The following is a 57671-nucleotide window of genomic DNA, read 5'->3' as shown; positions in this document are numbered from 1 at the left end:
GCGCGCCTCCAGCTGTACCAGCACGTGCTGGCCCCGCTGGCCGACCTGCCGGTGCTGGAGGTCGTCTCCGCGAGCCACATCCTCACCGACCTGACGCTGGCGGGCGTCGAGCCGGTCCACGACTACCTGAAGGGAGCCGCCCGATGAACCGCACCTTCCGTACGGCGGCCGTGATCGGCGCCGGGACCATCGGACTGTCCTGGACGGCGCTGTTCGCCGCGCACGGGCTGGCCGTCCGGGTGAGCGACCCGCGCGAGGACCTCGCCGAGGCCGTCGCGGACGCCCTGGACCGGTACGCCCCGCACCTGGCCGCCCGCGGCCTGGACGTGACCGGCCTCGCCGACCGGGTGCACCTCGCGCCCGGTGTCGCCGAGGCGGTCCGGGGCGCGGACGTCGTCCAGGAGAACGGCCCCGAGCGGGTCGAGTTCAAGCGGGACCTGTTCGCCACCCTCGCCCGCGAGGCGCCCGGGCACGCGCTGCTGCTCAGCTCCTCGTCGGCGATCCCGTCGACCGCGTTCGCCGGGGAGCTGGCGGACGAGGACGCCGCCCGCGTCCTCATCGGCCACCCCTTCAACCCGCCGCACCTGGTCCCGCTGGTGGAGGTCGTCCCCGGCGAGCGCACCGGCGAGGACGCCGTGCGGGCCGCCGTCGGCTTCTACACCTCGGTCGGCCGCACCCCCGTCGTCGAGCGCCAGGAGATCCCCGGCTTCGTCGGCAACCGCCTGCAGAACGCGCTCAGCCGCGAGGCGGCCCACCTCGTCGAGCAGGGCGTGGTGACCCCCGAGGACCTCGACAAGGTCATGACGAACTCACTGGGGCTGCGCTGGGCGACGGTCGGGCCGTTCCTCGGCGCCCACCTGGGCGGCGGACCCGGCGGCTACCGGCACCTCGTCGAGCACATCGGCGCCTCGATGCAGAGCCTGACGGACGGCCCGGCGCGGGACGCCGCCGCACAGGAACGGCTCATCGCAGCCGTGGAGGAGGCTTACGGCTCCGCCTCGTACGCGGAGCTCGCCGAGACGCGCGACCGCAGGCAACTGGCGGTTCTCAACGCCCTGTCCGGCGCCGCCGGCACGACCACCCCGAAGGAGGAGAACTGAGATGACCACCCCGACCGTCACCCCGCTCACCGACGAACTCACCGCGGACTTCTACCACTACGAGTCGCTGCTCCCGGACGAGGAGCGCAAGATCCTCCTCAAGGCCCGTGCCCTCATGCGCGACCAGGTCAAGCCGCTGGTCAACGAGCACTGGGCCAAGGGCGAGTTCCCGAAGCAGCTCGTCACCCTGTTCCGCGACACCGGCCTGGCCGGACTCCCCTACGAGGGCTACGGCGAGCACCGCCCGGCCGTCAGCAACCTGCTGAGCGGCCTGCTCGCCCTGGAGATGACCCGCACCGACGCCTCCGTGTCGACCTTCTTCGGCGTCCACAACGGCCTGGCGATGTACTCCATCCACTCCGGCGGCGACCAGGAGCAGCGCGACCGCTGGCTCCCGGCGATGGCCGCGATGGACAGGATCGGCGCGTTCGCGATGACCGAGCCCCTCGGCGGCTCCGACGTCGCCGGCGGCATGCGCACCACCGCGCGGCGCGAGGGCGACACATGGGTGCTGAACGGCGCCAAGAAGTGGATCGGCAACGCCACCTTCGCCGACCTCGTCGTGGTCTGGGCCCGGGACGTCGATGACAACCACGTCAAGGGCTTCGTCGTCGAGAAGGGCACGCCCGGCTTCGACCCCGTGAAGATCGAGCAGAAGGTCGCGTTCCGGATCGTCGAGAACGCCGAGATCACCCTGACGGACGTCCGGGTGCCGGAGTCCGACCGGCTGCAGAACGTCAACTCCTTCCGGGACGTCGCCGAGATCCTGCGCGCCACGCGCAGCGGCGTGGCCTGGCAGGCGCTGGGCGTGATGGCCGGCGCCTACGAACTGGCCCTGGACTACGCCCGGGAGCGCCGCCAGTTCGGCCGTCCGATCGGGGGCTTCCAGCTGGTGCAGGACCTGCTCGTGAAGAGTCTGGGCAACATCACCGCGTCGTGGGGCATGCTGGTGCAGCTGGCCCGCCTCCAGGACGCCGGCATCTTCCGCGACGAGCACTCCGCCCTGGCCAAGGCGTTCGTCACCTCCCGGATGCGTGAGGTCGTGGCGTGGAGCCGGGAGATCTTCGGCGGCAACGGCATCCTCCTGGACCACGACATCGCCCGGTTCTTCGCCGACGCCGAGGCCATCTACTCCTTCGAGGGCACCCGCGAGATGAACACCCTGATCGTCGGGAAGTCGATCACCGGCCAGAGCGCCTTCGTGTGATCCACTCGTCGGCGCCCGGAACAACCCCAGGCCCGGAGCCTGGGGTTGCGTCGTATCCGCGGGCGGGTGGCGGAGGCCGAGCGGCGATCAGAGGACCGGCGGACCCGCCTCGACGCGGCGCAGCACCGGCGGCAGCCGGTCCAGGTCGGGACCGGTCTGTACCTGCCGCTCGTCCCACCAGGTGGCGCCCGCGTCGTGCAGCGGGCCGATCACGTCCCTGGCCCCGGCCGCGTCCGTGGGCGTGGCACCGCCGAGCACGAACTCGAAGGGGTGCCCGTCCCCGGCCGTGCGGTGCTCGCGCACATAGGCGACCAGTTCCCGTACCTCGGCCGCGTCCGGCGCATGCCCGTGCCGGGCCGTCTCGAACAGGGGTACCGCGCCGTCCCAGCGCGCCGCCCGCCGCATGGGCGGGCGCCGCGGCCAGAACCCGCCGATCCACACCGGCGGGCCGGGCCGCTGCACGGTCGCGGGCAGCAGCGCCACGTCCCGGACCTCGTAGTGCCGGCCGTGGTGGTCCACCGGTTCGCCGGACCAGAAGCGCCTCAGCAGATCGAGCCCCTCGTCCAGCCGCTCGGCCAGGACGCGGGGCTCGGCGGTGTCGCCGAAGCTGCGGTACTCGTCCTCGACGGGACCGCCGAGGCCGGCGGCGAAGACCACCCGGCCGCCGCTGAGCCAGTCCAGGGTGGCCACCTGTCGGGCCAGTTGCTGCGGACGGTAGCGGGGAACCGGCGTCAGCAGGGTGCCCAGCCGGATCCGTGAGGTCGCCAGGGCGGCGGCGGTCAGCAGCATCCAGGGGTCCGCGAAGGGACGCCCCTGGTGCTGCCGGTGCAGGACGTGGTCCCAGACGAAGAGCCCGTCCCAGCCGGCCTGTTCGGCGGCGGCCGCCACGGTCGCGACGTTGCGCGGGTCGGCGAAGTCACCGAAGTTCGGGATGTTGACGGAGAAACGCATACCGGCAGCATGGGCGATCGGCGCTACTCGGTGTACCCCCACAGCTTGTTGAACCGCTTCTGCTGGTCGCGGATGTGGGACGTGCGCGCGTTCAGCGAGGTCCAGGGGTTCTCCTGCCGGATGTCCGTGTGGACTTCGTAGCAGAGCGCCTCGTCGAAGAGGACGACGTCGCGTATCTCCCCGCGGGCGTTGGGCGGCAGGTCCGAGAGGGCGACGACGCGTGCGTCGATGCCCAGCTCCCGCTGGCGTTCGCAGATCCCGTTGAGTTCGTCCATGTCGTCCGTCCTCTCCACGATGAACAGGCGCCTGATCGCCACCCCTCGTTCCTTGATGGCGTCCTCCTGGGCCTGCAGATAGCGGTCGGCCGGGTCGCTGCGCCAGAAGGCCTGGTCCACGTAGCTGCTGGTGGCGTAGATGCTCTGCTGGGCGCACTTGGTGAGGTCCATGAGCCAGTCGTGGTTCTCCCCCGGGCACTCGTGGGTCATCGTGGTGAGGCTCTCCAGCAGCGACGCGAGGCGGCTGATCTCCTCCAGCGCGAAGTCCCGCAGGATGTCCGGGCCGACCGCGCCCACCCGGGTGGCGAAGCGGGCCAGCCGCGCCACGCCGTCGGAGCGCAGCCGTGACCGCTCCACCTCGCCGAAGAGTTCGGTCGCGTCGCTGATGCGCGAGAAGTTCAGCTCCACCAGGTGGCTCATGTCCTGGTGATGGGTCGTCAGGGTCTCCCGGACCTCGCGCCGCTGGTCCTCCTGGCCGGACTGCACCAGCCCCAGGCGCCGTTCGAAGTCGATGAGGTACTGGACGATCAGGGCCGCGCCGCCGATGACGATGGAGACGGCGAGCTTCCACAGCTCGTCCTGGTCCTGGTCGATCAGGTTGGTGATCACATAGGCGATGGTGGCCACCACGACGGTGACCAGTGTCTTCAACAGGAGCGGGGGGACCCGCGGGCCCCCCGTGGTACTGGGCGTCGGTGCTCCGGGCGCTCCGGCCATGTCCTGCCTCTCCCCGTCGGGATCTTTGCTCGGCTGATCCGCTCAACGCGAGGCCAGTGCCTCGCGCAGCAGTGGGATCGCCTGCACGGCGAGCTGGTCCCGGATGCGCTGGACCAGCGTCCGCCACTGCAGGCTGAATCCGGGGTGCTGTTCGAGCACCTCCCACAGGGAGGCGAGGGCCGGGTCCACCCGTGCCCCGGGCATCCACAGGTGCAGCAGGTGGTCGACGGCCGGGCGCAGGGCGAGCACGGCGGGCGGTCCCTCCGGCGATCCGGGCCGGCTGCCGTCGAGCATCCGGACGAGCGTGGTCAGGAGCCAGTCGTGGAGCGCCAGGTCCTCGCAGAGGCCGATGACGGCGGACGGCCGGACGGTGTCGGGGACGCGCAACTCCACGGTCCGCAGGTCCTCGTCGGCGAGCACGAAGCGCACCAGCGAGGGCGCTTCGCCCTCGGGTGCCCGCAGCGCCGCCCAGCGCAGCCGGGTGTGGCGTGAGGTGAAGGGGACCTTCTGGTCGAGCAGGGGGTGTCTGAGGATCCGGGTGAGCAGGCCGTCGGCGACCAGGCCGGGGTCCAGTTCGCCGTGCCGGGCGCCGGCCAGGATCCCTCGGGCGACGGCCTCGGCGGGCAGTCGCCCGAGCGGCTCCACGATCCCGGGCCGCACGAGGTAGTGCCCCCACGGCTGCCTCTGGTCCGGTCCGGCGGCCGGGGCCCGGAAGGAGGCGGTGGTCTGCAGGACCCGGCCCTCGGTGAGTGCCGCGCGGGCGGCGACCGTTCCGACCGCGCGGGTCTTCGCGCCGTTGGAGGTGGGCAGCCGGCAGTCCACGCCGGTGAGGAGGTCGGGCGAGAGGGCGTGCAGGTTGGGGCGTTCGGACGTGCGGACCCGTTCGTCGGGGCGCAGTCGCAGCAGGTGCGCCGCGGCCCGGATGTCCAGGGGCTGGAGGCAGGGCAGCAGGCAGGTGCGCACTTCGCCGCAGGCCAGCACCGTGTCCGTCGTCTCGTCCGGGGCGCCCATGGTCACGGCCCCGCGTGGAAGACGTAGGTGACGCGGTCCGCGACGGCCTCCGGCACGGGGGTGCCTTCGCGGGCGGACCGCTCGGCGATCTGCCGGAGCGCCCCGGCGTCCACCTCGGTCTGGTCGAGGACGACCCGTACGGCGTGCTCGACCGGCAGGAAGCGGTGCGGCAGCACGGAGCAGGTGCGGTAGGCGCTGAAGGGGGTGGCGGAGGCGTTGAGCTGGAGCAGCGGCGGGAGTTCGTCCCAGTCGTCCGGCAGCCGCCCGGTGTCGCCCGGGCGGGGGGTGAGGACGGGTTCGCCCTCGTTGCGCAGCAGGCCGAGGCGGGCCAGTTGCCAGACCGCCGCGAGGAGGGGGCAGGACCACTGCCGCCGTCCGTCCTCGTCGTCGCTCCACAGCTCGACGTCCATGAAGACGGAGTGCCGGCGGGCCGAGGTCTCCTGGGGCGGGCGCCAGGGGCCGGCTCTCCTCATGGCCTGTGGTGTGCGGGGCGCGGGGCTGCGCTGTCCGTTGGCGAGCCAGCCCGTCTCGCTCACCGGCGGGCGCAGGCCGTGGCTGCCGGGCGGCGGTGAGGCGACCAGGCGGGCGACCACGGACTCGGCGAGCGGGACCTTGTCCGCGACGGCGCACCCGGACTCCCGGGCCAGGTAGTCGATGACGAGCCCGGCCCGCCCGGCCTCCTCGACGAGAGCCGGTACGACGTCGGCGGGCGTGGAGAAGCGGGTGAAGTAGTCGTCGACGAGGAAGCAGGTGCTGATCCGCGGGCGTCTGCCGCCCGCCTGGGCGGCGGCGTCCGCGTGGACCGCGTCCACCCAGGGCCGGACCCGCTCGAAGTGCCGGCGCAGCCGCCCGGGGCCGCCCTCGAAGTCCTCCATGTAGAGGTGCCCGAGCTCCAGCGACAGATGGGACAGCGGTACGGACTGGGTCCGGGGCTCCGCGGTGGTCTCCTGGAATACGGCGTCCGTCACGGCAGCTCCCAGTACGTGTCGTCGGTCAGCCTCCGGGCGAGTTCCTCCAGTGCCTCGAGGGTCTCCTTGCCGGCGATCCTTACGTCCTCCCCGGTGATCAGCTGCTCGCGCCACTGGAGGACCGGTTCCAGGGGGACGGTGCCGAGGACCCTGCTCTCCCCGACCCCCAGGCGCGCGGCGAGCCTGGCCAGTTGGTTGTCGCACCAGTGCATCCAGGCGGCCTGGGCGGGTGACACCTGGGACCACAGCGCCGACCCCAGGTCGGGGACGGCGGTGCGGACGAAGCGGACGGACGCGTCGAGTCTGTCCCGGTCGTGGCCCCGGTCCGCCCCGGCGTGCAGGATGCCGTGCCGGTCGAAGACCAGGCCGTGCACGGCGTTCACGTGCTGGCGGGTCCAGCGGTGGAAGACCAGCCAGCGGGTCTCGACATTGCGCAGGGGGTGCCGGGCGGTGGCCTCCAGCACCATGTCCATCGCGTAGCTGCGTCCCGCGCTCAGGTCGACGATGACGATGTCGAACTCGCTGTTCAGCAGGAGCAGGAGGTCGACGCACCGGTTGAGGTTCTCCTCGTCGGTGGCGAACTCGCCGCCGCTCACGTCCCCCGGTAACAGGACGAGCCGGCCGGAGCCGGGGGGCCTGTCGAGCAGCACCGGATGCTCGGTCCGCTGCCAGACGTCGAGCCGGAGCGGCTCGCCGCTGTCGCCCTCCAGGTAGGAGTGCAGGCCGCCTTGCGCCACACCGTGAGCGGCTTCCGGCACGTCGAAGACGGTGGCGGAGGACGACGAGCCGAAGTCGAAGTCCACGTAGCACACGTCGTCACCGGCGAGCGCCCGCTGGTAGGCGAGGTTGGCGCTGGTGACGGAGCGGCCGGTGCCTCCCTTGTCGGAGGCGGCGATGACGAGCACGGGTCACACCTCCCGGCGGGCGACCGTCTGCCGGATGTCCGGCAGGTGCTGACGTGACGTGATCCGCATGCACCGGCCCCCCTCGGCCCCTTCCCCCGGGAAGGGGGACTCAGGAGATACCCAGATCGCGGAATCCGCAAGCAACGATCATTCCGGTGTAGCCCGCGCGCACTTCGTTCGGCCGGCCGACATGTCGGGTCTCCAGCTTTCCCGACCATCCCGCCATGCAGTCGTAGACCTGTGATTCGCTCACGTCACAGGCGGGAAACCACTGTCCGCCCACCTCATAGCCCCTCGAATGTTCCATGAACGCGGCGGCGAACGGCGCGCCGGGGGCGAGTGCGCGCAGGAAGCACTCCACTCCGTGCTGGAACTCCTCGTAGGAGGTGGAGAGGGATTCGGCAACGAAGAACATGGTTCCGAGGGACCAGCGCCCCTGCCGGTCGGTCAGACTGAAGAGATCGTTCTGCTCGACGCGCACCACCTGGCGGAATTTCTCCCTCCGTTCGTGGGTGAGCGCGGCATAGGCCCGGTGCCGGCTCAGGATGTCCCAGAACTGGTCCCAGACCGGGTCGTAGCCGTCCCGCTGTTCCCTGAGATAGCGGTAGTTGTTCCGGGAGCGGTCGAGCAGGGTGATCCGCTCGCACCAGGGCAGCATCGCGAGGGCCGGATACAGGTTCGCGCCGGCTCCGACGTCGATACCGCGGGCCGGGCGCTCAGGATTCCGGGAGAAATGATCGGCGAAATGGTCACGGACTATCGATATGATCTCCGCGTCCACATCGGAAACACTCCGGTAGTTGTGCTCGATGTAGGCCCGGGTGTCGAAATGGTCCCAGGGCGCGTCCGCGTTCCGTCGCGGGAGTTCTCCTGGTGATCTCGATTCCATGCCCCAAGGTATCAACGGGGTCGGGCCCGGACGCCCCTCTTCACGCCATCCACGACGGCGGCGGTGGCAAGCGGGGCGCATCGCAGCAGCCGAGGGCAAAGCGCCGGCCGGCCTCTTGAACGCTCAGGTCGCGCCACGCGATGCTGGGCGGATGCCGGTTCCGCCGAGAGGTCGTTCTGCGCCGTCCGCCGAGCCGCGCCACTGCCTCATGCCGCACCCTGACGCGCGGATACGAACGGTGCGGGCCGAGGACCTTTCCGAGCTCGTCCGCCTCGACGGGGAGGCCTTCCCGCAGAGTGACCGGCGCGGCCGCGGACTCGGGCGGCGGCTGATGCTCGCGGCCCTGCACCGTCTGGGGAGCGACGGCGCCGTGGAGGCCCGCCTGGCGGTCCGCCCCGACGACGAGGCGGCCCTGGGGCTGCACACGTCGCTGGGATTCGTCCCCGAGGGAGACGTACGCAGGGACCACTACGGGCCGGGTGAGGACCGGCTGCTGCTCCGGCTGGGCCTGGAGCAGCAGGAGAGCGGTCAGGTCCCCGGCTCGACGGACACGCCGGCCGTGGCACACTCTCCCGGTCGGAGGGCCGCCGGGCCCTCGTGTGGTGAGGCGGGCTCCGTCCGCAGGGGTCGGCCGGGAGGGTGAGGCACGGTGGGGTCGTCGACGCGCGGAACGCTGCGGTCCGTCGCCTGGCTGCTGTCCGGTGTCGTGGTTCTCGTCATCGGGGTGGTGTCGGCCGTCCAGGTCCGTGGCGCACTGGAGCGGGAGCGGGAGTTCCGCTCCGCGCCGGCCTGTACCTCGGTTCCGGTGCGCGCGTCGGCGTGCGTGTGGGAGCAGGGCTTCACCGTGCGGACCGCCGACATGCACCGCAACGAGCGGCGCGAGCCGCCGGAGGCGGAGCTGGTGCCGCCGTCCGGCCGGCCCTGGCACGTGACGTTCCGGAACACCGAGCCCGTCCTGTCCGAGATGGAGCCCGGCGAGAAGGTCGTCGGGCTGGTCTGGCACGGGCAGGTCGTCGAGGTCCGGGACGCCGAGGGGCGGCGGCAGCCGACCTCCTCCGGCCCCGTGGGCTGGCCCGAGGACCGGCTGGGCGGCGCGCTCGCCGGCGTCTCGTTCGGACTGCCGGCCCTGGTGGGAGGGGCGTGGGCCCTCCTCGCCCGGGGCAACCGGCGTCGTGCCGCTGCGGCGACCGTGGTGCGGTGGCACGGCATCGCCCTCGGCATCACGGCGATCCTGACGCTCTGGGCGCAGTCGGCCAACGACTGGCCGCTCTGGGCGATACCGGCGATCTGGGGGCCGCTCGCCCTGCTCGGCCTGGCGTCCATGACGGCCTTCACCCTCGCCGCCCTCCGCGGCGAGCTCGCGGACGACGACACGCCGTCCGCCCCGCGGGCACCCCAGCCGCAGGCCGGCTGAGCGAGTCGGGCCTGCCGCCCACCCCACGGCCACCCCGGCCCCAGGCCGACTGAAAGAGTCAGGTCTCCCCTCCGCCCCCACGGGCACCCTGCCCGCAGCCCGGCTGAAGGAGTTAGGTCTCCCCTCCGACGGACACCCCGCCCGAGGCCGGCTGAAGGACTCAGGTCTCCCCACCGCCCCACGGCCACCCAGCCCCCAGCCTCGCTGAAGGAATCAGGACTGCCCACCGCCCCACGGCCACCCCGCCCCCAGCCTCGCTGAAGGACTCAGGACTACCCACCGCCCCACGGCCACCCAGCCCGAGGCTGGCTGAAGGACTCAGGTCTCCCCACCGCCCCGCGGGCACCCCGCCCGCAGCCTCGCTGAAGGAATCAGGACTGCCCACCGCCCCACGGCCACCCCGCCCGAGGCCGGCTGAAGGACTCAGGTCTCCCCACCGCCCCGCGGGCACCCCGCCCGCAGCCCCGCTGAAGGACTCAGGTCTCCCCTCCGCTCCACGAACACCCCACCCCCAGCCTCGCTGAAGGACTCAGGACTCCCCACCGCCCCACGAACACCCCGCCCGCAGCCCCGCTGAAGGACTCAGGACTGCCCACCCCCACGGGCACCCCGCCCGCAACCCCGCTGAAGGAGTCACGTCTGCCGGGCGTGCACGGGGTTGTGGGCGACGTCGTCCGGGCACGTCGGGTGCGGCTCCCCCGCCCGACGGTCGCGCCGCCAGTCGTACATCGCGAGGGCCAGGGACGCCGCCATGCCGACGAGGCCGGCGCCCATCGCGGCGACGAGGGCGTTCCGGTAGTCGTCGCTCCCGTCCAGCACCAGGTAGAAGAGCCCGGGCAGGGCGGCGGTGCCCACGGCGGCGCCGAGCCGCTGACCGGTCTGCAGGGCCCCGCCCGCCGCACCCGCCATGCGCACGGGCACGTCCCGCAGCGTCATGGTGATGTTGGGTGACACCACGCAGCCGCTGCCGACGCCGCCGAGGAACAGGGCCGGGGCGGCGAGCCAGGGCGCGATGTCCAGGGGCGCGAAGCGGAGCAGCAGCGCGGCACCGCCGAGGCCGACGATCACCGCCGTGAGTCCGCCCACGGTGAGCAGGCGGCCGAGCCGGTCCACCAGCCGTCCGGACACCACGGCCGCGCACGCCGAGCCGAGGGCGAAGGGAGTCACGGCGAGGCCGGAGCGGAACGGGGAGAAGTCCAGGCCGCTCTGGTAGAAGAACGCGAAGACCAGCCAGACGCCGCTGAAGCCGATGAAGTACAGCGTGCCGACACCGGCGCCGACGGCGTAGCCGCGCACGGTGGTGAACAGGCGGGGGTCGAGCAGCGGCTGGGTGCCCCGGGCGACGAGGCGGCGCTGCCACCGGGTGAAGACGGCGAGCAGCGCGGCGCCGACGAGGAACAGCCACCACAGGCGCCCCAGGCCGCCGGCCTCGGCCAGCACCAGCGGGTACATGAGCGCGAGGACGCCGAGGCCGAGGAGCAGCACGCCGGGCAGGTCCACGTGTCCCCGGCCGGAGCGCGGGGTGCGGGGCAGCAGCCGGCGACCGAGGAGGACGGCGAGGATGCCGATGGGGACGTTGACGTAGAAGATCCAACGCCAGCCCTGGGCGCCGTCGGCCAGCGCGAGGATGGTGCCGCCGGTGAGGGGCCCCACGGCGGAGGAGATGCCGACGGTGGCGCCGAAGAAGCCGAAGGCCCGACCGCGTTCGGCGCCGCGGAACATCTGCTGGATGAGCGCGGAGTTCTGGGGCGCCATGAAGCCGGCCGCCAGCCCTTGGGCGAGGCGTGCCGCCACCAGCAGGGTGATGGTGGGAGCCGCTCCGCAGGCCGCGCTGAACAGGACGAAGCCGCTGAGGGCCAGCAGGAAGATGCGGCGCCGGTCCAGCGCGTCGCCGAGGCGCCCGGCGGTGACGAGGGCGAGGGCGAAGGCCAGGGCGTAGCCGGACACCACCCACTGCACCTGTGCGGCGGAGGCGTCCAGCTCGCGCTGGACGGTGGGCAGGGCCACCGCCACGATCGACACGTCCAGCAGGCTCATGAAACCGGCCACCAGGGTGACCCACAGGGCCCGCCAGCGGCGCGGGTCCGGCTCGTCGCCGCCCGCCCGCGCGCCCTGGTCCCGCCCGCCCGGCGCTGCTGCCGTCACCTGGGCTCCTCTCACCGGCCGCACTCGGGCGACCCAAGTTCCCCGGCCCGGCCACCGGCACACACCGGCCGGGCCGGAGTGGGCCGGCTCTCACCCTGAGCACCCGGGCACTACTCAGCGTGCTCGACCGGACGCCGCGCGAAGGGGTTCGTTTGAGCGCGCGAGATCTGTGCAGGCGTTGTGCTTGGGAAGACGACCGGCGAAAGGAACCACGTGATGGCGGCGCCCGACAACGACGAGTCGGTGGACCCGGCGGCCGTGAGACGGCACCGGGTGCTGTTCCGGGCGATCGAGAAGCGACGCCACCCGAAGCTGCGCCGCAGCGACATCACCGTGACCGACGAGGCGGCGGTCAAGCGGGCCACCAAGGCCGCCGCCCTCGGCAACGCGATGGAGTGGTACGACTTCGGCATCTACAGCTATCTGGCCTCGACCATCGGCAAGGTGTTCTTCCCCTCGGGGAACGACACCGCCCAGCTGCTGAGCTCCTTCGCGACGTTCGCGGTGGCCTTCCTGGTCCGGCCCCTCGGCGGCATGGTCTTCGGGCCGCTCGGCGACAAGGTCGGCCGCAAGCGCATCCTGTCGCTCACCATGATCATGATGGCTGTGGGGACCTTCGCCATCGGGCTCGTCCCCTCCCACGCCGTCATCGGCCTGTGGGCCCCGGCCCTGCTGATCTTCTTCCGGCTGGTGCAGGGCTTCTCGACCGGCGGGGAGTACGGGGGCGCCTCGACCTTCATCGCGGAGTACGCGCCCGACAAGCGGCGCGGCTTCTTCGGCTCCTTCCTGGAGCTGGGCACCCTCGCCGGCTACGTCGGGGCCTCCGGCCTCGTCGTCGTCCTGCAGAGCTTGCTCAGTGACGACCAGATGCTGGCGTGGGGCTGGCGCGTGCCCTTCCTCATCGCGGCCCCGCTCGGCCTCATCGGCCTCTACCTGCGGCTGAAGCTGGACGAGACGCCGGCCTTCCAGAAGCTGGAGGGCGGCCAGGTGAAGGCGAGCGAGGCCGCGGAGGCCGTGGAGACCTCGGCCGCCGCCGACCTCGGCAAGATCTTCACGCGCTACTGGCGGCCGCTGCTGCTGTGCCTCGCGCTCGTCGCGGCGTACAACATCACCGACTACATGCTGCTCTCGTACATGCCGACGTACCTGTCCGACGAACTGGGCTACGGGACCAACCACGGGCTGCTGATCCTGCTCATCGTGATGGTCCTGCAGATGTGCCTCATCAACCAGGTCGGGCGGCTCTCGGACCGCTACGGGCGCCGGCCGCTGCTGATGACGGGGATGCTGGGCTTCCTCTTCCTCTCCCTGCCGTCCTTCCTGCTCATCCGGCAGGGCAGTGTGGTCCTCATCGCCCTGGGGCTGCTGCTGATGGGGCTGTCGCTGGTGACGATGCTCGGCACGATGTCGGCGGCGCTCCCGGCGATCTTTCCCACCCATGTCCGCTACGGGTCGCTGTCGGTGGCCTACAACCTGGCCACGTCGGTCTTCGGCGGCACGACACCCCTGGTGATCACCGCTCTGATCAGCGCCTTCGACTCGACCCTCATGCCGGCCTACTACGCCACGGGCGCCGCGGCCGTCGGTGTGATCGCCGTCCTGTGCATGCGGGAGACCGCCAACAAGCCCCTGGCGGGCTCCCCGCCGTCCGTCGAGACGGAGGCGGAGGCCGAGGAACTCGTCCAGTCCCAGTCCCCCCGCCCCAAGTTCTGAACTCTCCACCTCCCGGCCGGGCGCGGTGACGACGGCACTTGCCGCAGGGCGCACCCCCGCTGTCCCCACCGCGCACGGTCGGACCGGAACCCCTCCGGCGCGGCACCGGCGTGCCTAGCGTGATGAGCGAACCGGCCGAGGACCGGGTCGACGTCACTCTGCCCGGAGGGGTTTTCCGAAGATGTCAGCGATGCCCGTCGGCGGGCTGCTTCCCCACGCCTTGGACGACGCCGCGGACCTGGTCGTCCGCAACGCCAAGGTGCACACGGGCGACCCGGGCCGCCCGGGCGCGGAGGCACTCGCCGTCCGCGACGGCGTGATCACGGCCGTCGGCGACGACAAGGACGTGGCCGCCCGCGTCGGCCCGGGCACGAGGGTGGTCGACGCGCTCGGGCGCCGGGTGGTTCCCGGGCTCAACGACGCCCATCTGCACGTGATCCGCGGCGGCCTCAACTACGTGCTGGAGCTGCGCTGGGACGGCGTACGCAGCCTGCGCCAGGGGCTGGCGATGCTGCGGGAGCAGGCGGCCCGCACCCCCAAGGGCCAGTGGGTACGGGTGGTCGGGGGCTGGTCCGCCGAGCAGTTCGCCGAGCGCCGGCTGCCGACCGTGGGCGAGCTGAACGCGGCCGCCCCCGACACCCCGGTGTTCGTGCTGCACCTGTACCAGTCGGCCGTGCTGAACCGGGCCGCTCTCAAGGCCGCCGGCTTCACCAGGGACACCCCCGACCCCAAGGGCGGCCAGATCGTGCGGGGCCGGGACGGGGAGCCGACCGGCATGCTGCTGGCCGCGCCCGGCGCGCTCGTCCTCTACTCGACCCTGGCCAAGGCTCCGGTTCTGGAGAGCGCGGAGGACCGGCGCGACTCCACCCGGCACTTCCTGCGCGAGCTCAACCGCTTCGGTCTGACCTCGGCGATCGACGCCGCCGGCGGGTTCCAGAACTTCCCCGAGAACTACGCCACCGTCATCGACCTGGCCCGGGCCGGGCAGTTGTCCCTGCGCATCGCCTACCACCTCTTCCCGCAGACGCCCGGGCAGGAGATCGACGACCTGACCCGCTGGGTCGGGACGACCCGCCCCGGGGACGGGGACGCGTGGCTGCGGCTGAACGGCGCAGGGGAGAACCTGACCTGGGCCGCCGCCGACTTCGAGAACTTCGCCCAGCCGCGGCCGGAGCTCGCCCCGGACTACGAGACGGAGTTCGAGAAGGCGGTGCGCCTCCTCATGGAGAACGGATGGGGCTTCCGGCTGCACGCCACCTACGACGAGACCATCCGCCGTGACCTCGCGGTGTTCGAGAAGCTCGCCGCGGAAGGGCTGTTCCCGGCCGGGAACCGCTGGCTGTTCGACCACGCGGAGACCGTGAGCGCGGAGAGCCTCGACCGCGTCGCCGCCCTCGGCGGCGCGATGTCCGTGCAGAACCGGCTGTCCTTCCAGGGCGAGGCGTTCCTGCGGCGCTACGGTCCGGGCCGGGCCGCGGACGCCCCGCCGGTCCGGGCCATGCTGGACCGCGGCCTGACCGTGGCCGCCGGCACGGACGCCACCCGGGTCTCCACCTACAACCCGTGGGTCGCGCTGCACTGGCTGGTCAGCGGCCGCACGGTGAGCGACCTGGCGCTGCGCCCGCCGGCGAACCGCGTCGACCGCGGGACGGCACTGGCGATGTTCACCCGCGCCGGGGCCGCGCTGACCGGCGAGGCCGAGGTCAAGGGCGTGCTGCGGCCCGGGTGTTACGCGGACCTGGCGGTGCTGTCCGAGGACTACTTCACCGTGCCCGAGCCGGACATCGCGCACATCGAGTCACTGCTGACGGTCACCGGTGGCCGGATCGTCCACGCGGCCGCCGAGTACGAGGGCCTCGACGAGGAGCTGCCGCCGGTCAGCCCCGCCTGGAGCCCGGTGGCGCACTTCGGCGGCTACCAGGCGTCCCGGCCGTCCCGCTCGTCCGGCCCGGGCCCGTCCGGCTGGCATCAGGCCGAGTCGCTCGGCCAGGCCGTCGCCGCGTCGCGGGAACACCACCGGTGGCGCGTCGCGCGCGGCCTCGCCCCGGACGTCACGAGCACCCCCTTCGACCCCTGCTTCGACCTCTGAAGCCTCAAGTCCATCCCCTGAAGTCCGAACTCCACCACCGAGGAAGGCCCACACCCATGGTCGCCATCGCCGACGTCACCGCCGCTCCCAGCCCCGACCTGCTCACCCCGGACAACTGCGCGGTGCTGTTCATCGACCACCAGCCGCAGATGTTCTTCGGCACCGGCAGCGGTGACCGCACCGCCATCATCAACGCCACCGTCGGCCTGGCCAGGGCAGCCCGGACCTTCGACGTGCCGGTCGTGCTGAGCACCGTGGCCGCCGAGTCCTTCTCCGGACCGCTCCTGCCGCAGCTGGCGGACGTCTTCCCCGAGCAGAAGGTCGTCGACCGCACGTCGATGAACGCCTGGGAGGACGTGGACTTCGTCGAGGCCGTCAAGGCGACCGGCCGGCGAAAGCTCGTCATCGCCGGTCTGTGGACCGAGGTCTGCGTCGTCCTGCCCGCGCTCTCCGCGCTCGCCCAGGACTACGAGGTCTACGTGGTCTCCGACGCGTGCGGCGGCGTCAGCCCGCAGGCCCACGAGCACGCGATCCAGCGCATGGTCCAGGCCGGCGTCGTACCCGTCACCTGGGTGCAGGTGCTCCTGGAGTTGCAGCGCGACTGGGCCCGCACCGAGACGTACGGTGCCGTGACCGACGTGGTGAAGGAGCACGGCGGCGCCTACGGCCTCGGCATCGTCTACGCGCACGCCGTCATCGGCTCCCACGCCGCCGGCTGAGCCCCGTACGGCGGGAACGTCAAGAACTGGCAGAACAGACAGAACAGGCAGGAACGGGCGGGGACGTGATGGACGCTGGGCTGCTGGTCCTCCGGCTGGTGGTGGGCCTGCTCATCGCCGGGCACGGGGTGCAGAAGGTGAGCTTCCGGCTCGGGGGCGACGGATGGGCGGGCGGGGCCGAGGAGTTCCGCCGGGACGGGTTCCGCGGCGGCCGGCTGACCGCCCTCGCCGCCGGGGCCGGTCAGATCGGTTCCGGCCTGTTCCTGGCCGCGGGGCTGCTGACGCCCCTGGCCGCGACGACGGCGATGGGCGTGATGACGGTCGCGGGCACCGTGAAGTGGCCCCAGGGGTTGTGGGTGCAGAACGACGGCTACGAGTACCCGCTCGTCCTGGTCGTGGTCGCGGCGTCCCTGGCCCTCGCCGGGCCCGGGCGCTGGTCCTTGGACCACGTGCTGGGCGTCACCCCCTGGCCGGTGTGGGCCGGTGTCGCGGCGATCGCCGCAGGACCGGCGAGCGGCCTGCTCACCCGCGTGGTGCTGCACCGGTCCGCGCCGGCGGCGGAAGGGACGCGGTATGCGCCGGCTGCTGACTGACGCCGTCCGCACGCTGGTGCCGGGCCGGGCGGACCGGCACGGCCCGCTGTCCCCTCTGCTGCTGGTGCTGACGGTCGTCACCGGGCTGGTGGACGCGGTCAGTTACCTGGCGCTCGGGCACGTCTTCGTCGCCAACATGACGGGCAACGTGGTCTTCCTGGGATTCGCCCTGGCGGGCGCCGAGAGCCTGTCCGCGCTCGCGTCCGCCGTCGCGATGGTCTCGTTCCTCCTGGGCGCGCTCACCGGGGGCCGGATCGGTACCCGGTTCGCCGCGCACCGGGGGCGGCTGCTGGGGTCGGCGGCGGCGGTGCAGACGCTGCTGGTCGCGGTCACCGTGGTGGTCGCCGCCGTCTCGGGCGGCCGGGTCACCACCGGCGTCCAGTACACCCTGATCGTGCTCCTGGGGCTCGCCATGGGCCTGCAGAACGCGGTCGCCCGGCGCCTCGGCGTGACGGATCTGACCACCACCGTGCTCACCCTCACCCTGACGGGCCTGGCCGCGGACTCCACCCCGGCGGGCGGCGAGGCCCCGCGCCCCGGCCGCCGGATCCTGTCCGTGCTCGCCATGTTCCTCGGCGCCCTGGCCGGGGCCGGGCTCATCCTGAACGGCCATCTGGTGTGGGCCCTGGTGGCGGTGCTGGTGCCGCTCGCCGCCGTGGCCGTCGCCGGCCACCGTCTCTCGGCCGGGACGGCCGCCTGGATCCGGCCGCCGTCCTGAACCACCTGCTCCCGCGGCCGTCCCGGCCATCCCGGCCGGCCGGAGGACGGCGGCCGGACGGAGGGCGACGGCGGCCGGACCGAGGACGACGGCGGCCGGACGTATCATCACGCGGTGGAGACCGGGGTGGGGATCGCGGCGCCGTTCGGCCGGCTGCTGCGCGCGTTACGGCAGAGCAGACGGCTGACCATCGAGGAACTGGCCGAGGCGTCGGGGGTCTCGGGGCGCGCCATCGGCGACATGGAGCGGGGCCGGAGCCGGCGTCCGCACCGGGGCACGATCACGGCGCTCGCCCAGGGTCTGGAGCTGGACGAGGCCGCCCACGCGCGGCTCCTGGCCGCCGCCCGCGCCGCCCGTCCCGGCGTGCGGCCCGCCGAGTCCGGGCGGGCCTCGTCCCACACCCTGCCGAGGGGCGTGCGTGACTTCGTCGGCCGGCAGGGGGAACTGACCGCGCTGCGCGCCCTCGCGCAGGAGGCCGCCGAGGGCCACGGGAGCGCGCCGCCCGCGGCCGTGCTGTTCGGCCCGCCCGGAAGCGGAAAGACCACCCTCGCGGTCCGGGTGGCCGAGGAACTGGCGTCCTCCTGCCCCGACGGGGCGTTCCTGGTGGACATGCGGGGCCTGGACGAGCGGCCCCTGCCGCCCGAGCAGGCGGTGGCGCGGCTGCTGGGCTCGTGGGGCGTGGCGGACGCCGAGGTGGCCCGCATGAGCGACGCGGAGCGTCTCGCCCGGTACCAGGAGGTCGGCGCCGGGCTGCACGCGGTCCTGGTGCTGGACAACGCCGCCGGAGAGGCCCAGGTCAGGCCGTTGCTGCCGCGAGCGGGGCGCCTGCTCGTGATGGTGACGAGCCGCCGTACCCTCGCCGGTCTGGAGGGGGTGCGGCGCGTCGAGCTCGGGGTGCTGGACCGGGGGGAGTCGGCCGCGCTGCTGCGTGCCGTCGTGGGCGCCGGGCGGGTGGACGCCGAGCCGGAGGCCGCGGACGTCGTGACCGAGCTGTGCGGTCATCTGCCGCTGGCGCTGCGGGTGGCCGCGAACTGGGCCGCCACCCGCGCCAACTGGAGCCTCGGGCGGCTCGCCGACCGGCTCGCCGACGAGGACCGCAGGCTGGACGCGCTGAGCGCGGGCGACCTGCGGGTCAACTCCGCCTTCGCGCTGTCGTACTCCCGGCTGGCTCCCGAGGCCGCCCGGATGTTCCGGCTGCTCTCGCTCGTGCCCGGCACCGACTTCGGCGTGGCACCCGCCGCGGTCGTCGCGGGCGTCCCGCTGCCCGACGCCGAGGACCTCCTGGAGGAACTGCTGGAGGCGGGCCTGCTGATGACGTCACGTCAGGACCGCTACCGCCTGCACGACCTGCTGCGCCTGTACGCGCACTGCCGGCACCGCTCGGAGGACGGCGAGCAGAGGTCGGCCGCCGCGCGGTCCCGGCTGCGGAACTGGCTGCTGGACACGGCCGTCCTCGCGGGCCGCTGGTACGAGCCCGACTATGGCGCGCCGCCGCCGGACCCCGGCCGGCTGGTCGCCCTGGACGACCGGGAGCGGGCGGCCCACTGGATCAAGGCGGAGAGCGACAACTGGCTGGCCGCGTTCCGCGAGGCCGCGGAGAACGGCGAGCACGCGCGGGTCGCCGAGGTCGCGGAGGCCATGCACTGGTTCTCCGACCACTGGGCGTCCTCGGGCCACTGGGTCGAGGTCTACGAGCGGGCCGCCGCGGCCGGCGCCGCGCTGGGCGACGCCGGACTGGAGGCGACCCACCGCAACTACCTCGCCTGGGCCTACTGGGTCTGCGCGCACCGTCACGACGAGGCGGTGGCGGCGGCCCGGTGCGCCCTGCGCCTCGCCGGGGAGGCCGGGGAGGTCCGGCAACAGGCCTGGGCGCACGCCTACCTCGGCTGGCTGCACGACGCCGTCGACGACCTGCCGCCGGCGGCGGACCACTACGGCCGGGCCATGGAGCTGTTCTCCGCGGCGGACGACATCAACGGGTACCTCCAGGTGGCCTGCGGGGTGCTCCGGGTGCTGGGCGGGACGGGCCGTGCGCGGGCGGCCGTCGACACCTACCGGAACATCCGGGAGGCGCTCGCGGACCCCCGCCACCACGACCGGATCCCGCCGAACGTACGGGAGTTCACCCTGCTGACCGCCACCTACTCCGTCTCGTTCGTCCTCCTCGACCAGGGGAGCTGGCGGGAGGCGGCCGACGCCCTGCTCACCATCCGCGGGCAGTTCGAGGCCCGCGGATGGCAGAAGCAGGCGAGCAAGGTCCACCTCCACCTGGCCCACGCGCTCGCCCGCCTCGGTGAGCGGGACGAGGCCGCCGCCGAGTACCGCGCCGCGCTCGCCACGGCGGACGGCGTCCCCGCGGACGTGCACGACGCGGCCCGTGCGGGCCTCGCCGCCCTGACCGAGGACCGGCCGGCACCGGCCCTCCGGTTCGAGCGGTGACACGGCCCGCGCCGGGGCCGCAGACCTAGGCCCGGCGGCCCGTGGTCGAGGCGAAGCCCAGCCAGGTGTGCCGGTTGTTCCACCAGCACCAGCCGACCTTCGGGGCGTTGCGGCGCTCGCGGCCGTCCCGCCCGGTGCCGTTGCTGATCCAGATCGCCGGGGTGCGCGCGTCCAGGGAGCCGTCGGCCTTGCGCAGCCGGGAGCCGATGGTCATGAAGCAGCGGTTGCGCTCCAGGGCCTCGGGCTGCTGGAGCACCCAGTGGATGCCCTCGGTGAGCACCAGCGGGGTGCGTTCCTCCTTGGCGAGGGCGGGCAGTGCCTCGTCCGGGGACCAGTTGCCCATGTGGTCGCCGCGGTCGACGCCGGTGACGAGGTAGAGGGGGGCGTCGGGCAGGTCGGGCGCGCACGGGGTGAACTCGTCGACGTCGGGCATGTCGACGACGACGAAGCCGGGTTTGCCGTCGCGGCGGAGCAGCGGGGCGAGGGCGGAGGCCGGGGCTCTGTCCGGGTGCACGGCCAGCAGGGCGTCGCCGTCACCGGCTGCGGCGGCGAACGTACGGATCTCCTCGGCGGACAGCCCGGCGATCTCGTGCACCCCCAGCTCGATCAGCCGCTCGGCCTGCGCGCTCAGGGCCGGGAGTGCGGGGAGGGCGGTGGAGGTGGCGGGCGAGGTGTCGGGCACGATGCTCCCTCGGGTCGAAGACGTGGGCGAACTCATGGGCAACGCATCGCCCTGCCGGGACGTTCCCGCTCCGCCGTCTCCCGCTGTCCTTCGCCGCACAGGCCGTGCCGCTGCCACTCGCGGGGTGTCACCCCGTAGGCCGCGCGGAAGGCACGGCTGAAGTGGCTGGGGCTCACGAACCCCCAGCGGCGGGCGACGGTCGCGACCCCGTGCCCCGGGGACCGCAGGAGTTCCCGGCGGCACCGCTCCAGCCGCTGCGTCCGGATCCACTCCCCGACCGTGGCGCCCTCCAGCTCGAACAGCTTGTGCAGGTAACGGACCGACATGAAGTGCGCGGCGGCGATCCCGGCCGGGGACAGACCGGGGTCGGAGAGGTGGCGGCGGATGTGGTCCTGCACGCGCACGAGGGTGGCCGCGGCGGTCTCCGGTGCCCGGGAGACGAAGCGGCCGCGTCGCTCCTCGATGAGCAGGGCCAGCAGGTCGAGCGCGGTGGCGGCGAACTGGCGGCCCACCGCGGCGTCGAAGCCCGCCGCCTCGCGGGCCAGGCGCGCGAAGTAGGTCGCGACCAGTGCGGCGCTGCCGTCCCGGCCGGAGAAGGCCGTCGCGGTCACCGCCCGCAGGTCCTCGTCCCGTACGCGGAGGTCCTGCCGGGGGAAGTGGAAGGAGGTGAAGCTGAACGGGTCCCGCACCTGCTTGCGGAACAGGCGGGAGGAGTCGGAGAGGGAGAAGTCGCCCGGCTGGATCTGGGCCTGTCTGCCGTCCTGCTCCTTGATGGCGCTGCCCCGCTGCTGCAGCGTGAGGATGAGGATCTCCTCGCCGTCCCGGGCGATCAGCCGCCGACTGCGCGTCACGACCTGCGGGCCCGCCTGGACGTGCGTGACCCGTAAGGAGCCCAGGCGGTCGCTGACGATCCTTCCGGGCGACGGGTCGTCCTCGAGGAGTCGCATGTCCAGCGGCACGAAGGCGCGGGACACCGCGTCGTGCCAGCGCTCCGCGCGGTCGGTCGCCGGCAGTGACGCGGTGGAAAGGACGACGGACACCTGGTTCCCCCTGGGCGGCATCGAAGGGCCGGCGGTTCCCGATCGGCTGCCGGCCCGACGATGTCACCATCCGGGCCCCAGGGGGTCCAGGAAGAATCGGAGGAAGAATCCGATCACTTGGCGAGGAAGGCGAGCAGTGCCTCGTTGACCTCCTCGGCGTGGGTCCAGAGCAGGCCGTGCGGGGCGCCCTCGATCTCGACGTAGTCCGCGGCCGGGAGCGCCTTGTGGAACGGCCGGGCGGTCGCCTCCACGGGCAGGATGCGGTCGCCCGTGCCGTGCAGGATCAGGGCCGGCACGTCGATGGCCGGGATGTCGGCGCGGAAGTCGGTGTACCAGGTGGAGGGCGCGGCGGCCGCGGCGAAGGAGCCTCCGCCGGCGGCGACGTTCCAGCTGTTGCGGACGGCCTCCTCGCTGATCCTGCTGCCGAGGTTCTCGTCGAGGTTGTAGAAGTCCTGGTAGAAGCCGGTGTAGTACGCGTACCGGTCCGCCTTGACGGCCGCGACGATCCCGTCGAAGAACTCCTTCGGGGCGACGCCCTGGGGGTTGTCGTCGGTCTGGAGCAGGCAGGGCTCCAGCGAGGCGAGGAAGGCGACCTTGGCGACGCGGGCGGAGCCGTGGCGGGACACGTACCGGGCGACCTCGCCGGTGCCCATGGAGAAGCCGACGAGGACGGCGTCGCGCAGGTCGAGGGTCTCCATGACGGTGTTCAGGTCGTCCGCGAAGGTGTCGTAGTCGTAGCCGGTCGTCGGCTGGGAGGACTGGCCGAAGCCGCGCCGGTCGTAGGTGATCACGCGGTGGCCGGCGTCCAGCAGTGCGGCGCTCTGCCGCTCCCAGGAGTGCCCGTCGAGCGGGAAGCCGTGGATGAGCACGACCGGCTGCCCGGATCCGTGGTCCTCGTAGTACAGGTCGATGGCGGTGGAGTTCTCCTGGCCCACGGTGATGTACGGCATGTGCTGCTTCCTCGTTTCCGGCGGTTGATGCGGGGATCGCGGCCACGCTAGGCCGCGGGCACCGGGGCGGATTGCCGTGCGGCGCACGGGTCCTTGACCGGGGGCGCACCACGGCCGGAGCCGGCCGGCCACCGGTTTTAACCCGTCGCGCCGCCGGGTCCGGCGTGGCACCATCGCCGCCATGCAGGGGTTCATGACGCCGGATCAGATCGCCGCCCGCTCCTCCCGCGCGCTCGCCGCGGCCGTCGCCGCGGGGCGTGATCTGGGGCTGGCGGTGACCGACGCGAGGGTGCTCTACGACGTCTTCTCCGTCGTGGTGCACCTCGCTCCGTCGCCCGTGGTGGTGCGGGTGCCGACCGTCCTGCTCCCGTACGCCGACGCCGCCCACCAGTCGGCGCAGCAGCGGCGGGAGCTCGATGTGGTGGCGTGGCTCGTGGAGCAGGGTCACCCGGTGATTCCGCCGAGTCCGCTGGTGCCGCGCGAGCCGGTGCGGCGCGACGGTTTCTCCATGACGTTCTGGCAGTTCGTCGAGGTGGACCAGAGCGCCGAACCGGACTACGTGCGCAACGCCGGCCTGGTCGCCGATCTGCACGCCGCGCTGCGCGCGTACCCGGGCGAGCTGCCGTTCCTGTCGGCGGCCGAGCCGCGGTTCGTCACGGAGGGGCTCGCCGCGCTCGAAGGGCGTCCGGACCTCCTGGACCCGGCCGACCTGGACCGGGCGCGGCGGGAGTGGGAGGTGCTGGCACCCGTCGTCGGCTCACGCGCCGGGTTCGAGGCGGCGTTCCCCGGGGTCGAGTTCCAGCCGATCCACGGGGACTCCCCCGCGGCCAACATCGTCCCCGCCGCGCAGGGCGAGCTGTACTCCGACTTCGAGCTGACGACGCTCGGGCCGGTCGAGTGGGACCTGGCGGCTCTCGGCGCGGACTGCGAGGCCGCGTACGACGCGGCCGCGGAGCGGCGGGGGCTGCGGCGGCTGGACGAGGGTGTGCTGCGGTTCGTCAACGCCGTGGGCATGTGCCGCGCGGTGGCGTGTCTCGCGCTCGCACCGCAGTTGCCTCTGCTCGTGGACGCGCTGAAGCCGGCCGTGGAGCAGTGGCGGACGATGCCGTTCGCCGGCGGCCTGGGCGGCTGAGCGCCGCTCGGGGGCCGACGCCGGCCGGCCGGGCGGCGCAGCGGGCCGGGCCGGTGCCGCTCTATTCGGGGAGCGGCCGGTCGTCCACGACGTGTTTCATCACGAGGGTGGAGGTCAGGCGCTGCACGCCGGGCAGCCGGGCGAGGCGCTGGTCGTAGAGCTGCTGGAAGGCGGCCAGGTCGGCGGTGGCGACGCGCAGGAGGTAGTCGGGCTCGCCGAACAGGCGCTGGGCCTGGAGCACGTGCGGGACGGCGGCCACCGCCTCCTCGAACGCGGTGACGGTGTCGGCGTCCTCCCAGCCCAGGGTGACGAAGACCAGGGCCTCGAAGTCCAGGCCCACGGCGGCCGGGTCCACCACCGCCCGGTAGCCGCGGATCGCGCCCTCGCGTTCGAGGTCACGCAGCCGGCGGTGGCAGGGCGAGACGCTCAGCCGCACGCGAGCGGCCAGCTCGGTCACGGTGAGCCGGCCGTCCAACTGCAGCTCGGTAAGAATTTTCCGGTCCAGGGCATCCATGGAGAAGATTCTGCCCCAGAACCCGCGATCAAGGGGGAAAGAAGAAAACACCTTCGGGCGGATCCGTCCTAGCCTTCCTCTCGCGACAAGGCACGTGAGAGGGACTGGTCCATGGACACGACGACGCTGGCGGCATTCCTGGCAGTGGATCTTCTGCTGGTGTTCACCCCCGGCGCGGACTGGGCCTACGCGATCACCGCGGGCCTGCGGGACCGGTCGGTCGTACCGGCGGTCGCCGGGCTGGTCGCCGGATACGCGGGGTACACGCTGCTCGCGGTCGCGGGCCTGGTGGTGGTCGTGGCGAGCTCGGGCACCCTGCTCACCGCCCTGACCCTGGCCGGGGCCGGCTACCTGGTGTGGCTCGGCTGGGGCGTGCTGAGGCAGCCCGCCGCCCTGACGGCCTCCGCACAGGGGGCGGGTCCCGCCGGCTCCTCGGCAGGGCGGGTCATGCTCAAGGGAGCCGGGACCAGCGGGCTGAACCCGAAGGCGCTGCTGCTGTACTTCTCGCTGTTCCCGCAGTTCATCGACCCGGCGGGCGGCTGGCCGGTCGCCACGCAGACCGGCCTGCTCGGCTCGCTGCACATGACCGTCTGCGCCGTCGTCTACCTCGCCGTGGGAGTCCTGGCCCGCACGGTCCTGAAGACCAGGCCCTCCGCGGCCCGCGCGGTCACCCGCGCCTCCGGCGTACTGATGATCGCCATCGGCCTGTTCCTGCTGGCGGAACGCCTGGCGGGCTGACGGCGCGGCCTTCCGCTAGCGCGGTGCGATGGCCTTGAGCCAGTCGTCGACGGTGAGCACGTCCGCCCACTGCGGGAACAGCTTCTCGGTGAGCATGGTGTGCACCTCGGGGTCGGTGTCGAGGCAGCCGTCCGCCAGGACGGTCAGTCCGAAGTCCAGGTCGATGGCGCGCCACAGCGTGGACAGCACCACGGCACTGGTGGCGATGCCGGTGAGAACGAGGCTGTCGATGTCGCGAGCCCTGAGCACCAGGTCGAGGTCGCTGCCCGAGAAGGCGCTCCCGCGTCTCTTGGTCACCACGACGTCGCCCTGCCGGGGGGCGACGTCGTCATGGATCCCGGTGCCGGCCTGCCCCTCGGTGAACAGGCCGGCCTTCACGATGTTCGCCATCACCTTGTTGCGGGGGCTGACTTCCGGATCACCCGGGCGTAAGCCGATCACCACGTAGATCACGGGGATGCCCGCGGCCCGGGCTCCGTCGATCGCCCGGCGCAGGCGCGGCAGATATCCGGAACCGTCGTCGGCGACCGCCACGATGTCACGTTGGACGTCCATCACCAGAAGCGCATTCTTCGCCATGCTCCGTCCCTTCTCCGTGGAAGAACGAGAGCAAGTCTGGTGGATGAGCGGTGCCGCCGTCAGGGGGTTACCGCGTGTCGACGATGCCGCCGGTCACCGCGATGACCTCGCCGACCGTGTAGCTGGAGTCGGCGTCGGAGGCGAGGTAGACGTACGTGGGGGCGATCTCCTCCGGCTGGGCGGCCCGCTCCAGCGGGGCCTCGCTGCCGATCTGCGCGAGTCCGTCCGGCGGCATGTGCGGGTCGGCCTCGTTCAGCGGTGTCCAGGTCGGGCCGGGTGCCACGACGTTGGCGCGGACGCCCCGCTTGGCCAGGTGCACGGCGACGGACTTGGTCAGGGTGATCAACGCGGCCTTGGACGCCGCGTAGTCGATCATCGTCGTGCTGCCCTTGAGGGCCTCTTCGGTCGCGGTGGCGATGACGGCGTCGCCGGGTTCCAGGTGGGGCAGCGCCGCCATGAGCAGATGGAAGTACGCGTAGACGTTCGTCTTGAACGTCCGGTCGAAGTCCTCCGCGGTCAACTGCTCCAGTTCCAGCTTGCTGTTGAGGTACGCGGCGTTGCTCACCAGGATGTTCAGCCCGCCCAGCTCCTCCGCGGTCCGCTCGACGGCCTGGCGGCAGAACGCCGGGTCGGTGAGATCGCCGGGCAGCAGCAGACAGCGCCGGCCCTGCTCCTCCACCTCCCGCCGCACCCGCTCGGCGTCCACCTGCTCCTCGGGCAGGTACACCACGGCGACGTCGGCGCCCTCGCGCGCGTACAGCAGGGCCACGGCCCGTCCGATGCCGGAGTCGCCGCCGGTGATCAGCGCGACCTTGCCCTCCAGTTTCCCGCTGGCCCGGTAGCGGCTCGCCCGGTAGCGCGGCGCGGTACGCATGTCGGCCTCGATGCCGGGCCGCCGCTGCTTGTCGGAGTCGTAGGGCGGCTCGGGCTCGGACACGACCTGTGGTGCGGACTTTTCCTCCTCGTGAGGCACGGCTTCCCCTTCTCCGGTGTCGTCCACGGCGGGGCCGGTTCGTCCCGGTCCGCGCCGTACTTCCCCGCACCGCGTTCCCACAACGGCGGCGGCCATGTTCCCCGTCGGGGAGGACGGGCGAGGGGCCGGAGCGGATTGCCGGCAGGCACAAGGGGTACTCCGACGATCTTGCAACCCCCGGCCTTCGAGCCGGCCAGCGGAAGGAGAGCCGTGTCTGACGAGACGGTGAAGAACGTCTTCGTGATCGGGCTCGACGAGGCCAACCTGCCGACCCTGCGGCAGATCCCCGGAGCCGAACGGCTGCGTTTTCACCAGCTGCTGACCGTCGAGGAACTCCAGGTCGGCGAGGTGCACCTGCCCACGCTGCTCGACAAGGCGCAGAGCGTGCTGGACGGCTTCGACGGCAGCGTCGACGCGATCGTCGGCTACTGGGACTTCCCGGTCAGCACCCTCGTCCCGATCCTGAGCGAACGCTACGGCACCCGCAGCACGAGCCTTGAGTCGGTGGTCAAGTGCGAGCACAAGTACTGGAGCCGGCTGGAGCAGCAGAAGGCCACCGACCGGCACCCGCGCTTCGGCCGGGTCGACCTGTCGGCCGAGCCGCCCCGCCCGCCCGACGGCGTGCGGTTCCCGATGTGGGTCAAGCCCGCGCTGTCGTACTCCTCCGAACTCGCCTTCGGAGTCGCCGACGAGGAGGAGTTCCGCAAGGCGGTCACCGAGATCCGCGACGGCATCTCCCGCATCGGCCGGCCCTTCGAGCACATCCTCGAACGCATCGACCTGCCGCCGGAGATGGACGGCGTGGGCGGCCGGGTGTGCCTGGCCGAGGAGTCGATGTCCGGCGTCCAGGTCGCCGTCGAGGGCTATGTCCACCAGGGGGAGGTGACGGTCTACGGCGTCCTGGACTCCATCAACTACCCGGACTCCCCCTGCTTCCTGCGCCACCAGTACCCCTCGACGCTGCCCGCGCCGGTCATCGCGCAGCTCCACGACGTCAGCGTGCGCGTGATGCGGCAGATCGGCATGGACTCGGCCACCTTCAGCATCGAGTACTTCTACGACCCGCGCACGCAGGAGATCAACCTGCTGGAGATCAACCCCCGGCACTCCCAGTCGCACGCGGAGCTGTTCCAGTACGTCGACGGCGTGCCCAACCACCACTGCATGGTCAGCCTCGCCCTCGGCGACAATCCGCGCATGCCGCACCGTGAGGGCCCGTACGCGATGGCCGCGAAGTGGTACCACCGCTGGTTCACCGACGGCGTGGTGCGCCGGGTGCCGAGCCGCGCGGAGATCGACCGCATCGAGCGGGAGACCCCGGGCGTGCGCATCGAGGTGGTCCCCGAGGAGGGCAACAGGCTCTCGGAGCTGCCCGGACAGGACAGTTACAGCTTCGAGCTGGCGCACATCTACACCGGCGGGGCGGACGAGGAGGAGCTGCGGGAGAAGTTCGACCACTGCGTGGCCGCCCTGGGCCTCGTCTTCGAGGACGCCCCGCCCGAGGCCGAAACCCCGCGAGAGTGAGGAGCACGTGGGTTCCATGCGTTACGTGACCAACCTGCCGTACGCGACGAAGGAAGAAGAGCACGTCACGATCCCGATGTCCGACGGGGTCCGGCTCTCCGCGCACATCTGGCGGCCCACCTCCTCGGACCAGGAGCCGGTGCCTGCGGTGCTGGAGTACATCCCGTACCGCAAGCGCGACCTGACGGCCGTCCGCGACTCGGTGCACCACCCGTACCTCGCCGGGCACGGCTACGCCTGCGTCCGCGTCGACCTGCGCGGCACGGGCGACTCGGAGGGCGTGCTGCGCGACGAGTACCTGGAGCGGGAGCAGGAGGATGCCGAGGAGGTGCTGGCCTGGCTGGCCGAGCAGCCCTGGTGCGACGGCTCCACGGGCATGATGGGCATCTCCTGGGGCGCGTTCGCGGCGCTCCAGGTCGCGGCCCGCCGGCCGCCGGGCCTGAAGGCCATCGCCATCGCCTCCTTCACCGACGACCGGCACGCCGACGACATGCACTACATGGGCGGCGCCCTGCTGTCGGACAACCTGGCCGAGGCGGGCACCATGTTCGCCTACGGCACCTGCCCGCCCGACCCGGCCGTGGTCGGCGACCGCTGGCGCGAGATGTGGCACGAGCGGCTGGAGAACACCGAGCCCTGGGTCCTGCAATGGCTGCGCCACCAGCGCCGCGACGACTACTGGCGGCACGCCTCGGTGTGCGAGGACTACAAGAGCGTGCAGTGCCCGGTGCTGGCGTCCAGCGGCTGGGCGGACGGCTACTCCAACGCCGTGACCCGGCTGCTCGGCAACCTGGACGTGCCGCGCAAGGGCCTGATCGGCCCGTGGTCGCACAAGTTCCCCCACCTCGGGGAGCCCGGGCCCGCGATCGGCTACCTCCAGGAGCTGGTGCGGTGGTGGGACCACTGGCTCAAGGGCGTCGACAACGGCGTCATGGACGGGCCGATGCTCCAGGCGTGGATGCAGGACAGCGTGCCGCCCTCCACGTCGTACGAGGAGCGGCCGGGGCGCTGGGTCGGCGAGCCGGACTGGCCCTCGCCGCACATCCGGCCGGTGACGCATCCGCTCACCCGGCACCGGATCGAGCCCCCGGGCGACCCGGCGGGCCCGGACGACCCGGTGGGCCCGGACGACCCGGACGGCGGGGTGATGACCGTGAAGTCACCGCTGTCGGTCGGCCAGTTCGCGGGCAAGTGGGCCTCCTACAACGCGCCCCCGGACCTGCCGTACGACCAGCGGGAGGAGGACGGCGGCTCCCTCGTCTTCGACAGCGAGCCGCTGACCGAGCCGCTGGAGATCCTCGGTTCGCCGAGCGTGGAACTCGACCTGACGGTCAGCGAGCCGGTCGCCCTGGTGGCCGCGCGGCTGTCCGACGTGAGCCCCGACGGCGCCGCGACGCGCGTCTCCTACGGCATCCTGAACCTGACCCGCCTGAACAGCACGGAATCCCCGGAGCCGCTGGAGCCGGGCCGCCGCTACCGGGCCACCATCCCCCTCAACGGGGTGGCGCAGGCGTTCCCGCCGGGTCACCGCGTCCGGCTCTCCCTCTCCACGTCCTACTGGCCGCTGGCCTGGCCGCCGCCCAGGCCGGCCCTGCTCGGCGTCCACGAGCGCTCCAGCACGCTCACGCTGCCGGTGCGGCCGGTGGACGAACCCGACGAGGTGCCGTCGTCCCCGTTCGGTGAGCCGGAGGGCACTCCCCCGATCGCCACGACCCAGTTGACGCCGCCCGAGGAACGCTGGGAGGTCAAGCGCGACCTGGTCGACTACCACGCCGAGCTGGACATCGTGAAGGACCGGGGCACGGTCCGCTTCGAGGACATCGGCCTGGAGGCCGGCCGCCGCGCCCACGAGCGCTACCGGGCCGTCGCCGACGACTTCACCTCGGCCGGCGGCGAGTCCACCTGGACCATGAGCTTCCGGCGCGACGACTGGGACGTACGGGTGGTGACCCACACCCGGCTCACCTGCGACGAGACGGACTTCTTCGTGGACGCCACCCTCGACGCGTACGAGGCCGACCGTCGGGTCTTCTCACGCACCTGGAACGAGCAGGTCCCGCGCGATCTGCTCTAGGTCGTCCGGCGGCGCCCCGCAGGGCGTCGGACGCACGACCCTCGGCATGTGACGTGGAGCACGTCAGCGTGAGGTCAGGGAGCTGACCGGAAGGTGTCAGCCGGCTCCGGTTCCATACCGGTGGCCCAGCTGCTTCTCCACGTCACCGAGGTGTTGCCATGTCGGACGTCCTGTCGGCGCAGTGCGTGAGGGCCGCTCACGGCCTCCTCGACCGGCAGGAGGAGGCCGGTCCCGGGGCCCTGCCGTCGGGGCGGCCCGGCGCGGAGCTGCCCGGCGGTGTCCACGAGGCCGTGGCGGTGTGCCCGGCCGCGGTGATCCGGCTGGTGGCGGGATGAGGCGCGTCGTGGTCGTCGGCGCCTCGGCCGCCGGGCTGGCGGCGGCCGAAACGCTGCGCCGGGAAGGCTGGGACGGCACACTCACCCTCGTCGGCGACGAGCCGCACGCCCCCTACGACCGGCCTCCGCTGTCCAAGCAGGTCCTCTCCGGCGAGTGGGCCGCCGAGCGGCTGCCGCTGCGCCCGCCCGCGGACCTCGACGCCCTGGACCTCGACCTGCGGCTGGGGACGGCGGCGACCGCGCTGGACCTGACACACCGTACGGTGGCGCTGGCCGACGGGTCGTGCCTGCCGTACGACGGCCTGATCATCGCCACCGGGGTACGTCCGCGCCGGCTGCCCGGTGACGGCGCCGCGCACGTCCTGCGCACCCTGGACGACGCCCTCGCGCTGCGCGAGCGGCTGCGGCCCGGTTGCCGTCTGGTCGTGGTGGGCGCCGGGTTCCTCGGCGCCGAGGCCGCCGCCGTGGCCCGCGGTCTGGGCGCCAGGGTGACCCTGCTCGAACCGGCCGTCGTGCCGCTGGCCCACGCCGTGGGCACCGAGGTCGGCCGGCTGCTCTGCCGGGTGCACCTCGACCACGGCGTGGAACTGCGCACCGGCGTCAGCGTGTCCGGGGTGACCGACGGGGGCGTGCGGCTCGCGGACGGCGAGGTGGTCGAGGCCGACGAGGTCCTGGTCGCCGTCGGCTCACTGCCCAACACCGAGTGGCTGGCGGACAGCGGTCTCCCGGTCGGCGACGGCGTGCTCTGCGACCAGTACTGCGAGGCCGTGTCGGGGTCCCACCTCCCGCGGCGGGCCGGGGGCGTGTACGCGGCCGGTGACGTGGCCCGCTGGCACAACCCGCTGTTCGGCACGCCGATGCGGATCGAGCACCGCACCAACGCCGCCGAGCAGGGCATGGCCGCCGCCCGCAACCTGCTCGCCGCCCCGGAGGCCCGCAAGCCGTTCGCACCCGTGCCGTACTTCTGGTCCGACCAGTACGACATGAGGATCCAGGCGTACGGCCACCTGCGCGGGCACGACGAAGTCGCCGTCGTCGAGGGGGACTTGTCCGACCGCCGCTTCGTCGCCGCCTACCGCACGGGCGAGAGGCTGGCGGGTGTCCTGGCGGTCGGTGTGCCGCCCAGGACCGTGCGGGCCTGGCGGCAGGCCGTGGCGGGCGGGGCGAGCTGGCGGGAGGCGGTGGGGGCCGACGGCAGGGCGACTGCCTGACGCGGCCACCCACCCGGGGGTACGTTCGTCCTGGCGGGACACCGGTTCAGTCGGGAGGCAACGCATGACCACACGCACAGCACGTGTCGAACTGACGCCCGCCGCCGAGGAACTGCTGCGGCGGCTGACCGGCACGCACGGGCCGGTGATGTTCCACCAGTCCGGCGGCTGCTGCGACGGCAGCGCCCCGATGTGCTACCCGCGCGGCGAGTTCCGGGTCGGCGCCTCGGACGTGCTGCTGGGACACGTGGCCGGGGACACGCCGTTCTGGATGAGCGCGGACCAGTACGCGTACTGGTCGCACACCCACCTCACCGTGGACGTCGTCCCCGGACGCGGCAGCGGCTTCTCCCTGGAGGCCCCGGAGGGCGTCCGCTTCCTACTCCGCTCCCGCCTCCTCACCGACGAGGAACTCCACCGCATCGAATCGGAACCACCGCTGCCGACCGGGGCGCACGCCGAGGAAGACCGCTGAGCGCCATCGGGCCGCGCGGCACGGATGACACCCAGGATCGCCTGTTCCACCTCCACGTCGACGGCGGTGGCGACGCCTTCATCGCGGGGGCCCGGAAGCAGCCCTAGGGTGGGCCCATGTACACGACGCGGGTCTCCTGCCATGTCGACGCGCCACGCCACGCCGTCTACCGCGCGCTGCTCAGCGCGGAGGCGGTCGCGCGCTGGCGGGTGCCGGCCGGGATGAGCGGCGAGGTGCACGCGTTCGACGCCCGGGAGGGCGGCGTGTTCCGGGTGTCGCTCACCTACGACGCCCCGGACGCCACCGGGAAGTCCGCCGCGCACACCGACACCTACCACGGCCACTTCGCCCGGCTCGTGCCGGACCAGGAGGTCGTGGAGGTGCTGGAGTTCGAGGCGGTCGACCCCGCGCTGCGCGGCACCATGACCATGACGACGACCCTCACCGACGCCGAGGGCGGCGGTACCGACGTCCTCGTGGTCCACGAGGGTGTCCCGGACGCCGTACCCGCCGCCGACAACGAGACGGGCACGCGCATGGCCCTGGAGAACCTCGCCCGGTACGTCGAGGCGGGCACAGGGACCGGCGGGACCGTCTAAGAGGCAGCACAGACCGACGGCAGTGCCCGCCCGAGCCCCTTCAGGTGCAGCGCGTCGAGCCGATGGTCGTACGCGGACCGGCCGGCCGCCGTGACCAGGCGCGGACCGCATGACGGCAGGGCACGGGCCTTCTCCGTCTGCGCCAGCGCGGTCAGCAGCTGCGTGGTGATGCGGTCCAGCGCCGGGCGGACCTCCTTCGCGAGGTCGGGCCGCTCGGTGGGGCGCTCGTCGGGGTGCGCGTCCCAGCGGGCGTACAGGCCGCGCTGCACCAGCTTGTTCGCCTCGATCTGGTCGCGGAACACGGCGGCCACGGCGTCCGGGTCGAGACCGAGGCCGGCGGCCCGGGCCCGGACGTCGTCCAGGATCTGCGCCTCGCGCGCCGGGTCGTCGATCGGCGTGTCCGTGCCGTACTTCGCGGCGGCGACCTTGTCGGCCAGCAGCAGCCGTTGAGCGATCAGTTCGGTGATGCCGCCGAGGTTGTGGGCGACGGCCGCGTGCGTCGCCGCGGGAGCGGGCCGCTCGGCGGCGGCGGTCGCCGGGGCGACCGTCCCGAGGGCCAGCGTGGTCGCGGTGGCGAGCAGGGTCAGAGCCGACCGGAGTCTTTCGGAGCGCACAGGAGTGTCCTTCCATGGGGGGGGCGGCGCCAACTTACCGACGCCGCTTGGGGCGTGGCGCACCGCCCCGCGATCAGCGTCCAGTACGCGGCAACCCCACACCCCCATCTGGACGCCCTCGCACGCACTCGCCTAGGGTGCCCCAGCAAGCGCTTTCTAGCCTGCCCATGCCAACCTCCCCTGTGCGCAGCCCGCCGACGGCCCGGACGAGGAACCGCCGCGGGTCCGGCGCGGAAAGGCAGTGCCCGTGCAGCAGAGACCGTCTCCTGGCCCGGTGAGCCGCAAGTCGTTCTTACGGGGCATGGCGGCCGTCGGCGCCGCTCCCCTGCTCGCCCCGTCCCTCCTCCCCGCCGGCGTCGCCGCAGCCGCCCCCTCGGCCCGCCCCGACTTCCCCCTGGTCCAGGACGGCACCGCGGTGGACGTGTTCGTGGACGCCGCCGACGACCCCGCCGTCCTCCGCGCGGCCGGCGACCTCCAGGCGGACGTGGAGCGGGTGGGAGGCGTACGGCCACGCCTGCTGCACTCGGTGCCCGAACGGGCCGGACTCCTCGTCCTGGTGGGGACGATCGGCGCGAGCCCGGTGATCGACCGGCTCGTCCGTCGCGGGCGCCTGGACGTCTCCCGGGTCGAGGGCCGCTGGGAGGCGTCCGTCACCCAGGTCGTGGACCGCCCGCTGCCCGGCGTGGACCGCGCCCTGGTCATCGCGGGTAGCGACCGCCGCGGCACGGTCTACGGCGTCTACGACACCTCGGAGCGCATCGGCGTCTCCCCCTGGTACTGGTGGGCCGACGTCCCCGTCGTCCACCGCGACACCGTGACCGTGCCGGCCGGCCCCCTCAAGCGCCTCGAACCCGCCGTCCGCTACCGGGGCATCTTCATCAACGACGAGCAGAACCTCACCACGTGGTCCCACCGCACCCAGGAGCCGGACAAGCACATCGGCCCCAGGACCTACGAGCGGGTCTTCGAGCTGCTGCTCCGTCTCAAGGCCAACTACCTCTGGCCGGCGATGCACCCGTACTCCGACTTCTTCAACAAGCACCGCGAGAACCCCGAACTGGCGGAGCGCTACGGCATCGTGGTCGGCTCCAGCCACCCGGAGGCCATGCTGCGCAACGGCGTCCACGAGTGGCAGCCGTGGGCCGAGGAGCACCGCAACCCCGACGGCACCCTGCCGCTCTACGACTACACGGTGAACCCGGGCGTCATCTCCGACTACTGGCGGGCGCGGGCCCGCGAGAACGCCGCCTACGAGAGCAGCTGGACCATCGGCATGCGGGGTCTGCACGACTCCGCGCTGGAGACGAAGTACGCCACGACGATCCCGGAGAAGGTCGCGGTGATGAACGACATCATCGCCGACCAGCGCCGCATCCTGGCCGAGGAGGTGGGCGAGGCGGCCCGGCCGCAGATCTTCATCCCGTACAAGGAGGTCCTGGAGCTGTACAACGCGGGCGTCCGGGTGCCCGACGACGTCACGCTGATCTGGCCGGACGACAACCACGGCAACATGCGCCAGCTCCCGGACGAGGCGGAGCGCCGCCGCGCCGGCGGCAACGGCATCTACTACCACCTCTCCTACTGGGGCCGCCCCAGGAGCTATCTGTGGCTGGACACCACGCAGTTGGCCAAGGTGTGGCAGGAGCTGCGGCGGGTCCACGACCACGGGGCCGACCGGATGTGGATCTTCAACGTCGGTGACATCAAGTCGATCGAGACGGGGCTGTCCTTCTGCCTGGACATGGCGTGGGACGTGGACCGCTGGGGGCCCGGGAATGTCGAGGACTTCCTCGTGGAGTGGGCCGGGCGCCAGTTCGGCCGGCGGTACGGCGCGGAGATCGCCGCCATCCGCACCGAGTACTACCGCCTGGCGGCACAGCGGCGCCCGGAGTTCATCGACAGGGCGGTCTTCTCGACGGTCCACCACGGCGACGAGGCGGGCCTTCGCATCACGACCTACGAGGAGTTGCTGGAACGGGTCCGCCGCCTGGGGTCGAAGCTCCCCGGGACCTATCGGGACGCCTACTACGAGCTGGTCGAGTACCCGGTCCACGGCGCTTACTTGATGAACCTGAAGTACTACTGGGCGGACCGCAACGCGCTCGCCGTCCGCCAGGGCCGCGGCGCCGGCACGAACCGCTTCGCGGACCTGGCCGAGGCCGCGCACGCCGAGGAACAGGCGATCACCCGGCGGTACAACACCGAGATCGCGGGCGGGAAGTGGGACAGCATCGTCAACCCCTACCCGTCCCAGATCCCGAAGGCCCCCGGCCGCCCCTCCGTCACGCGGGTGCCCCGGCAGGAGACCTCCGGCCTGGGGCTGGCCGCGGAGGGCAACGAGACGGGAGCGGACCGCCCGTTGTCGTTCTCCTCCTACACCCGGGACCGCCGCTTCGTCGACGTCTTCAACACCGGCTTCCTCCCCCTTCGGTGGCGGGCGGAGCCGAGCCACCCCTGGCTGCGGCCGAGCACCGCGAGCGGTGAACTCACCGACCAGACACGGGTGTGGGTCGAGATCGACTGGTCCCGGGTGCCGGAAGGCACCCATCAGCCGACGCTGGCCTTCACCGGTGGCGGCACGACCCTCGAGGTGCCGGTGCGGGTGGTCAACGACGGGGAACGGGCCCGGCGGCGGGTCCGCGGCTTCGTCGAGGCCCACGGCCACGTCTCGATCGACGCCGCGCACTTCGAGAGCCGGGTGGCCCGCGGCGGAGCGCACTGGCGGGTCGTCCGCGGGCTGGGCCGCCGTACGGCCGCCGTCGAGGCGGTGCCGACGACCGCGCCCGCGATCGCGGACGACATCACCACCCGGTCACCGGAACTGCGCTACCGGGTGCGCTTCACCACGACCGGCACCTTCCCGGTCACGGTCTTCCGGCTGCCCTCCCTGGACGAGCGGGGCGCACGGCGACTGGCGGTCGCCCTCGACGACCAGCCGCCGACGGTCCTGTCGGGCCAGACGATCGCCACCGGCAACCGCGGGGACGCCTGGGCCCGAAACGTCGAGGAGGGCGTCGAGAAACTGACGGCCCGGGTGACCGTGTCCACGCCGGGTGAGCATGTGCTGCGGGTGTTCATGGTGGACCCGGCGATGGTGGTCGACCAGATCGTCATCGACACGGGCGGCCTGGCGGCGTCTTATCTGGCGCCGCCGGAGAGTTACCACCGCCCCTGACCACAGACCAGGGTGGAGCCGACCGTGTGCCCGGGTCGGCTCCACCCCTCTCTTCGCGGCGCCCCTGTCCGGATCCGTGTATACGGAAAATACGTACGGAGAACCGAAGAAGCCAAAGTGGCGGAATAGAGCCGTCTGCCGCCTTGCGTGCACCGGAGATGATTCACCCAGCGCTTCCCTGTGCACCCGTGCGCCCCCCTGGAGAAAGGGTTCCTCACGTCAGCGGCCAGCTTGGACTGGGCAGGACATGGTTCAAGCGCCAAGTCGGTGAAACATCACCGTATTCCCTGGTCGACTGAGGCAGGTGGTATTCAGTGAACGGCTGCGTTCATGAACCGGAACAGCCATGGACGGTCGGTACTGCTCCAGGCATATTCCCATCCATCGGCCACGGTATCGCCTTGTTCCGTCGGCCGCTGGAGTTTCTGAAATCTCTGCCCGCACAGGGCGATCTGGTCGAGATACGCCTCGGCCCCCAGCGCGCCTGGATGGTCTGTCACCCCGAGTTGGTCCACCGCATGCTCCGGGACTCCCGCACGTTCGACAAGGGCGGACCGCAGTACGAGAGGCTCCGGGCGCTGATGGGCGACGGCGTCGTCACGTGCCCGCACGCGGAGCACCGGCGTCAGCGCAGGCTGCTGCAACCCACGTTCCGCCCCTCGAATGTCTCCGGGCACACGGATCTGATGGCCGAGGAAGCCGCGGCGCTGTGCCGTGACTGGCGCGACGGTGAGCAGGTCGACGTCAGCGCGGCCATGCTGGGTCTGACGACCCGGCTGATCAGCCGTGTCCTGCTGTCCGACTCGCTCGGCCCCGCCGCGACCGACGAGATACGGCACTGCCTCGCCGCCATCGTCCGCGGCCTGTTCGTGCGCACGATCGTCCCGGTCGACGCCCTGTTCCGGCTTCCGACCCCGGCGAACCGCCGCTACCGGCGTGCCGTGGAGCGGGTTCGCGAGCTCATCGACGCGGCGATCGCCGAGCGCCGGCGGGGCGCGCCCCGCGACGATCTGCTGGGGCTCCTGCTGACGGCCGCGGACACCGAGGGCGGCGAGCCCCCGGTCACCGACCGGGAGGTCCACGACCAGCTCGTGTCGCTCCTGCTCACCGGTTCCGAAAGCCCTTCGATGTGCCTGGCCTCCACCTTCAGCCTCCTGGCCCGGCACCCGGAGATCGAGCGGCGGCTGCACGCCGAGGTGGACACCGTCCTCGCGGGTCGGCTGCCGGGCGTCGACGACCTGCCCCGTCTGGTGTATACGCGGTCCGTCATCACCGAGACGCTGCGCCATTCCCCGCCCGGCTGGCTCTTCACGCGCGTCACGACCCGCGAGACGGAGTTCGCCGGACACCGACTACCGCGCGGAGCCACCGTCCTCTACAGCCCGTACCTCCTGCACCACGACCCGGCCTCGTTCCCCGAGCCCGACCGGTTCCTGCCCGAACGCTGGCTGGAGGGCGAGGCCGCCACCGGTCCGACGGGGGCGCTGATCCCGTTCGCGGCGGGCAGCCGCAAGTGCATCGGTGACCTGTTCTCCATGGCCGAGATGACGGTGGCCCTCGCGACCATCACGGGCCGCTGGCGGCTGCGTCACCCCTCCGGGCGCGTCGCACCACTGCGCCCGGGCGCCACCTTGGGACCCCGGTCCCTGACGATGATCTGCGCATCGCGAGCGGACGCGCCGGGCGGCACGGTGCCGCATGCCGTCGCGCAGGTGCCCGAAGCCGCCGCCGTGTCCGGAGCGGAGAAAGCCGGGAGGGACGGTGACAACGGTGTCCACCACGCATGAGGAAATCGCGGCCATCGCACGGAGCGGAACCCCGACATCCAACTTGGTGGAGCTGATCGACGCTCATCTCTACATGCCCTTCCCGTTCCGCCGGAATCCCCATGAGGCCGAGGCGGCGGCAGGCCTCGACACCTGGCTGCGCAGGACCGGCCTGAGCGGCGAACCGGGAGTGCCGGCGATGATCTCCCACACGCGCCCCGCCGAACTCGCTTCGTACAACAGCCCGGACGCCGATGCCGGGATCCTCCAGCTCGTCGCCCTTCAGATCGCTTATCAATTCGTGTTCGACGACCGCGCCGAGGAGGTCGGCCGGTACCGGCCCGGCCAGTTGCTGCCCATGCTCTGCGAGAGCATCGCCATCCTGCGGGACGGCGCGCTCCCCAGCACCCCGTTGGGAGCGGCCCTGTCCGACCTCTACCGACAGATCCGCGAACGCTGCACACCCGCGCAGGCCGCGCGCTGGGCCTGGAAGAGCCGCGAGTACGTGCACGGGCTGCTCTATGAATCGGTGGCGCAGACCCATCCTTCGCCGCTGCGGTCCGGGCTCTGCACGTCGATACGTTCCCTCACCGCGGGCGTCGAGCCCTTCTACCCGCTGTGCGAGGCCGCGCAGCCCCGCGAGCTGACCTCCGAGGAGCTCCATCACCCGCTCATGCGGCACCTGAGCCGGCTGTCGGCCGACGCGGCGGTGTGGATCCCCGACCTCTTCTCCGCGGTCAAGGAGCAGCGGTCCGGCGGAATGATCAATCTCGCCCTCGCCTACCAGCGGGCGCACCAGTGCCCCCTGCCGGTGGCCGTCACCCTGGCCATCCGGCAGATCAACCACACCATCCGCGAGTTCGAGAGGCTCTACGACGAGATCAAACCGGAGTTGAGCCCTTCGGGCGTCGGCTACGTGGAAGGCATGGCCGGCTGGATCCGCGGCTGCTACTACTGGTCCCGCACCGTGCCGCGCTACGCGGACGCGGGAACGGCCCCGGTCCTGCGGTGAGGGAGCCCGGCGCTCCCGCCCTCGGGCAGGCCGAACGGCGCCAATTCGAGCGACGATACCCGCAGGATCAGCGCTCCACACCGAAATAGCAGGTCATTCACCCTTCTTTGTCGTGCCCGTTCCAGAATCCGGTCAAGGCACCTGTCGGGAGGCGTACGCTCGCGCTGCCTCCCGATGGCCGACGACAGGAAGCGGTACGGCACATGGCGAATGAGCTGCGGCAACCCCTGCCCGAGTCCAGGCCGTTGCTCGAGCGCCGCAAGGAGCTCCTGGCGCTCGACTCGGCCCTGGCGCGCCTGCGGGAAACCGTCGACGGCATGCCTCAGGCGCCGCGCGGGGGGCTGCTCGCCTTCACCGGTCCGGCCGGTATGGGCAAGACCGCCCTGCTGACCGAGGCCCGGGCACGCGCGACGGCGGAGGGGTTCACCGTGCTGTCGGGCAGGGGCGGCGAGAAGGAACAGGAGCTGGCGCTCCACGTGGTGCGCCAGCTCGTCCAGCCCGTGCTGGCACCGCTGGACGAGAAGGAACTCCGTACCTTCCTGGGCGGCTGGTACGACATCGTCGCCGCGGCGCTGGGTCTGGTCGCGACGCCGAGCGGTCACGTGCCGGACCCGACCGGGGTGCGTGACGGTCTCGACTGGGTGATGACGCGCCTGGCCGTGAAGAAGGCGCCGGTGGTCCTCCTCCTGGACGATCTGCACTGGGCGGACGTCCAGTCGCTGAGCTGGCTCGCCTCCTTCGCTCCCCGGGCCGTGGACCTGTCCATGCTGATCGTCGTGGCCTTCCGGCCCGACGAACTGCCGCACGAGGGGGCCTCCCTCCGGACGCCCGCCGCCGATCTGGGGAACCGTCCCTTCACCCTGGCACCGCTCAGTACCGATGCCGTCGCACGAATCGTCAGGGACGAGGTGGGCGACGACGCCGAGGACGCGTTCTGCGAGGAATGCCGGGAGGTCACCGGAGGGAGTCCGTTCGAGGCCGTCGAACTCGCCATCAGGCTGGGCGAACGCAAGCTGAAGGGCACCAGCGAGGACTTGCCCGCCATGCGTGACCTGGCCGCCGCGGTGAAGGGGCCCGGGCTGATCGAGCGTCTGCAGAAACTCGGCACGACCACGGTCCGCTTCGCCTACGCCGCGGCCGTACTCGGGCAGGCCATCTCGCCGGAACTGGCCTCCACCATCGCCGCGCTCGGCAGCACGGCGGCGGCCGAGGCGACGGAGAAGCTGCGTGCCGCCCGGATCCTGGCCGACGGCGACGGGTCCCGGGACAGCCTTCAGTTCGTCCACCCGCTGATCGCCACCACGATCTACCGGTCCATCTCGCCCAGCCTGCGGGAAGGGATGCACAACTCGGCCGCGGAGGCCGTGCGGGCCGCCGGGTTCGGTCCCGCCGCCGCGGCCCGGCATCTGATGGAGGTCCCCTGCGACGGCAACACCCAGGCCGTCGCCTGTCTGAGGGAGGCCGCCCGTGAGGCACTGCACTCCGGTGCCCCGGAGGCGGCCCGGCGACTGCTGACCCGGGCCTTGCAGGAGCCGCCGCTGCCGGAGGAGCGCGCCGTGCTGCTGCACGAACTGGCCTCGGCGACCTTCCTCATCAAGCCCACGGCCACTGTGGCGCATCTGCGCGAGGCGCTGGCCGAGCCCGGCATCGAGCCCGAGCTGCGTGCCTCGATGGTGTACCGGCTCACCCAGGCGCTGGCCCACACCGACCGGATGGCGGAGGCCGCGAGGGTGGCGGCCGACGAGGCCCAGCGAGCCGCCAACCCCCGGATCCGGCTGCGGCTGCAGGCCGACCACTTCAGCTGGAGCGCGTTCCGCACCGACGAGCCGGACTCGTCCGGCCGTTCCCGGGCGCTCGCCCGGCTGGCCGACCGTCTGCCCGGCCGTGGTCTGGAGGAGCGCTACATCCTCGGGATCCGGGCCTGGGACGCCATGATGTGCGGCGAGCCCCGGCAGAAGGTCCTCGCATACGCCGAGGAGGCCCTGCGCGGCGGACTGAGCTGGACCCACGAGAACCAGGGTTTCGAGGTCCCCGTCTCGGTCGCCCTGGTGTTCATGTACTGCGACCAGCCGCGGCGGTCCGAGGAACTGTTCGCGCGGGGCATGGCGGAGTGCGAGTCGAAGGGCTGGCACGGTTCCCATCTGGCCCTGGGGCAGGCGCTCTCCGGGTACATCCGCTACCGCCGTGGCTGCCTGGCCGAGGCGGAGAACCTCGTGCGGGAGGGCCTGCGCATCGCCGACCGGGTGGAGGGCGCGGTACCCGCGCAGTGGTTCGCCGTGGGCATCCTGATCCAGACCCTGCTGGCCCGCGGTCGTGTCCTGGCGGCACGCCGGCTCGCCGACAGGTACGGCTACGGGGACGTCATCCCGAACGCCGTGATCTATCCCGACCCGCGCACGGTGTACGCCGAGCTGCTCCTGGCGGAGGGCCGGTCCGAGGAAGCCGCTGACCTGCTGTCGGACGTCGGTGAGTGGCTGGAGAGCCGGGAGTGGCGCAATCCGGCCTGGTGCACCTGGCAGCTGGGCCTCGCCTCGGCACTGTCCCGCAGGGCTCCGGACCGGGCGGTGCGCCATGCGCAGGACGCCGTGAAGCGGGCCCGGGACTTCGGCGCGGCATCCGTGATCGGCCAGGCGCTGCATGCCCAGGCGGAGGTGACGGGAGGCGAGGCGGCTCTCGATCTGCACACGGAGGCCGTCGACCATCTCCAGCGGTCACCGGCGGCGTACGAACTGGCCCGCGCCCTGGTCGGTCACGGCGCCGCGCTGGCCCGCAACGGGCGGCTGCACGACGCCGCCGACCGCTTGTACCAGGGTCTGGAAGGCGCGGTGCACTGCGGTGCGGAGGGTCTGGCGGCGCGGGCCCGGCGGGAACTGTCCGCCGCCGGTCTGCGGCCGTTGCCCCTGCGCTACCCGCAGACGGACACGCTCACCGCTCAGGAGCGCAAGGCGGCCGAGATGACGGCGCAGGGGCACCCGGCGGGAGTGGTCGCCAAGGGACTGCACCTGACCGAACAGGGCGTGCGGCAGCTGCTCTCCTCCGTGTACCGCAAGATCGGTACGGACGCGGCGGGGCTGGCCGAGGCGCTGAGGACGTTTCCCCGGCCGCGGCCGTGAGGGGCGAGCAGCAGGGGCCGGACGGCCGGAGTGCGTCGGCGTTCGTGCCGGTCACGCGGCCGTGGGCCGGTCCCGCTCACCGCGTCCTGGAATTGTGCTGAGCCCGATGCCCCATGGCCTCCCAGAACCGGCGCAGTTCGCCGAGGTGGGTGCGGCGTTGCCAGGGGGCCTTGGGGCGTAGGGGGGAGCGGGAGCGGGACAGCAGGGTGGACTGGGCGCGGCAGAAGGCCTCGCCCAGTTCCACGCGCTGGCCGTCGAGGCCCTTGGGCGGGTACGGGCACAGTTCGAAGGCGCAGTCGTCGCGGCAGTTGGAGCCCGCCTGGGAGGTGGGCGTGCGGACGGCGGTGCGGCCGGGGTCGAGGGGCGTGCGGTCCAGGGTGAGGCAGGGCGGCAGGTCCGGCCGGGCGGTGTGCCGGAGGCGTCGGATGCGGTCGGTGGGCCAGTCGCCCCGTTCGGCCAGGTTCAACAGCAGCAGCACGTCGGCGAGGAGTTGTTGCGCGCTCGGGTGCAGGGCGCTCCAGCCCGTGGACGGCGGGATCCAGAGGTTGTGCTTGCGTGCCTCGCCCCGGGACGTCTGGGAGCCGACGTGGGCGGCGACGCCCGATTCGTCGATCCACAGGAACCGTTCGGGCTGCCGGGTCTCCAGCGCCCAGACGCACAGTTTCCCGGCGGCGGTCACGAACGGGTGCTCGGGTTCGTCGTCGGGCCGGGCGAGCCACTGACGGACCTGCTGCGCGGGGTCGGAGCCGTGGCCCCGCGAGGGGAACCCGGCCGTGGCGCCGTCGGGGAGGTCCCACAGGGTCAGCGCGTGCAGCAGTGTGAGGCGGGTGAACCAGAACCGGGTGCGCTTGAGCATGTCCCACGCCTGCTCGCTCAGGTACTCGCGGGCCTCCGGCCGGGCGTGCGGGTGGCGGTGCCGGCGGTTCGCGGCGTACTTGAAGCCCTGGGCGAGCGCGACCTCCACGTTGAGGTCGAGTCCCGCGTGCGCGTCGGGGCTGTCCTCGGGGATGCCCACGCGCCGCACCCAGCTCTCCAGGAAGGCGTACGGCGTGTCCTGGTGCCGGTGGGTGGTGACGGAGCCGACGAGCAGGGGGATCAGCCAGGCGCAGAGGGTGTTGTCCCGCCACTGCCGTTCCTCGGCCTCACGGTCCTCGCGCTCGCGCCGGCGCTCCTGACGCCGCTGCTCCTCACGCTCCTTCAGCTCCCTCTTGAGCCGCGCGACCTGGCCTTCGCCGCGCCGGCGCTCCCTGGTCTCCCACTCCCCCACCCGTTCGGGCTGCTGCCCGCCCCACAGTTTCTCCTGCCAGTCGGGCTCCCGCTCGACGCGCAGGCCCTCGACGACCTGTGGTCCGCGCAGCCGGGGCTGGAGCGCCGCGAAGGCCAGGTCGCCGCCGGCGCCGATCTCCTGGGCGATGGCCAGCCGGACCGGGTACGAGGACTCCAGGCGGGCGATCTCGAACAGTTCCAGGTAGGCGGGCTGCAGCGTCTGCCGCTGGGCGACCGAGCGCATGGCCTCGCCGAAGCGGGTGACGAGCAGGGCCTTCGCGGTGCGCAGGGTGTGCGGGTCGCGGGCCCGCAGGTCCGGCCAGGCCGTGCACAGCCGCATGGCGATCAGGTGCTGTTCCGGCTCCGCGTCGACGCTGTCGATCTCCAGGGCGGCGGCGTAGAGCTCCAGGGCCTTGCTGTGCAGGGTGCGGCCGAAGAGGGGGCGCGGCTCGTGCTTGTCGTCGTTGGTGTCGGGGCAGGTGTCGCGGACCGTCTGCGCCTGGCAGGCGGCCTCCATCAGGAGGTCCCGGGCGGCGCTCACCGGGCACCATCGCGTGCCGTCCGGGCCGGTGGCGCCCGGCTCCTCGTGGATGCACGCGCCGTCCGGGAGCCGGGAGTGCAGCACCATGGCGATCAGCAGTTCCCGGCCGGGTCTCACCAGGGCCGCCGGGAAGTAGCGGCCCTCCGCCGGCTGGGTGGGGACGTCCGGGTGGATCACCGCGTTGAGGAAGCGGGCCCCCAGTTGGGCCTGGATCACGCTGTGCTGGAAGCGGACGCGGTCCCCGCCGAGTTCGACCAGTTCCATCCGGGCGCCCCAGTGGGCGGCGAGCCTGAGGTCGATGCCGCTGTCGCCGACCCGGCGGGCCAGTTCCCGGACGATCTCGGGGAAGCGGGAGCGGGCCGGGTCCTGCTCGTCGACGACGTCCGCGAACCGCACCTCGGAGGTGTCGAGGGCGAGTCCCACGCAGGCCAGCGCGGACAGGTAGTGGACGGTCGAGCGGCGGTCCTCGGTGGAGAGCGGCAGGTGGGGCTGGAAGCGGCCGCTGATGAGGGCGCCGAGCCAGGTCTCGAACAGGTGGAACCGCAGGGACGCCCGGTCACCGCCCCGCGTCTCGACGGCCTCCTCCTCCGCGGGGCCGGACAGGGCGCGCTCCAGAAGTCCCTGCTCGTGCAGTTCGGCGGCGATCTCCAGGTAGGTGGGGGCCTCCGCGATGCCGGCCCGCTCGACGATCCAGTCGAGTCGCTGCCGGTCCTCCCCGGCGCCGCCGGACGAGATGTAGGTGAGGGCCGCCTCCTCGCTGAGCGGTTCCAGCTCGGTGAGGGAGGCCTCCATGCCGCGCAGCGAGTCGTGCGGCCGGGAGGTGATGATCAGCGGCAGGCCTTCGTCGTTGGCGCGGCGGATGGCCAGCCGGATGATGGTGTCGCGTTCCTCCGCCAGGTCCTCGGCGGTCAGCGCCTCGTCCAGGCCGTCCGCGAGGACGACGATCCGTTCCTGCTGGCACAGGCGCCGCCACACCTTCTCCGCCTCGGCGCCGGAGCGGATGTGGCCCTGCACCTCCCGGCAGAAGCGTTCGAAGGCCAGTTCGCGGAAGTCCAGGTCCTTCTCGGCGGCGCGCAGCCGCAGCGGCACGGGCACCGCCCCGCGCTCGGCGAGCCGCTGCGTCAGCAGCACGACCAGCGCCGTCTTGCCGGTGCCGATGCCGCCGACGACGACGTGCGTCCGGCGGAAGCGGCGGTCGCGCAGGTCCTCCATCAGCACGGAGCAGAGCTGGTCCCGGCCGACGACCCGGCCGAAGATGCCGCCGGCGGTCTCCACGAGTTCGTGGGGCTCCAGGCGTGCCTTGCGCAGATAGGCCCGGCGCACGTGGCTGAACCGGAAGAACAGGTAGGTGACGGTGGCCAGGGCGAGGGTGAGGAACGGCATGAAGAGGGACTGCAGGACGGTGCAGCTGAACCCGTCCGGTGCGCGGCACTGGGTCTCGACCCATCTGACGGGGGATTTGAAGCTCTTCTCCTGCGGCAGGGTGATGAGAGCCGTGACGGCCAGGAACAGCAGGAGCAGCGCGCCGAGGAACGTCAGCGCCAGCAGTGTCACGTACCCGCCGCTCTTGCGGATGCGCCAGGTGCGGGTGCGGTCGTAGCCCTGGCGCATCAGACGGTGCCGGTGCAGTGCGCGGCGGACGCCGAGTCCGTCGCGCAGGGCTTGCCGGAGCCGCCGGGACAGTCCTCCTCCGCGCGGCGGGGCGGGGGTCTGGGGAGCGCGCGTACCACCGTTCACCCTGTGAGGTTTCCGCGCGAGCGGGGTTCCGGGCGCCGACGCGGCCCGGATTCACCCGACGGAAGCGCCCCGGGCACCCGCCACCCGGCCGTACGCGGCGTCGCGAGCCGTCCGCGCACCGCGGTGCCGCCCGGTCAACTCCCGTCTCTGTCAGATCACTTGACGTTGAACCGTTTCACTGCTTCTCTCGAGAGGCTGCTCATGGGAGCGCTCCCAGCCACCCCCCACGTGAAGGGAACCCCGTGCAGACCTCCCCCCACCCCTCCCCCAGACGCGTCCTGCCCGCCCTCCTCACGGCCGTGCTCCTGGCCTGCCTGCTGTCGTGGACGGGCGGCTCGCCCGCGCACGCCGCGGCCGGGGACGGCTCGGTGTCCGACCCGAACATCACGTACGTCGGACGCTGGGACGTCTCCTCGGGGACCACGGCCGTGCCCCAGTGGACCGGCGCCTACCTCCAGACCGGCTTCACCGGCACCACCGTGAAGGTCAGGGCCAGGAACGCGGTCAACTTCTACGCGAGCATCGACGGCGGCCCCGACGTCTTCCACGCGGGCGTGCGCGGCACGGTGAACCTCACCCCGCGTCCGCTCTCCCCCGGCACGCACACCCTGCGTCTGTCGTACCGCTCCGGCGACACCGTCTTCCAGGGCCTGGTCCTGGACTCCGGCGCGCGGACCGTCGCGGCGAGCGCCCCGTCCCGGCTGGTGGAGTTCGTCGGCGACTCCATCACCGCGGGTGCCCTCACCGACCGGCTGGCACTGGACTCGTACGCCTGGAAGACCGGCGAGCGGCTGGGCATGCGGCACACGCGGATCGCCCGGTCCGGGTACTGCCTGGTCGCCCGGTCGGGGTGCACCGGACTGAGCGGGCAGTTCTTCAAGGCGGGCAGCACCGGCGGCACGGACTGGGACTTCTCCCGCTACCGGGCCGACGCGGTCGTCGTCAACCTCGGCACCAACGACATCGGGCACGGCGTCCCGGGCCCGGACTTCCAGTCGGCGTACACCGCGTTCCTGCGGGACGTGCGCGCCAAGTACCCCACCGCGCACCTCTTCGCGGTGCAGACGCTCAAGAAGCGCTACGTCACCGAGACCAGGGCCGCCGTCAGTGCCCGCAACGGCGCCGGTGACGCCCGGGTGCACTACGTCGACACCACCGGCTGGCTCACCGACGGCACCCACTACGAGGACGGCAACGGGCATCCCAACGAGGCGGGGCACACCAGGTTCGCCGAGCGTCTGGCCCCGGTCCTCGCCGCCCGGCTGGGCAGCGGCGCCACGGCGCGGGCCGCCGCTCCCGGGCAGCCCGGCGACCCGAACATCAAGTTCTTCGGCCGCTGGGACACCACCAGCTCCGCCACCGCCTACACCCCGTACTGGGCCGGCGCCTACTACCGGGCCGGCTTCACCGGACGGACGGTCAAGCTGAAGCAGCGGGGCACGATCGACCTGTGGGCGCGGATCGACAACGGGCCCGTGAGGTTCTACGACGACGTCAAGGGGACGGTGGACCTGACCCCGGCGCCCCTGGCCTCCGGCAACCACACGCTCCAGGTCAATTACCAAGTGGTCGCGGGTTCCTACAAGGGCGACGCCGTCTTCCAGGGGTTGGTCCTCGACAGCGGCGCGACGACCTTCGCCCCTCCCTCGCCGGCCCGGCTGATCGAGTTCGTCGGCGACTCGATCACCGTGGGCACCACGACCTCGCAGAACGCCCGTACCGCGTACGGCTGGCTGATCGGTGAGCGGCTGGGCGCCGAGCACACGCAGATCGCGCAGGGCGGCGCGTGCCTGGTGGCGGCGGCGGACGGCTGTGTGGGGCTGGAGCGGCAGTTCACCAAGCTCAACCCGAACGCGGCGACGCCCGACTGGAACTTCTCCCGCTACCGGGCCGACGCGGTCGTCATCAACCTCGGCACCAACGACGTGGGCCACGGGGTGAGTTCCACGCAGTTCCAGTCGGCGTACAGCAGTCTGCTGCGCAAGGTCCGGGCCGCCTACCCGCAGGCGTGGATCTTCGCGCTGGAGACGTTCCGCGGGCGGTACGTCCCGCAGACCGAGGCCGCCGTCCGGGCCGCCGTCGCCGGGGGTGACGCCCGGGTCTCCTTCGTCGACACGACCGGCTGGCTGGGGGCGGGCGACCTGACGGACTCCGTGCACCCCAACGACCGGGGGCACCGGGTCATCGCCGACCGGCTCGCTCCGGTCATCGCGGCGAGGATCGGGGGGTAGGCGGGGGCCGGACGGCCGGGGCGGGCCTCACATCGGGCCGGGGCCCGCCCCGCCCTTCAGGCGCTCCAGGTCGGAGGGGCGGACCTGGATGACGATCAGGGCGATCAGGGCGGCGACGGCGGTGAAGATGGCCGCCATGATGAAGGAGGCCGAGACGCCGGCGGTGAGGATCTCGTCGGACCAGGGCTTGGGCAGTTGTTCCGTGCGTTCGAACCGCAGGCGTTCGGCCGGGGTGGCCTGCTGGAGGAAGGCCGGGATCTGTTCGTCCGCCTCGTTGGCGCTGGCCGTGCCGTACATCGTGACCAGGATGGACAGGCCGAGGGAACCGCCGACCTGCTGGGTGGCGTTGAGGAGTCCGGAGGCCGCGCCGGTCTCGGGGGTGGGCACGTTGGACAGCGCCATGAGGGTCAGCGACACGAACTCCATGCCCATGCCCAGGCTGAAGACGAGCATCGGGCCGAGGACGCTGCCCGCGTAGGTGGAGTGCACGTCGGTCAGGGTGAGCCAGGCCAGTCCGGTCGCCGCCAGGATCGCGCCGAGCACCATGAACGGCTTCGGCCCGTAGACGGGCAGGAACCGCGAGGCGAGTCCGGCGCCGATCGCGATGACCGCGCTGACCGGCAGGAAGGCGAGGCCGGCTTCGATGGGGCTGAACTCCAGCACGTTCTGCACGAAGAGCGTGAGGAAGAAGAACATGCCGAAGATCGCGGCGGCCAGGCACAGCATGATGCCGTAGGTGCCCGCGCGGTTGCGGTCGGCGAACATGTGCAGGGGCGTGATGGGCTGTCTGGAGCGCCGCTCGATCAGGATGAACGCCGCGAGCAGCACGACCGCCCCGGCGAACGAGGCCAGCGTGAGCGCGTCCCGCCAGCCGTCGTCCGCGGCCCTGATGAACCCGTAGACGAGCAGCACCATGCCCACGGTGGAAGTGAGCGCGCCGCTGAGGTCGAAGCGGCCGGGGTGGCGTTCGGACTCCCTGATCCACTTGGGTGTGGCGAGCACGATGAGCAGGCCGATGGGCACGTTGACGAACAGCACCCACCGCCAGTTCAGCCACTCCACCAGCATCCCGCCCGCGAGCAGGCCGATCGCGCCACCGCCGGCCGAGACCGCGGCGAAGACCCCGAAGGCGCGGTTGCGTTCCGGCCCCTCGCGGAAGGTCGTGCTGATCAGGGCGAGGGCGGTGGGGGACGCGATGGCGCCGCCGACGCCCTGCAGGGCGCGGGCGCCGAGGAGTTGGCCGGAGTTCTGGGCGAACCCGCCGAGCAGGGAGGCCAGCACGAACAGCAGCACGCCGAAGATGAAGACGCGCCGCCTGCCCAGGATGTCGCCGGCCCGGCCGCCGAGCAGCAGCAGGCCGCCGAAGGTGAGGGTGTAGGCGCTCACCACCCACGACAGGCTCGTGGTGGAGAAGTCCAGCGCGCTCTGGATGTGCGGCAGCGCGATGTTCACGATGGTGATGTCGAGGACCACCATCAGCTGGCACGAGGCGAGGACGAAGAGTGCCATCGCGCTTCCGCCACCACCGGGTTCCCTGGTGGTGGTCGTCTGTGGTGAGGCCGGCTGCGGGCTGCTGCCTGCGGTGTCCACCGTTCGACGGTATGCCCGCGCCCGCGACCTCACCACTCGATCAACGTCGGCCTGAAATTCCCGACATGGGGGGTGATAATCCGTTCTAGGAGGTGCGCAGGGGCCGGAGCACGTCGGAGCGGGTACGGGGGCCGCACAGCCGAGTGGGAGCGACATTGATCCGCGTTCTTCTCGTCGAGAACACCCGCCTGGTGCGGGGAGCGTTCGCCGCTCTCCTGTCACGTGAGGACGACATCGAGGTCGTCGCCGAAGCCGAGGGCAACGGTGAGGTTCTCGCCCGCGCCGTGTCGTGCCGTCCGGACGTGGTCGTGATCGACGTGGACTCCAGGGAGGGCGAGGAACTCGCCGCGCGCGGCGAGCTGCGGGCCCGGCTCCCGGAGTGCCGGATGCTGCTGCTGATGGCCTCGACGACGCCCGAGCGGTTGCGCCGGCTGCTCGGGCTGCACGCCGCCGGCGTCATCTGCACCAACGCCCCGGCGGACCGCCTGGTCCACGGTGTCCGCAAGCTGGTCAGGGGGCAGCGGTTCATCGACCCGGAGTTCGCGCTGGTGGCGCTGAACGCGGGCGAGAACCCGCTGACGCCGCGCGAGGTGGAGGTGCTGCGGCTGGCCGCCGACGGCACGCCCACGCGGGAGATCGCCGAGCGGCTGTCACTGTCCGTGGCGACGGTGCGTAATCACCTGACCGCCATCACGCGGAAGACGGGGGGACGTAATCGGATCGACGCGATCCGGATCGCCCGGGAGTCGGGCTGGGTGTGAGGGCTCTCGTACGGGCCTTCCGGGCTTCCGTACGGGCCCTCCGGACTCCCCTACGGGCCTTCCGGGCTTCGTGCGTGCCCTCCGGGGCGTTCGCGCGCGCCCCGAGATACGCTCCGCGGTCGTTCGCAGCACGGCGGCCATCCCGGCCCGTGCCATCGCCCCGGCCGTCGGCCGCGCCGTCCCGGTACCGCTGCCCGGGGAAGCGCCGCCCTCCGGTGAGGCGCCGCTGGGGCCCGCGCCGGCCGCGCCCCAGTGGCCGACCAGGTCGCGGTAGAGCGACGACTCGGTCATCAGCTGTTCGTGGGTGCCGAGGGCGACCCGTGTGCCGTCCATGACCAGGACGCGGTCGGCCCGCAGCGCGGAGCTGATGCGGTGGGCGACGACGATCAGGGTGCCCGGGCCGCGGGCGAAGGCGTCCTCGGCGACGGCCTCGGCGAGCGGGTCGAGGTGGCAGGTCGCCTCGTCCAGCAGCGTCAGCCGGGGCGCCGGGAGCAGGGCGCGGGCCAGCGCGACGAGCTGCCGCTCACCGGCCGAGAGGCGCCTCGGGTCCAGCTGTGCGTCGTAGCCGCCGAGGCGCTCGACGAGGGGCGCGGCGCCGACGGCGCGCACCGCGGACTCCAGGTCGGCCCGGGGCGCTCCGGGGACCAGGTAGGCGAGGTTCTCCGCCAGCGTGCCGGCGAAGACGTACGCCTCCTGGGGGATCAGGACGCGGTGCCGGGCCAGACCCTCGCCGCGGCCGACCAGAGCACGGACGGGCAGGTCATCGAGGTATACCTGCCCGGCCTGCGGTTCGAGCACCCCGGCGATCAGGGCCGCCAGGGTGGACTTCCCCGCGCCGCTCGGGCCGACCACGGCGAGGTGCTCACCGGGCCGCAGGAGAAGGTTCAGGTCGCGGATCACCGGGTCCGCGGACGGGGCGTAGGCGAAGGTGAGACCGCGCACGTCCACACGGCAGGCGCCGCCCCGGGCCACCGGCACTCCGGCTCGGGCCACCGGCAGTCCGGCTTCGGGCTCCCCGGGGCGGGACGCCGTGTGACCTTGTGCCGGTTCGGGCCGGGAGTCCGCCGCGACCTCGGCCATCCGGCCGACCGTGACGAGGAGCCACAGTCCGCTGCTGCCGAGCCCCTGCACGAAACCCTGCAGGGCCGGCTGGAGTGCCTGCGACACATAGGTCACCGCGCCGAGGATCGCGCCCGCCGTCACGCCGTTGCGCACGAGCCAGGGCGCCGCGACCAGGATCAGCAGGAGGGGCACCCAGCCGCTGATGCCCAGCGCCGCGGTCCGTACGGCGGTGAGGCGGGCCAGCGACAGGGTGGCGCGTGCCGCGTCGTCGACGTGCGCGCCGGCCGCCGCCCCGACCCGGTCCTCGGCGCCGCAGGCCACCACGTCCCGCAGCCCGCCGGTCAGGGCGCCCGTGGTCTCGGCGATGCGCTCGTCCGCCAGGATGACCTCCCGCTGACGCGCGGCCATCGCCCGCAGCGCCGCGGCGAACAGGGCGAGCCCGAGCAGCAGCGGAGGCAGGACGAGGAGGACCAGCATGACGTCGAGGCCGGCCAGGCCCAGCAGCACGCCGACGGCGGTGACCAGGAAGCCCTGGACGAACAGCACGATCGCGCCGTAGGCGTCCCGGGCCCGTTCCACGTGCTCGGTGAGCCGCGCCACCCCGGCGGTGTCGGCCGGTTCGCCCAGCCGGGCGGACCGGTTCAGGGTGCCCTCGGTCACGAGGGTGGTCAGCTCGTCGCGGAAGGGTTCGATGAGCGCGGCGAGGCCGAGCACGGCGTGCCGGGTCGCCCAGGCGCCCACCACGTAGGCGACGGCCAGCGCGCCCAGCCAGAGGAAGCCGGTGGCCGGCCGGTCGGCGAGGAAACCGCGGTCGACGGCGCGGGCGACGATCCACCCGGAGAGGAAGGCGGGCACGGCCTGCACCACCGACCAGGCGACGAGCCGCCCGTACTCCCGGCGCCGGCGGCTCAGCGAGGAGCGCAGGATACGGACGGACCGCCGGCTCACCGGGCACCCCCCACGGCCGTGCGGACCGGAGTCCCGGTGCCGGAGGTCCCGGTGTCGGAGAACGGCTGGAACGTGGCCCGGTACTCGGGGTCCGCCCACAGGTCGCGATGCGTCCCCTGCCCCCGGACCCGGCCGCCGGCGAGCCAGACCACGAGCTGCGCCCGGTCGGCCGTGGCGGTCCGGTGGGTCACGATGAGACGCGTACGGTCGGCGAGCGCGCCGGTGAGCACCCGGCTGATGTGGTGCTCGGTCACGGTGTCGAGGCTGGCGGCGACGTCGTCGAGGACGATCACCCGCCCGGCCTGGACGAACGCCCGGGCCAGCCCGACCCGCTGCGCCTCCCCGCCGGAGATCGGGGTGTCGGCGACGCGGCTCGCGTACCCGGCGGGCATGCGGCGGATGAACGCGTCGGCCCGGGCGGCCCTGGCCTGCGCGGTCAGTTCCCCGGGGGACGGGGTGCGCGGCCCGAATCCGATGGCGTCGGCGAAGGTCTCGCCGAGCAGCACCGGGCGTTCGAAGCCGTAGGCCACGGCCCGCCTGAGCTCCTCGCGGGCGAGGCGGCGCAGCGGCACGCCGTCGAGGAGGACCTCGCCCTCGTCCGGGTCGACGAGGCGCCCGGCCAGCGCGGCCAGCAGCGACTTGCCGGACCCGGAGCGGCCGACGACGGCGACGAGGGCGCCGCCGGGGATCGTCAGGTCGAGGCCGCTCAGGACGGGGCCGTCCGCGCCCCGGACGGTCACGCCTCGGAATTGGAGCCGTCCGGGCCCCTCGGGGAGCCGCTCGTGCCCGTACGCCACGGGCGGTTCGGCGATCACCTCGGCGACCCGCGCGGCCGTCGAGCGGGCCTGGGCCAGCTGGTTCAGCGACGACATCACACCGCCGACGCCGGCGGCCATGACCACGTACTCGCTCGCCGCGAGCACCTCCCCGGGTGTGATGCGCCCCTGGGTGAGCCCCAGCCCGGCCACCGCCAGGACGGCGACCACCAGCAGCGGGACGATCAGGTCTCCGCGTGCCGAGATCCGTGCGAGGGCGCTCCACATGCCCAGTCCGTGCCGGTGGAGTTCGGGAAGGGGCTCGAGGACCCGTCGGGTCTCGCGGTCGAGGGTCCCCGCCGCGGTGATCGTGCGGATGCCGCCCAGGGCGTCGACGAGCCGCGCGGAGATGGTGCCCTGCACCCGGAAGTAGCCCTCGCCGGCGTCGGAGATGTCACGCAGGAAGGCCCGCACGAGGAGGACCAGGACCGGCATGCCCGCGAGGAAGGTGAGACACAGCCAGGGGTCGATGAGGGCCAGGGCGACGATCGCGCCGAGCGGGGGGACGACGGCCATGACGATCCACACGAGGCCGGACGCGGCGTTCCCGGTCCGGGCGGCGTTGCCGACCAGCCGGCTCACCAGGTCTCCCGGGGGGAACCTGTCGGTGGCCCGGGTGCCCAGGGCCAGCACGTGCCGCAGCAGGGTGTGCCGCAGCCACGCGGTCGACCGGGCCTCGGCCGCCTGCCCGACGAGATCGTCCACGGCGTCGACGGCCACCAGGACGAAGACCAGTGCACCGCTCAGGGCGAGCCACCGCGCCACGTCCCCGTGGCCGAGGACGGCGTCCAGGGTGCGGCCCATGACGAGCGGCAGCGCGAGGGTGGCACCGGTGAGCAGCAGCGAGGTGACCGCCGTGACGCCCACCCAGACGCCGCCCCGCCGGGCTGACGCCAGCAGCAGGCGGTCCGGCGCGCGCAGGATCATGGTTCCTCCCGGCCGTCCGGTGCCGTGGGATCGAGGGAGACGGAATCGAGGACAACAGTGGGGCGGGGACGCACTGGGCGCCCCCGCGTGGCGGTCACTTGCCGCTGCACAGCAGCGCGCTGAGGTTGCTGGCGCCGCCCGCGCAGAGCGTGATGCTGAGCTGGCTGTGCCTGCCCTTGGGGCCCTTGCCTCCGCCGGTGGCGACGGTGGGATCCATGGCCTGCAGCTCGAGGAGCGTCATGAGGATTCACCTCCTCCCTCACCTCGTCGGGACGGGGGGACTGTGCCGTGCGGCGCGTTCCGCCGGTCGCTGGGAGCGAGGAACGGCAGCCGTACGGGGCTGGTGTGGAGCGCGGAGCCGACGGCGAGCAGGACTCCGGCGCTGCCGGTGGCCAGGTCGGTGGAGAGCCGCATGAGCTGCTCGCCCGGGAAGGCCAGGTGGCCCCGGTAGGCGAGCGCGTGGCGGGACAGGCGGCGGATGTGCCCGGCGACGACCGGGTCGCGTTGCGCGGCCGTGCCCGGGGGGTGTGGCCGGCTGAGGCAGAGGATCATTCCCGCCAGGCCCTGGAAGAGCCCGGACTGGATGTAGAACCGGCCCGTGGTCGCCGTGCGGATCGCGGCGGACGCCGCGCGGAAGGTGTCGTCCTGGCGGTGGGCCAGGTAGTCGTCGAGCACGAGGCCGATCCCGGCGCTGCCGGTCCCCAGGTAGGGCAGGGTGCGCCAGCCCTCGTCGACCTCCATGGACCCTCCTTCGCGCAGGACGCAGCGGCGCAGGTCCTGCCGGAGCGCCGTGCCGGCCAGGTCGAGGAGTTCCGGCTCGCCGGTGTGTTCGTACAGCCGCAGGAACATCAGGGCCGGTCCGGTCGAGCCGTGCAGCAGCCCGGCCGTCGGGGTCTCGGCGGTGTCGTCCCGGGTGTCGTCGGCCGCGCCCAGACGGTCGGCGACGAGGGCCGCCACCGTGAAGGCGGCGTCCCGGAACGCGGGGTCCTGGGTGGCCGCGGCGAAGTGCTGGAGGTTCAGGCCGATCCCGGCCAGGCCGCCGTGCAGGTCGAGCCCCAGTTGCTGCCACTGCTCGCCCAGGCACATGTCGAGGACCTTCGTCGCCTCCTCGCGGTGGCCGAGGTGGCCGAGCGCGTAGGCGACGCCGTGCAGGCCGTCGTAGAGGCCGAGGCGCGCCCCGGGTTCGGGGTGCAGGGCGTGGCGTACGAGCCACTCCTCGTGGTCCGGGCGGCGGCCGGCGCCGACCGTGTCCAGCGCGTAGAGCACCCCTGCCGCGCCGTGCGCCAGGCCCAGGCCCCCGCCCGGCACGGTGAACTGCTCGACGTCGCCCGGGAAGAGCCGGTCGTCGCGCTCGGGTGTGGCGGCCGCCAGGATGGCGTCGGCCAGGGACGCGCGGGTGCGCGGCCAGCTGTGCCGGTCCGGTTCCAGCCGCCGCGGGGTGCCGGTGCCCGCGCCTACGCCGGTGCCGTTCCCGGCGATGGTGCGGACGGCGTCGTCGAAGAACCCCGGGGGGACGGGGAAGGTCCGGGCGGCTTCCTCGGCGAGCTGCCGTGCCTTGCCCGCGTCGAGCGGGAACAGGTTGGTGAGCGGCAGGAAGAGGAAGAGGCGCAGGCAGGCCAGTGCGTAGCGGTCGATGTCGGGACCGGTCAGGTCGCGCGGGACCACGAAGCCCGGGGCCGCGAGGCGCTGGCTCGTCCGGTCGGTCATCTCCGCGACGCCCTCGAAGTCGATCAGTACGAGACGGCCGTCGGGGCGGACCAGCATGTTGTCGGCGTGGAGGTCGCCCACGACCAGGCCCCTGGCGTGCACGGCGTCGACGGCGCGCTCGACCTGGTCCAGCATGTCGAGGACCCAGGCGGTGTAGCCGCCGGTGTCCATGTCGGTGGTCTCCGGCAGGACGAGGGGGCAGCGTTCCACGAAGAGGCTGTTGAGGGTCGGTCCCTCGACGAACTCCTCGACCAGGAAGTGGTGCTCCCCGAGGACGAAGTGGTCGAGCAGGGCGGGCACGCAGTCCAGTCCGCGCAGCCGTTCGAGGGCGTCCCGCTCGCGGTGCTGCCGGGTGACGGCGTCGGCGCCGTCCAGGGTGAGCCCGGCGTGGGGGCGGGCCTCCTTGAGTACGACCCGCTGTCCGGTCCGCAGGTCGTGGCCGGTGTAGAGGCCGCCGCCGTTGGAGAAGTGCAGGGCGCTCTCGATGCGGTAGGGCAGGTCGGCGACGGTCGTCCGGTTCCGTTCGGCCAGGTGCGGTTCGAGGAAGGCGGGCAGGGTCACCCAGTCGGGCACGCGGAACACCGGTCCGCGCACGTCGGGCACGAGCCGGCCGGAGGGGTCCTCGATCGCCGGCACCAGCTCGCCCTCGGGCGACAGGCAGGTCCGGACCGCGAACCCTCCGTACCGGACGTACAGCGGGCCGTCCCCCCAGCGCAGGTCGCTGAGGATGTAGGGGCCCGGACGGCCCGCCAGGACGGGGCCCAGCTCGTGGAGGACCGTTTCGAGCTGGGCCTCGTCGGCCGGGTAGATCGTGACGAACTTGCCGCTGGAGCCGCGGGGGGCGTACTTCGCGTTGGCGAGGAGGAGGTGGTCCTCGCTCGGCAGGAACTTGAAGGCGACACGAGCGGGGACGCAGTAGTCCCACACGGTGGCCAGGACGTCCCGGGCCGTGCCGGGGGTGGCGGACACGTGGATCTTCCAGCCCTGCGGCGGGAGCACCAGGCCGTCGGGGGTGAGCACCACCCAGCTTTCCAGGTCGGACCGTACCCATCCGTCGGGGGCCGGACATCGGGCCTGTTCGAAGCTGTCGCTGTGGCCTTTGGCGCGGGCCGGGGTGTCGTAGAAGTCCGGGTCCATGAGGCAGAACGCCTCGTAGCGCATGTCCACGGGAGTCTCCCGGGTCTCTGCCGGTGGGGCTCGGTGCCCGTAAGGCGGATCCATGGGCTCCTGTGATGAGAGGAGCCGGCTGGACTTCGTGGGGGGAACGTTCACCCGGGGTCACTACCGAGGATGGCAGAGTCGATCGCCGCGGAACACCTCCGTTCGTCACGCGTGCGGCGGGAGATCGTCACCCCGGGGCCGGGAGGAACGACGAGGTGCCCCGGGTGGTTTCGACCGGCCGCGGCGGTCAGCGCCCGCCGCGGATCAGCCCCGTCAGGTAGCGCCACAGCGAGGACCGCTGCCGGGCCGACGGGTCCGGCAGGACCTCCTGGGCCACCTCCGGCGCGGGGTCGTCCGTCACCGGCCGCGGGGGCGGCGCCGAGGCGAGGGAGTACCGCACGGGCAGTGAGCGCAGTCCGCGCATGAACGGCGAGGAGCGCCAGGGCAGTTGGTCGGCGGGCAGGGCGAGGTCGAGGTGGTCGAACCGCTCGAACAGGCGCCCCACGCCGGCCGCCGCGACCGTGGAGGCGAGCTCCCGCGCCGGGCACTGGCGCGGACCGGCTCCC

The 57671-nt window shown here is 72.8% G+C and carries 46 protein-coding genes (2 of these 46 only partly in view); 25 read left to right on the top strand and 21 right to left on the bottom strand.

The genetic code is table 11. The features are described 5' to 3' along the window. The 3 genes in view from ABZ948_RS00760 to ABZ948_RS00750 are tightly spaced (at most 1 nt apart) and all read left to right on the top strand, a layout consistent with a single transcriptional unit that may run on beyond the window. Nucleotides 1-147: the final stretch of an acetoacetate decarboxylase gene (locus ABZ948_RS00760; protein ID WP_359756007.1), read on the top strand. Its footprint begins 600 nt before the window's first position; only the last 147 of its 747 coding nucleotides appear in the window; its start codon lies beyond the left edge, outside the window; its stop codon occupies nucleotides 145-147. Then, nucleotides 144-1100, top strand: a complete 957-nt coding sequence (locus ABZ948_RS00755) for a 3-hydroxyacyl-CoA dehydrogenase NAD-binding domain-containing protein (RefSeq protein ID WP_359756006.1) — start codon at nucleotides 144-146, stop codon at nucleotides 1098-1100. The genes ABZ948_RS00760 and ABZ948_RS00755 overlap by 4 nt, the downstream gene beginning before the upstream one ends. 1 nt (nucleotide 1101) lies before the next feature. Next, on the top strand, nucleotides 1102-2307 hold the full coding sequence (locus tag ABZ948_RS00750; RefSeq protein ID WP_359756004.1) for an acyl-CoA dehydrogenase family protein: 1206 nt from the start codon (nucleotides 1102-1104) through the stop codon (nucleotides 2305-2307). A gap of 87 nt (nucleotides 2308-2394) precedes the next feature. On the opposite strand, the gene ABZ948_RS00745 is transcribed toward ABZ948_RS00750, so the two are convergent. The 6 genes from ABZ948_RS00745 to ABZ948_RS00720 all read right to left on the bottom strand — a co-directional run bounded on the left by ABZ948_RS00745 (nucleotide 2395) and on the right by ABZ948_RS00720 (nucleotide 8023). Further along, nucleotides 2395-3258: an LLM class flavin-dependent oxidoreductase gene (locus ABZ948_RS00745; protein WP_359756002.1), complete on the bottom strand. Its 864-nt coding sequence runs from the start codon at nucleotides 3256-3258 to the stop codon at nucleotides 2395-2397. A gap of 23 nt (nucleotides 3259-3281) precedes the next feature. Further along, nucleotides 3282-4184, bottom strand: a complete 903-nt coding sequence (locus tag ABZ948_RS00740) for a hypothetical protein (RefSeq protein ID WP_359756000.1) — start codon at nucleotides 4182-4184, stop codon at nucleotides 3282-3284. Between the two features lie 108 nt (nucleotides 4185-4292). Continuing rightward, nucleotides 4293-5261: an SCO2521 family protein gene (locus tag ABZ948_RS00735; protein ID WP_359755999.1), complete on the bottom strand. Its 969-nt coding sequence runs from the start codon at nucleotides 5259-5261 to the stop codon at nucleotides 4293-4295. A 2-nt stretch (nucleotides 5262-5263) separates the two neighbouring features. Continuing rightward, nucleotides 5264-6229 (bottom strand): SCO2522 family protein, encoded by a 966-nt coding sequence (locus ABZ948_RS00730; RefSeq protein WP_359755998.1) that lies wholly within the window; start codon nucleotides 6227-6229, stop codon nucleotides 5264-5266. Continuing rightward, on the bottom strand, nucleotides 6226-7134 hold the full coding sequence (locus ABZ948_RS00725) for an SCO2523 family variant P-loop protein (protein WP_359755996.1): 909 nt from the start codon (nucleotides 7132-7134) through the stop codon (nucleotides 6226-6228). Before ABZ948_RS00725 ends, ABZ948_RS00730 begins: the two co-directional genes overlap by 4 nt. A 109-nt stretch (nucleotides 7135-7243) precedes the next feature. Continuing rightward, nucleotides 7244-8023 (bottom strand): SCO2525 family SAM-dependent methyltransferase, encoded by a 780-nt coding sequence (locus ABZ948_RS00720; protein WP_359755995.1) that lies wholly within the window; start codon nucleotides 8021-8023, stop codon nucleotides 7244-7246. Nucleotides 8024-8231: 208 nt separating this feature from the next. On the opposite strand from ABZ948_RS00720, the gene ABZ948_RS00715 reads away from it, so the two are divergent. Beyond that, entirely contained in the window at nucleotides 8232-8666 is a 435-nt protein-coding gene (locus ABZ948_RS00715) for a GNAT family N-acetyltransferase (RefSeq protein WP_359755993.1), read from the top strand. Nucleotides 8667-8672: 6 nt separating this feature from the next. After that, nucleotides 8673-9437, top strand: coding sequence for a hypothetical protein (locus ABZ948_RS00710; protein ID WP_359755992.1), 765 nt, complete (start codon nucleotides 8673-8675; stop codon nucleotides 9435-9437). A gap of 633 nt (nucleotides 9438-10070) precedes the next feature. Here the strand turns inward: ABZ948_RS00710 and ABZ948_RS00705 are convergent. Next, nucleotides 10071-11582: an MFS transporter gene (locus tag ABZ948_RS00705; RefSeq protein WP_359755990.1), complete on the bottom strand. Its 1512-nt coding sequence runs from the start codon at nucleotides 11580-11582 to the stop codon at nucleotides 10071-10073. Between the two features lie 216 nt (nucleotides 11583-11798). Here ABZ948_RS00705 and proP point away from each other — a divergent pair, with 216 nt between their 5' ends. The 6 genes from proP (at nucleotide 11799) to ABZ948_RS00675 (ending at nucleotide 19853) form a co-directional block, all read left to right on the top strand. Beyond that, nucleotides 11799-13295: a glycine betaine/L-proline transporter ProP gene (gene proP / locus ABZ948_RS00700; protein ID WP_359755988.1), complete on the top strand. Its 1497-nt coding sequence runs from the start codon at nucleotides 11799-11801 to the stop codon at nucleotides 13293-13295. Between the two features lie 181 nt (nucleotides 13296-13476). Then, nucleotides 13477-15384 (top strand): amidohydrolase, encoded by a 1908-nt coding sequence (locus ABZ948_RS00695; protein WP_359755987.1) that lies wholly within the window; start codon nucleotides 13477-13479, stop codon nucleotides 15382-15384. A gap of 56 nt (nucleotides 15385-15440) precedes the next feature. Then, complete coding sequence (locus ABZ948_RS00690; RefSeq protein WP_359755985.1) at nucleotides 15441-16103, top strand: hydrolase; 663 nt, start codon at nucleotides 15441-15443, stop codon at nucleotides 16101-16103. A 68-nt stretch (nucleotides 16104-16171) separates the two neighbouring features. Further along, a complete protein-coding gene (locus ABZ948_RS00685) occupies nucleotides 16172-16696 on the top strand; it encodes a DoxX family protein (RefSeq protein ID WP_359756111.1) in 525 nt (174 codons plus the stop codon). Next, nucleotides 16677-17414, top strand: a complete 738-nt coding sequence (locus ABZ948_RS00680) for a YoaK family protein (protein ID WP_359755983.1) — start codon at nucleotides 16677-16679, stop codon at nucleotides 17412-17414. The genes ABZ948_RS00685 and ABZ948_RS00680 overlap by 20 nt, the downstream gene beginning before the upstream one ends. A gap of 114 nt (nucleotides 17415-17528) precedes the next feature. Beyond that, nucleotides 17529-19853, top strand: coding sequence for a helix-turn-helix domain-containing protein (locus tag ABZ948_RS00675; protein ID WP_359755981.1), 2325 nt, complete (start codon nucleotides 17529-17531; stop codon nucleotides 19851-19853). 25 nt (nucleotides 19854-19878) lie between these two features. On the opposite strand, the gene ABZ948_RS00670 is transcribed toward ABZ948_RS00675, so the two are convergent. From ABZ948_RS00670 to ABZ948_RS00660, 3 genes are all read right to left on the bottom strand, one after another. After that, the gene (locus ABZ948_RS00670) at nucleotides 19879-20535 is read right to left on the bottom strand and encodes a DUF5701 family protein (protein WP_359755979.1); all 657 of its coding nucleotides are present in this window, start codon (nucleotides 20533-20535) and stop codon (nucleotides 19879-19881) included. A 32-nt stretch (nucleotides 20536-20567) separates the two neighbouring features. Beyond that, complete coding sequence (locus tag ABZ948_RS00665) at nucleotides 20568-21575, bottom strand: helix-turn-helix domain-containing protein (RefSeq protein ID WP_359755977.1); 1008 nt, start codon at nucleotides 21573-21575, stop codon at nucleotides 20568-20570. Between the two features lie 113 nt (nucleotides 21576-21688). Continuing rightward, nucleotides 21689-22525 (bottom strand): alpha/beta fold hydrolase, encoded by an 837-nt coding sequence (locus ABZ948_RS00660; RefSeq protein ID WP_359755975.1) that lies wholly within the window; start codon nucleotides 22523-22525, stop codon nucleotides 21689-21691. A 181-nt stretch (nucleotides 22526-22706) separates the two neighbouring features. Between ABZ948_RS00660 and ABZ948_RS00655 the strand changes: the two genes are divergently transcribed. Next, on the top strand, nucleotides 22707-23657 hold the full coding sequence (locus ABZ948_RS00655; RefSeq protein WP_359755974.1) for an aminoglycoside phosphotransferase family protein: 951 nt from the start codon (nucleotides 22707-22709) through the stop codon (nucleotides 23655-23657). A 61-nt stretch (nucleotides 23658-23718) separates the two neighbouring features. Here the strand turns inward: ABZ948_RS00655 and ABZ948_RS00650 are convergent, their stop codons facing one another. Further along, nucleotides 23719-24171, bottom strand: coding sequence for an Lrp/AsnC family transcriptional regulator (locus ABZ948_RS00650; RefSeq protein ID WP_359755972.1), 453 nt, complete (start codon nucleotides 24169-24171; stop codon nucleotides 23719-23721). Between the two features lie 111 nt (nucleotides 24172-24282). On the opposite strand from ABZ948_RS00650, the gene ABZ948_RS00645 reads away from it, so the two are divergent. Further along, nucleotides 24283-24909, top strand: a complete 627-nt coding sequence (locus ABZ948_RS00645) for a LysE family translocator (RefSeq protein ID WP_359755970.1) — start codon at nucleotides 24283-24285, stop codon at nucleotides 24907-24909. 15 nt (nucleotides 24910-24924) lie between these two features. Here ABZ948_RS00645 and ABZ948_RS00640 read toward each other — a convergent pair whose 3' ends face one another. Next, nucleotides 24925-25488, bottom strand: a complete 564-nt coding sequence (locus tag ABZ948_RS00640; protein WP_359755968.1) for a cysteine hydrolase family protein — start codon at nucleotides 25486-25488, stop codon at nucleotides 24925-24927. A gap of 67 nt (nucleotides 25489-25555) precedes the next feature. After that, the gene (locus ABZ948_RS00635; RefSeq protein WP_359755967.1) at nucleotides 25556-26461 is read right to left on the bottom strand and encodes an SDR family oxidoreductase; all 906 of its coding nucleotides are present in this window, start codon (nucleotides 26459-26461) and stop codon (nucleotides 25556-25558) included. 210 nt (nucleotides 26462-26671) lie between these two features. On the opposite strand from ABZ948_RS00635, the gene ABZ948_RS00630 reads away from it, so the two are divergent. From ABZ948_RS00630 to ABZ948_RS00605, 6 genes are all read left to right on the top strand, one after another. Then, on the top strand, nucleotides 26672-27985 hold the full coding sequence (locus ABZ948_RS00630) for an ATP-grasp domain-containing protein (protein ID WP_359755965.1): 1314 nt from the start codon (nucleotides 26672-26674) through the stop codon (nucleotides 27983-27985). A 16-nt stretch (nucleotides 27986-28001) separates the two neighbouring features. After that, complete coding sequence (locus ABZ948_RS00625) at nucleotides 28002-30059, top strand: CocE/NonD family hydrolase (RefSeq protein ID WP_359755963.1); 2058 nt, start codon at nucleotides 28002-28004, stop codon at nucleotides 30057-30059. Nucleotides 30060-30217: 158 nt separating this feature from the next. Further along, a complete protein-coding gene (locus ABZ948_RS00620; protein ID WP_359755961.1) occupies nucleotides 30218-30394 on the top strand; it encodes a ferredoxin in 177 nt (58 codons plus the stop codon). Further along, nucleotides 30391-31605: an NAD(P)/FAD-dependent oxidoreductase gene (locus ABZ948_RS00615; RefSeq protein WP_359755959.1), complete on the top strand. Its 1215-nt coding sequence runs from the start codon at nucleotides 30391-30393 to the stop codon at nucleotides 31603-31605. The genes ABZ948_RS00620 and ABZ948_RS00615 overlap by 4 nt, the downstream gene beginning before the upstream one ends. A gap of 64 nt (nucleotides 31606-31669) precedes the next feature. Continuing rightward, entirely contained in the window at nucleotides 31670-32080 is a 411-nt protein-coding gene (locus ABZ948_RS00610; RefSeq protein WP_359755957.1) for a DUF779 domain-containing protein, read from the top strand. Nucleotides 32081-32196: 116 nt separating this feature from the next. Further along, nucleotides 32197-32679 carry an SRPBCC domain-containing protein gene (locus ABZ948_RS00605; RefSeq protein ID WP_359755956.1) on the top strand — a complete coding sequence of 161 codons (483 nt, stop codon included), beginning with the start codon at nucleotides 32197-32199 and terminating at the stop codon, nucleotides 32677-32679. On the opposite strand, the gene ABZ948_RS00600 is transcribed toward ABZ948_RS00605, so the two are convergent. Then, the gene (locus ABZ948_RS00600) at nucleotides 32676-33293 is read right to left on the bottom strand and encodes a chorismate mutase (protein ID WP_359755954.1); all 618 of its coding nucleotides are present in this window, start codon (nucleotides 33291-33293) and stop codon (nucleotides 32676-32678) included. The two genes, ABZ948_RS00605 and ABZ948_RS00600, sit on opposite strands and share 4 nt — an antisense overlap. Nucleotides 33294-33594: 301 nt before the next feature. Between ABZ948_RS00600 and ABZ948_RS00595 the strand changes: the two genes are divergently transcribed. The 4 genes from ABZ948_RS00595 to ABZ948_RS00580 all read left to right on the top strand — a co-directional run bounded on the left by ABZ948_RS00595 (nucleotide 33595) and on the right by ABZ948_RS00580 (nucleotide 42359). Continuing rightward, complete coding sequence (locus ABZ948_RS00595) at nucleotides 33595-36468, top strand: glycosyl hydrolase 115 family protein (RefSeq protein WP_359756109.1); 2874 nt, start codon at nucleotides 33595-33597, stop codon at nucleotides 36466-36468. 401 nt (nucleotides 36469-36869) lie between these two features. After that, a complete protein-coding gene (locus tag ABZ948_RS00590) occupies nucleotides 36870-38255 on the top strand; it encodes a cytochrome P450 (RefSeq protein ID WP_359755952.1) in 1386 nt (461 codons plus the stop codon). Then, a complete protein-coding gene (locus ABZ948_RS00585; protein ID WP_359755951.1) occupies nucleotides 38239-39246 on the top strand; it encodes a (-)-alpha-amorphene synthase in 1008 nt (335 codons plus the stop codon). Before ABZ948_RS00590 ends, ABZ948_RS00585 begins: the two co-directional genes overlap by 17 nt. A gap of 203 nt (nucleotides 39247-39449) precedes the next feature. Further along, the gene (locus ABZ948_RS00580) at nucleotides 39450-42359 is read left to right on the top strand and encodes an ATP-binding protein (protein WP_359755949.1); all 2910 of its coding nucleotides are present in this window, start codon (nucleotides 39450-39452) and stop codon (nucleotides 42357-42359) included. A gap of 76 nt (nucleotides 42360-42435) precedes the next feature. On the opposite strand, the gene ABZ948_RS00575 is transcribed toward ABZ948_RS00580, so the two are convergent. Continuing rightward, a complete protein-coding gene (locus ABZ948_RS00575; RefSeq protein WP_359755948.1) occupies nucleotides 42436-45903 on the bottom strand; it encodes an NACHT domain-containing protein in 3468 nt (1155 codons plus the stop codon). A gap of 242 nt (nucleotides 45904-46145) precedes the next feature. Here ABZ948_RS00575 and ABZ948_RS00570 point away from each other — a divergent pair, with 242 nt between their 5' ends. Then, nucleotides 46146-48134: a GDSL-type esterase/lipase family protein gene (locus tag ABZ948_RS00570; RefSeq protein WP_359755946.1), complete on the top strand. Its 1989-nt coding sequence runs from the start codon at nucleotides 46146-46148 to the stop codon at nucleotides 48132-48134. Nucleotides 48135-48161: 27 nt separating this feature from the next. On the opposite strand, the gene ABZ948_RS00565 is transcribed toward ABZ948_RS00570, so the two are convergent. Next, nucleotides 48162-49643, bottom strand: a complete 1482-nt coding sequence (locus tag ABZ948_RS00565) for an MFS transporter (RefSeq protein WP_359755945.1) — start codon at nucleotides 49641-49643, stop codon at nucleotides 48162-48164. A gap of 236 nt (nucleotides 49644-49879) precedes the next feature. On the opposite strand from ABZ948_RS00565, the gene ABZ948_RS00560 reads away from it, so the two are divergent. Then, complete coding sequence (locus ABZ948_RS00560) at nucleotides 49880-50485, top strand: response regulator transcription factor (protein WP_359755943.1); 606 nt, start codon at nucleotides 49880-49882, stop codon at nucleotides 50483-50485. On the opposite strand, the gene ABZ948_RS00555 is transcribed toward ABZ948_RS00560, so the two are convergent. The 5 genes from ABZ948_RS00555 to ABZ948_RS00535 all read right to left on the bottom strand — a co-directional run. Further along, nucleotides 50375-52495: an ABC transporter ATP-binding protein gene (locus ABZ948_RS00555; RefSeq protein WP_359755942.1), complete on the bottom strand. Its 2121-nt coding sequence runs from the start codon at nucleotides 52493-52495 to the stop codon at nucleotides 50375-50377. The genes ABZ948_RS00560 and ABZ948_RS00555 overlap by 111 nt on opposite strands. After that, entirely contained in the window at nucleotides 52492-54237 is a 1746-nt protein-coding gene (locus tag ABZ948_RS00550; protein ID WP_359755941.1) for an ABC transporter ATP-binding protein, read from the bottom strand. Before ABZ948_RS00550 ends, ABZ948_RS00555 begins: the two co-directional genes overlap by 4 nt. Before the next feature lie 94 nt (nucleotides 54238-54331). Continuing rightward, nucleotides 54332-54478 (bottom strand): SapB/AmfS family lanthipeptide, encoded by a 147-nt coding sequence (locus ABZ948_RS00545; RefSeq protein WP_359755939.1) that lies wholly within the window; start codon nucleotides 54476-54478, stop codon nucleotides 54332-54334. Further along, nucleotides 54475-57111: a class III lanthionine synthetase LanKC gene (gene lanKC / locus ABZ948_RS00540; protein ID WP_359755938.1), complete on the bottom strand. Its 2637-nt coding sequence runs from the start codon at nucleotides 57109-57111 to the stop codon at nucleotides 54475-54477. Before lanKC ends, ABZ948_RS00545 begins: the two co-directional genes overlap by 4 nt. Before the next feature lie 241 nt (nucleotides 57112-57352). Next, a protein-coding gene (locus ABZ948_RS00535; RefSeq protein ID WP_359755937.1) for a cytochrome P450 crosses the window boundary here: on the bottom strand, nucleotides 57353-57671 show its end. 1085 nt of this gene lie beyond the right edge of the window; only the last 319 of its 1404 coding nucleotides appear in the window; its start codon lies off the right edge, out of view; its stop codon occupies nucleotides 57353-57355.

Source organism: Streptomyces olindensis (genome assembly GCF_040645895.1).
In the GTDB taxonomy this organism is placed as follows: Bacteria; Actinomycetota; Actinomycetes; order Streptomycetales; family Streptomycetaceae; genus Streptomyces; species Streptomyces olindensis.
The sequence above is the reverse complement of the archived record's forward strand: the minus strand, read 5'-3'. Positions and strand labels throughout refer to the sequence as shown.

Excerpts from the sequence above, each read along its gene's own strand:
- ABZ948_RS00695 (WP_359755987.1), top strand. The coding sequence starts at position 13,477 with ATGTCAGCGATGCCCGTCGGCGGGCTGCTTCCCCACGCCTTGGACGAC.
- ABZ948_RS00755 (WP_359756006.1), top strand. The coding sequence starts at position 144 with ATGAACCGCACCTTCCGTACGGCGGCCGTGATCGGCGCCGGGACCATC.
- ABZ948_RS00550 (WP_359755941.1), bottom strand. The coding sequence starts at position 54,237 with ATGATCCTGCGCGCGCCGGACCGCCTGCTGCTGGCGTCAGCCCGGCGG.
- ABZ948_RS00745 (WP_359756002.1), bottom strand. The coding sequence starts at position 3,258 with ATGCGTTTCTCCGTCAACATCCCGAACTTCGGTGACTTCGCCGACCCG.
- proP (WP_359755988.1), top strand. The coding sequence starts at position 11,799 with ATGGCGGCGCCCGACAACGACGAGTCGGTGGACCCGGCGGCCGTGAGA.
- ABZ948_RS00690 (WP_359755985.1), top strand. The coding sequence starts at position 15,441 with ATGGTCGCCATCGCCGACGTCACCGCCGCTCCCAGCCCCGACCTGCTC.
- ABZ948_RS00610 (WP_359755957.1), top strand. The coding sequence starts at position 31,670 with ATGACCACACGCACAGCACGTGTCGAACTGACGCCCGCCGCCGAGGAA.
- ABZ948_RS00645 (WP_359755970.1), top strand. The coding sequence starts at position 24,283 with ATGGACACGACGACGCTGGCGGCATTCCTGGCAGTGGATCTTCTGCTG.
- ABZ948_RS00605 (WP_359755956.1), top strand. The coding sequence starts at position 32,197 with ATGTACACGACGCGGGTCTCCTGCCATGTCGACGCGCCACGCCACGCC.
- ABZ948_RS00640 (WP_359755968.1), bottom strand. The coding sequence starts at position 25,488 with ATGGCGAAGAATGCGCTTCTGGTGATGGACGTCCAACGTGACATCGTG.
- ABZ948_RS00650 (WP_359755972.1), bottom strand. The coding sequence starts at position 24,171 with ATGGATGCCCTGGACCGGAAAATTCTTACCGAGCTGCAGTTGGACGGC.
- ABZ948_RS00735 (WP_359755999.1), bottom strand. The coding sequence starts at position 5,261 with ATGGGCGCCCCGGACGAGACGACGGACACGGTGCTGGCCTGCGGCGAA.
- ABZ948_RS00720 (WP_359755995.1), bottom strand. The coding sequence starts at position 8,023 with ATGGAATCGAGATCACCAGGAGAACTCCCGCGACGGAACGCGGACGCG.
- ABZ948_RS00565 (WP_359755945.1), bottom strand. The coding sequence starts at position 49,643 with ATGGCACTCTTCGTCCTCGCCTCGTGCCAGCTGATGGTGGTCCTCGAC.
- ABZ948_RS00580 (WP_359755949.1), top strand. The coding sequence starts at position 39,450 with ATGGCGAATGAGCTGCGGCAACCCCTGCCCGAGTCCAGGCCGTTGCTC.
- ABZ948_RS00620 (WP_359755961.1), top strand. The coding sequence starts at position 30,218 with ATGTCGGACGTCCTGTCGGCGCAGTGCGTGAGGGCCGCTCACGGCCTC.
- ABZ948_RS00660 (WP_359755975.1), bottom strand. The coding sequence starts at position 22,525 with ATGCCGTACATCACCGTGGGCCAGGAGAACTCCACCGCCATCGACCTG.
- ABZ948_RS00545 (WP_359755939.1), bottom strand. The coding sequence starts at position 54,478 with ATGACGCTCCTCGAGCTGCAGGCCATGGATCCCACCGTCGCCACCGGC.
- ABZ948_RS00685 (WP_359756111.1), top strand. The coding sequence starts at position 16,172 with ATGGACGCTGGGCTGCTGGTCCTCCGGCTGGTGGTGGGCCTGCTCATC.
- ABZ948_RS00655 (WP_359755974.1), top strand. The coding sequence starts at position 22,707 with ATGCAGGGGTTCATGACGCCGGATCAGATCGCCGCCCGCTCCTCCCGC.
- ABZ948_RS00750 (WP_359756004.1), top strand. The coding sequence starts at position 1,102 with ATGACCACCCCGACCGTCACCCCGCTCACCGACGAACTCACCGCGGAC.
- ABZ948_RS00715 (WP_359755993.1), top strand. The coding sequence starts at position 8,232 with ATGCCGCACCCTGACGCGCGGATACGAACGGTGCGGGCCGAGGACCTT.
- ABZ948_RS00625 (WP_359755963.1), top strand. The coding sequence starts at position 28,002 with ATGCGTTACGTGACCAACCTGCCGTACGCGACGAAGGAAGAAGAGCAC.
- ABZ948_RS00595 (WP_359756109.1), top strand. The coding sequence starts at position 33,595 with ATGGCGGCCGTCGGCGCCGCTCCCCTGCTCGCCCCGTCCCTCCTCCCC.
- ABZ948_RS00680 (WP_359755983.1), top strand. The coding sequence starts at position 16,677 with ATGCGCCGGCTGCTGACTGACGCCGTCCGCACGCTGGTGCCGGGCCGG.
- ABZ948_RS00615 (WP_359755959.1), top strand. The coding sequence starts at position 30,391 with ATGAGGCGCGTCGTGGTCGTCGGCGCCTCGGCCGCCGGGCTGGCGGCG.